Source organism: Enterococcus sp. DIV1639a, assembly GCF_050530445.1.
Classification (GTDB): Bacteria; Bacillota; Bacilli; order Lactobacillales; family Enterococcaceae; genus Enterococcus_B; species Enterococcus_B hirae.
Genome location: NZ_CP172886.1, coordinates 2,495,172 through 2,552,842 on the forward strand (window position 1 = coordinate 2,495,172; position 57,671 = coordinate 2,552,842).

Below are 57,671 nucleotides of genomic sequence, written 5' to 3' on the forward strand. Positions count from 1 at the left end.
AAATAAATTGTTGCTCCTACTATAAATGATAAAACTACAGCATAAAAAAACAATAAATAATCAGATAATACGTATTTATTTATAAATGCATATATTAATATGAATATAAGCATTATTATTAAAGAGGTTCTACTATTTAAAATTGCTTGAGATAAAAAGATAAAAAGACAATTTATGATTAGTAATGTAAAATTTTTTTTTCTAAATAAGTACCAAGAGCAAAAGAATAAAATAGTAAGTATACTACCCAAATTATTAACGTGATTGAAGCCTAAAGCATATCGTAAAACAGAGCTTTCTTCTCTTATCATTATAAGATTTGGAATTATACCAATTAATGATGAAACTATAACTGCTGAAGTAGTAAAAGTAGCTGTATAGAAAAAGATTTTCACCAGACGATTAAAATAACAAAGACTAGAGCTCAAAACTAATATAATATTATATAAAAATAATGCCGATTTAGTAAAATAAAAAGAGGCTACTCCAAAAAATATTATAAGCAAAGCTAAAAATATATACTTCTTTTTTAAATTAAATAGAGACATTAATAGTAAACAGCTAAAACATACTCTCTGAATATTATTTATATTGAATTGTAAATTGGGAAATATAACGGAATATGTGCTCATACTTAAAATTAAACTAAAAACTATTATTACATAAAACACCATAAAAATTTTTTCACTTAAATCACTAATTATAGAATATCTATTTGTCATCTCAAAATCCCTTTAATATCTTTTTTATTTTTTCATAACTTCCAATACCAAAAGAACTATCAATTCTTTTTCTTATTTTAATCTTTATAGGAATAGTTTTTTTTCTAATATTTTTAATGATATTTCCACCTTGATACCACGATGCAGAATAATGGTGTATAGAAATAGTATTACATGTAAGATTTGTAATACCTTTTTCAATGTCATAGGGACAAAAGTATTCTGTTGAAAAAATTATCGTATCCTTGATAATTTGTATATTATCATCATTAGATAGCCCGTGTTTCTTTAAAATATTAGTCGTTATTTCCACACAAGTTGTAAGATTCATTCTACCCTTATAAAAAAAATGATTATGTTCATAATATTTCATGTTTTCATATAAGAAATTGTTGCCTTTGACAGCACCAAAACCTAATCCAGTAGCGACTCTACCCGGTAACTCCATCCCCAAATAACAAGAATGATGTAAAAGATCATCTAATGGTCTAATCAATTCTACATCTGTATCTAAATATATGCCACCATTATTATAAATAATATCCAATCGAGCGTAATCAGAAACAAAAGCATATTTTTTTGCTTTGTAAGCCTCAGCCATATAATCAATTTTGAATACATCATAATTTTCTTCATTCCACTCAATAATCTCATAATCAGGACAAAACAACTTCCATGATTCTATACATTTTTTTACTTCGTTTGGAAGTGGATTTTTTCCAAACCAGCAATAATGAATCTTCTTAGGTATCATACTTTAAAATTCCTCCTTCTCTAAAAATTATTTGATATCCAAACTATTTACAATGCTTTCTAGTTTTTCACAAAACTTTAAATTATTACTATTTACCTTAATTTCTATATCATTTTTAGAATTATTTAATAAATTTAAAAGTTCATTAATCTCTTTAAGTACATAAATATCATAGCCTTTTTTTTTAACTGCTTCAGCAAACTCTAATTGATGATCATTTACATGTTCACTAAACCGTTTTTGTCTAGGAACAACTATAGGTTTTTTCCCCTTTTTTAAAACATTCATAAATGTAGAGGGGCCACCATGAGTGATTACTAAACGAGCTCTATCAATATATTCTTCCATCTGTTCATAAGATAAAAATTGTTGGAAATCACAAGTTTTAGGTATATAGTTGCAAAATCCAGTTTGCATGAAGATTTCTTCTGAAATCAATCTGCTTTCTTTTAATCTATCAATTTCTTTTATTAGACGATCAAATTGCTGTTCATGTGTTCCCACAGTCACAAATATCATTAAAATATACCTCCGAGATTAATTGCTTTTGGATACACTTTTTTCATCTCATCCCACTGTACAATAAATTTATCTGTCACAGGATATACTAATTTTCCAGTCAGGGTTGGCGCATCAATTCTATCAAAAACCTCAATGTAAATAGTTTTTGCTCCGATTAATTTACCTAAATAGAAAAACGGAACTGCTACAGCTGCACCGGAAGATATGATTAAATCTGGTTTTTCTTTTAATAGTATTCTAATAGCGAGAAAAGAATTACGGATTAAGTTTATTATATTACGATTTGTTGGATAATAGCATGGAAAAAATCGTTCATCTTTCAACATACTTCTCGAATCCTCTTTATCAAATGTTACCCAAAATCTTTCTTCTTTTTCCCAGAAATTTTTTAATAAATATAGATGAGTCAAATGTCCTCCACTTGAACCTACTAAACAAATTTTCAATAACTTACACTCCTTAATATGCCCCATTTGGTTTTATAACGATCCAAATTGTCTTGATAATTAGTTTAAAATCATTCAATAGGCTTTGATTAGTTATATATTCTAAATCTAAATCAACCATTGCATGAAAACTAACATCATTTCTACCACTAACTTGCCACAAACCTGAACATCCAGGTTTTACATACAAGCGTTGAAGATCATATCTCGTGTACTCAGCTACTTCCCTTTCCAAAGGTGGACGTGGGCCAATTAGACTCATATCTCCTTTTAAAACATTCCATAGCTGTGGCAATTCATCAATACTTTTAGCACGGATAATTTTACCTATTTGGGTAACACGTGGATCTTCTTTCATCTTGAACATTGCGCCTTCTATTTCATTTTGATCAAGTAACTCTTCCAATTTTTCTTCAGCATCTAAACACATAGAACGGAATTTATGCATTTTGAATGTTTTTCCATTTTTACCAACACGTGTATGGCTAAAAAATATTGGACTTCCTGGCTCTTCTTTTCTGATTCGATAAGCTACATAAAACATCAAAGGAGAAGCTAAAATCAAACCAATAATGCTTCCTATAATATCAATCATTCTTTTAAAAAATAAATAGATACATCGTTTTTCTACTTTTTCTTTATCCAACCAAACTTGATTAGGATGTACTTCACTAATACGAGATAATAAATCTTCACTTTCCATACTTTCAGTCCCTTTCACTATCTTCACTCTCTCCTCATTTCCTTTTTATCTACGAATAAAGAACTAAAATAAACCAAACTTCTTCTTTTTTACCTCTTCATAGATTGGATAACTGATTTCATCCCCGTTGATCAGATCCTTTGCGACTTGTTTCATCTGTACTACTTTTTCCTTACTAAAGTCCTTGGCAATCTGCTCATAGCACTCTTTTAAGTAAAAGGTGCGCTTAGAGACCCCATGGGCATCAGAAGCAGCCATCTGCACAAGATTATGTTTGACCATCGTTTTGGCTGTTTTCTGGATATCTTTGCCAAATACACCAACATAACTTGGCGCAGTAAGTTGGGCCAAACATCCCATATCTAGGAATGGAAGCAAATGATTCGGGTCTTTACGAAAATGCGCGTTACGTTCTGGATGGACGATCACTGGTGTCTTTCCTAGTTCTAACAACTCGAAAAAAAGCCGTTCTGCATATAACGGCACTTCCAGTGTCGGAAATTCGATCAGAAGATATGTATCATCTAAATCTGTAAATAAAATTTCATCTCGGTGGATGTCTTCGATGAGCGTTCCGGTAATACGTACTTCTTGTCCTTCCAATAACGTCAAAGGCAACTGTCTTTTCTCTAATTCGGCTTGTAACGAAGCGACTAGAGAAATGACTTGTGATTTTTCATTGCTGTATTTTCCATTATTGTGGTGTGGTGTGCATAAAATATGCGTAATGCCTTGCTGAATCGCTTTTTCAGCCATTGCAATACTTGCTTCTAAGTTTTCTGCCCCGTCATCGATTCCTGGTAGGATATGGCAATGTAGATCGATCATTTCTCTTGTCTCCTCTCTTCTTAGTCCTTAATTTCCGTAGTAATAACCAGCATCTTTGCTATGTTCTGCTCCGTTGTATACAACACCTAAAACTCGTGCTTGTACCATCTCCAGCAGTTCTTTTGCTTTAGTCAAGGATTCTTTACGTGACATATTTTCACGTACGACCAATAAAGTGCCATCCGTTTTTGAAGACATGATCTGTGCATCTGTTACGGCTACTACTGGTGGCATATCGAATATCACCACGTCAAATAACTGTCTTGCTTCGGATAGGATCTGATCCATTCTTGGCGAGCTTAACAATTCTGATGGGTTGGGTGGCTTAGGTCCACTAGGCAAAATCGACAAGTTCTCGACTGGCGTTCGTTGGATCACATCTGCTACACTTCCTGATGAACTAAGTGCTGTACTTAATCCACTGGCATTGTTCAGCTGGAATGTCTTATAGACGACGGGTTTACGTAAATCTGCATCGACTAGTAGAACTCGTTGACCTGATTTAGCAAAAACGACTGCAATGTTTGCTGCAGTGGTGGATTTTCCTTCTCCAGGACCTGATGAAGTCACGACAATCGTTTTGATTTGCTGACCAGCTGCGGAGGCAAACTGGATATTCGTCCGGATCGTACGATATTGTTCGGCGATTGGTGAAGATGGGTTTGTTAATGTGATCAAACTGACTGCATGAGTTTGTGCTGCTTTTTGTTTCTGTGTTCGTGCCATTTTTCTTCCTCCTAGACTCTTGAGCGGCTTCTGCGTGATGGGGCTGTTTTACCATTTGTAGCTTTTGGTCGTGCAGGAGCTGATCCTTTTTTACGGATACCAGCGTTCAATTCTTTCGCTGACATTTCTGGTACTGTTCCTAAGATTGGAAATCCTAATGTATCCGTCACATATTTTTCATCTTTCACTGTCCGATCGAGTAATTCGAATAAGAATGCCAGACCTACGCCTACCATCATTCCTAATACTAAACCAATCACTAAATTCAATTTATTATTTGGCGAAACAGGTGTCGTATTGGCAACTGCACCTGAAATAATCGAGATTTTATCGACATTCATCACGTCTTTTGCGTTCTCTTGGAAAACTTGTGAAGTTGTGTTAGCGATCTGTTGAGCAGTCACTGCATTCGTGCTTATTGCCTGGATCGAGAACATTTGTGAATTTTGTGACTGATTGACTGAGATGGCCTCTTTGATTTGTTCAGCAGTCATTTTCACATTGTCTTCTGTTTCTAAACGATCTTTGACTTCATTTAGCACTAAATCACTGACGATCATATCTTTATACGTATTGATCATTTGCAGGTTCGTATTGACATCATTGACATTTGCTGTGTCTGATTGTGGCAGTGTCACGATCAATTGTGCTTGTGAACTGTATTTTGGTGTCAAGATGAAAAATGTTACGATTCCTGAGATGGCCAAGCCAGCAAACATTGAGATGATGATTGTTACCAAGTGTTTGCGTAATGTTTCAAAAATTTCTTTCAAGCTGATTGTCTCTTCCATTTTTTCTCCACTTTCCTATTTATTCTCTAGATTCATTTGATCTTTTAATTCTTTTTTCACACGATCAAGTTCTTGATCGCTGACTTTTTGATAGGAGATATTATCTTGCATGAAGCCTTCTCCTTGCAGTTGATCTTGCTTGATCGTACCAAATGCCTCCCGATAATCTAAAGCGATTTTTTTCATTTCATCAAAGCTCATGTCTGTTTTCATATTCGACTCTAGAGCATTCAAAACGGATTGATAGTTGCTGACACCATTTAGACTCAATACTTTTTTTGCTACGCCTTCTACGATCTTTCTTTGGCGCCCTTGTCTACCGTAATCACCATTTGGATCTTCATAACGCATACGAGAATAAGATAATGCCTGATCCCCGTTCAATGTAATTTTACCGATTGGAAAGTCATAGCCATCTTGTGAGAAAGTGAGGTCATTATTGACTTCGATACCACCAACTGCATCAACGAGTTCCTTTAGCCCTTTCATATTGATAGAGACATAGTGATCGATTGGGATGTCTACATATTTTTGTACGGTATCCATCGCCATGGCAGCTCCGCCGAATGCGTAAGCGTGGTTGATCTTGTCTTTTGTGTCACGACCTACGATGTCGACATACGTATCTCGAGGAATGCTGACGATCGTTGTCTGTTTGTCTTCAGGACTGACTGTGGCAACCATCATCGTATCTGATCTTCCTTGATCGACCCGACCTAAATCTCCAGTATCAATCCCCATCAATAGAACAGAGAAAGATTCTTGTTTGTCCAGATCAACTGGTTTCGTTCGTTCTCCTTGGGTTCGTTCCACTGATTCGTAAGTTTTCTCAATAGAATGTGAGAGATCCAGATATAATTTTGCTCCTACTCCTACAATTGCTAATACTAATACGATAAGAACTGCTAAAATAATCAGAAATATTTTTTTCCCTCTTGATTTTCTTCTTCGTCTTGCCATAGTTTCCTCCGTTTGCTAACCTTGCTTGAATCAACGCTTTAACTGTCAATAGCTTATATTGCTATAGCCCATTTGCTGAGCAACAGTTTGTGCTTTTGTTGCGTATGCTACGCTTATTTTTTCATTCCGGATCTGCTCTATTTGACTGAGCGCCGTCAAATATTGATCGTAAGTAGCGGTGGCAGTCACTTGACCATCCTTTAACATCGTATCGAATAACTGATCTAGTTGCGTGACTTGCGCGATCTGGGTATCAGCGAATCCTAGATATTGCATAACAACCGTTTTCCAAGGACTATCTTTAAAAAAGCTCATATTTTCACGTACACGAGCGACATCTGCACTTGTCACCTTTTCTTTGATGACGACATCGTCTACAGCTTGCTGCCAGTTTGATACATTTTTAGTAAATAAATCGTTGACAGCTGTCTGGATCTTCAGTTTTGATTCTGCACTATCTAACTGTGTCACGATTGCTTTCTTCTCATCTTGGATTGCAACAGCTTCTTTAGGCAATTCTGATTCTTTGATGTCGTAATCATCTGCTGAAAGTTTGACAGAGGATAGCTTATTTGACAAACTTGTGATTGTTTCTTCTGTTATTTCAGGGTTTAGAAAATTTTTTTCTTTTGTACTATACAGCTTGTCTACTTCTTTTGATAAAGAAGTCAAGGTGTCTTTTTGATTGGTGATGGCAGATTCTGCATAATTGATCCGTTGCTGATGTTGCCGCTGATTATTGATATGGTATCCAAACAAACAGATCGCAATAGCACCTGCACCTACCACCACAGTAGTCAATGACTTGATGAATGGCTTTTCCATAGATTCACTCCTAAGTATGGATGATAGATAAATTAAGATATAATTCACTTACATAAAAATGACAGCTCTTTACAAAAAAACATAATTAGACTAATATATTCACAGAAATATTTGTAAACAAGTTTCCCCTACATAATCATATCATAAATTGTTTTCTTGACTAGGGTAATTCACAATTCAAAAGTAAATAAAACATAAATTAAGATAATAATTAATCGTTTTTATTTTCATAGGTATTTTTAAAAGTTACACAAAAAACAAAATAACGTAAAATAGTATTAATTTAATAATATTTGTAATAAATCTAAGTCGAAGCCGGCTCTTTGTCAAATGATGTTGGTAAAGAGAAATCTTAGAATAATTGAGACAGAAAGAAAAAAGTATTCTTTCTGTTCTTTTTATTTGGTTAAAATGGTTTTACCGTGTCGAATCATGATCCGTCGTTTGAAATTATAAAAATTTCGAAACCCATAAGCATTGCGTTTTAATACTTTAATATGGTTGTTTAAACATTCTAGTGGTCCATTTGAATAACTGTAGCGGAGGGCATTTGGGATCTGTGGCAGAAACTTTTTAAATGTTCGCAAAGTTGTCGCATAAGTTTCAGGTAACTGGCTGACTTCTCTGGATAAACAGTCCTCAAATAGAGAATGATCTCTTTTCTTTACTGCATAAAGAACATCTTGGTATAACTGATAGCCTTGTCGTAGATTGGGACAAGTAGCTAACAATCGGTCGACAATCTCACTTTCAGTTAAGTAATCTCTGAAACTGGCACGCCAAACCCGTTTTTCATCGTTCAACTTTGCTTCTTCTTTTTGTAGGAGTTTCCAATAACGTTTCATTTTTTTACCAAGCCCACGTTGGTATTGAGAAGTACTTTTAAGTCGTGCATTGGTTTCCTTCACTAGTAAGGATGAAACACATCATATTTTGGAATACAAATGGTCAGACTTAGAAATTGATATTAAGTTAGAAGATTTTTCTGATTATGAGGCTATCACAACTATCATTAAAATTACAAAAGGAAATTTTAGGCTTATTCATCGTTTATTTGCACAGATTGATCGTATTTTAAGAATCAATCAAATGGATAAGATTACTGTAGAAGTTGTCGAAGCAGCAAGAGATAGTTTAGTGGTAGGTATATAAAAAGCTACCAAAAAATTGGTAGCTTTTGTCATTTATTACTAAAAATTTTTGCCATTTAAATAGAAAAGTGACAATTCTGTTTTTGTGAACTACTCGCCACTTATTTCCCTCCTTGCTAAAAGTGATATCACTTATATAAATCAAATTAAAAAGTGACGTCACTTTTTTAGTGCTGGTACATCAAATCCTGCTTTTTCTTGCGCGATCAGTAGATCTAACGCAATACACATAATCTTAGATTCACTTTTCCCGTACTTCTGCTTTAGTTGCTGCAATTCTTTTTGTCTCTTTTCATCCAATGTAACGGGTAACCGTTTATTCCCTACTGCAATTGGCATTGGTACCCTCTCCTTTCATCGAAATAATCTTATGAAGAATACGGCTGCAATCAACTTGAATATTAGACTCAAAAGGGTTAACACAAAGCGCCAAAAGATCAAACAAAATACCAGTATTCCTAAGAATACTACGAAGTTTAAATGTAGAGCTGCCCCATGACGCATAAGTATCTCGCCAACAAACAGTACGAACAATAGAGGAATGATTTTATTCATATGGATCTCCTTCTTTCTCTTAGGTTATCGGGCTTTGCCCGCTTATTTCGCACCACCTAAGCGGCGGGGGCGGTTGGAGCGATTGGTGCGAAATAAGAACCATTCCCTTAATTTCAAGGTTTTTTGGTCTTATTTCACACATCCTCACTTTTCGGTATAAATGGTTATTGACCTTTTTTCCTTTCAAATCGTTGATATGGCATTCGTTTATGGTCAAGTTCATTTTGGATTTCTTCTGTATCGTCGTAAGTGTAGGTGTCTAAAAAATCAGTTAAAGTCGTGTACCAGTCGTCGCCTGGGTTATCTACTTCTTCTACATATTCCCTCAAAAATGCTTCGGGTACAGCGAGTTCATAATCCATTCCCATTAACACGATAGATTCCGTCCCACACGTCAAAAATCTAGTAAATACAAGGTAATAATCGTCTACCGTCGCATCTTTGCTGTTTAGCTCTTCCATTTCTTCTTCCATTAATTCCATGCTCTCAAAAATTGAATAATATTCTGATTCTGAGTAATAGTGTTTCCTGCAAATCGTGTAGCTGACAAAGTTTTCGACCAGTTCACTCCTTTCTAGGTAAACATTCATGATATATTTTTCTGTTTCTAGTCGTAGAAGCTCCGCTCCTTTTTTTAATGTGTCAGGACGACGTTTATACATGTCTAAACGATTATGGCTGACTGTAACCTTCGTTTGACTCGTTTCACTTTCCAAATACAATTGTTCTTCCACTCTTTGAATAAAGTACTTCATTTCTTCCATACAACTAAAGTCTTTTTGAATCCGTCTGATTACTTCATTCAAATGTTCTTTGTTTGTTAAAAAGTGTGACACATCTTCCATTGTTAGTTGATAAATCACCTTATTCATTTTCGTTGTCCTCCTTTTTCATGGTGTAATAGGCGCCATACTTATTGATATTTTCAAAATAATCTAACCATTCACTTGAAACAGTCTTAGCTTTTTTCGTTTCGATAAATTTCGCATACGTTAGTTCTAAAGCTTGGTATTCAGAAGGTTTGATTGTGCTTGGTTTGACGCCTACTTCCAAGCATAGTAAGGCTTGGAAAAACCATTTTGCATTTTGCTTTTTCAGTTCTTCCAGTGTTCGATAGTACGTCGCAATGAGATTCATTTCGACACCTGATTCAATTATTTCTTCCACAGCTACCGACAATCTTTCCTTATAATGTTTTTTTGGAACACGTGTCTCATTGTATAGGAATGTCATATCCTCCATTTTTTGTGCCATTTTATCCAAAGGTAATTTGACAAATTCGTCATAGTAATTTTGAGCCATATTTTTTCTCCTTTTTAGTTCTCTAATTCGGTTAACCAATATTCGTTTTCATAAGTTTCCAAGTTTTCTTGATAATGCAGTTCATATCCTGCAATCTTCACTAGGTCTTCAAATAGCATAGTCGGTGCATCCTCTACTAAAGGGGTTTCTATCGTCCAGTACCGCGGAATAAGTAAAGCTTCTGCTACTTTTTCAGAAATGACTTCTTTGTCCACCAAAATTTGAACGACTTCTTTTACAGTCAATAATTTGTGCTGTGTTTTCATCAGCGTTTCTTTCCTTTCTCATCAATCAAAATATAATCGCCATAAGACAAGGTATATTTTTTCCCGCATGTTGGACATTGATACAAACGATAGCTTTTGATACATTTCGCTCTTTCTCCACAATCGCATTCGACAGTATGTGGTGCATGATAGTTTGGGAATAATTCGCTGAAGGGAACACCCCAATAATCAAATTTCTTTCGCATGTTAGATTCTGCCTCCTCTTAGGAAAGGTTTTACTTCCTTTCGTTAGTTCTTTCTTTATTGATTTGTTGGCCAGAATGAATCACCAAAAAGCGACAAGGACAAGGGCGCGCAGCGTGCCATTTACCCTTGTCCTTGTCGCTTTTTGGTGATAAAAGGCAACTTGTTGCCGGTCTGGCAAATCAATAAAGAGATAGCGAACAGGAACGAACCTGTTGGTGAGAGGAAGTTTTTTCTATTTTGTCTTGCTTTGCAAGACCCCTTATCTTAGTGAACGTGCAACGTTCACTTCCTTTCTTCTCGAACGGCGGTGGCGGTTGGAGTGAGAGAGAGGTTTTTCAATTGAGAAGGCGCTTGCACCTTCCTAAAAAGGCCTTTTCATTTTTCTTGTTTCTATGTAAAACAAAAAGAGCTGCAATCCTCATTTAGGACTGCAGCTCTTCTTTTATTTATATGCCCATTAATCTCGTAAAATGATCAGGGTTTCTAATTTGCATTGATTCAATGACTAGTTGATTTCGTTTATTGAAGTGACCTGTCACTGAAATAGTATACTTGCCTTCTTCCAAAATCAGCAATTTATCCGCTATTTCTATATTGGCCACCACACAATTAATCGGTTCATGATTTGTACGTAATGTAAATCGCACAAGCAACGGCTGTGTCTTGATTACCCGAATTTTATCCAGTAAACCAGTATAATGTTCCATCGCGATCACCTCGCTAAAATTATAGCAAAAACAGCTAAAATTGAGAATTTTTAATCGATTTTAGATATGCTATAATGATCAAGACAGTAAAGTTTGAAGACGGTGGCGACTTCTGAAAGGTGGTGGTGCTTATGAACGTAAGTGCTAAAATCTATGAAAGGAGTAAGCCTTTTGTCCGCATATGAGACAATTCAAACCATTCTTGGTTTTGGTATGTTTACCATTGCTTTGATTAGTTTGATTGTAAATATGCTTAAAAATGACAAAAAGAAATAACCGTCTACTTTAGCAGGTCAGCGGTTATTTCCAAATAACTAATATTCTGCCACCGTTCTTTAATCGGTGCTGTTAATGAGGGGTTGTTCGCGCAACTCCTCTTTTTCATGTTCATTATAGCAATATTTCGCAAGAAGTTCAACGATTTCCCGTTAACCCTACATATAAAGCGGTAGAATAGCCGTAAGTATAACAGCTGTCGCTGCTATTGTGACTTTAGTCAATCGCCAAAAGGAATTATCCTTGCCTGCTCTTTTTAAAAGATAAGAACAGACAAGATACACGAATACAAGAAATAGTGATCCTTTTGCAATTCTATTTACCAAAGGATTTTCAGTGACACCCAAAGAAATCCCGTCTATAAATGCAATAACGGGTATCAATAGATCCATCGTCAGACTAATGTTTTTTGCCATACTTACTCCTTCTTTCTCGAACTAAAACGGTAGATCATCATCGCTAATATCGATTGATTGTCCACCAAATGGATTCTGTGAAGCGTTCAATCCATTGTTGTTAGGCGTCGCTGTATCCCGTTGTTCAAAAGTGGTGGTGCTTGGACTGGTGGACGATTGATCAGCGTGCGCACGGCTTTCTGTCGCTGCTTTGTTTTCTAATAGTTGGAAATTATCGGCCACAACTTCTGTCACATACACACGTTGTCCTTGTTGGTTATCGTAGGTTCGGGTTTGAATCCGTCCGACAACGCCGATCAAACTGCCTTTTTTAGCTAATGTCGCCATCGTTTCTGCTGGTTTGCGCCAAATCACACAGTTAATAAAATCAGCTTCTCGATTGCCGTTTTGATTCGTGAAATTGCGGTTAACAGCTAGGGTAAAAGTCGCTACTGCTGTGCCACTTGCAGTATAACGTAAATCGGGATCTTTGGTTAAGCGTCCTACTAATGTCACATTATTAATCATCTTTATCTCTCCATTTCTCTATTTATCTGTTGGTGTCTTTGATAAGCTAGTTTTCGCTCTTTTTCTTCGACGTGAATCACTTTTTCCATCAAATTACTAATCGAATCCATTGTCTCATCGTACGTGATCGACGCAGCATAAGGATTGCTTTTTTGATATTTCTTCCAAGTATCTTTTAGCTCGTGACTATTTTTCAGTACATCCATATCCTTTTCATAGTAAATCTTTAACGGATCAGTTTTTCCTCGACGTGTAAATGTATTTCTCACACTATCTTTCAAGGTCTTCTCATCGATCTTCTCCATTTTAGGAATAGTATAGAGATCATAAAAATCTTTTCCTCTTGAATTATCTGTTAAAAAATCAAAGGTTGCACTTAATTTTTCAGCAATAATTTGTTCTGTAGGATAGGATTCCAAAGGAATCGTTCGATCCTCAAACATCAATTTATGACTGTGAGTGATTGTTGCAGGATAGATCGAGTCACCTGTAGTCACATCTACCTTAAAATCTGGCCGCATGTTTTCCAAATGTGCCAGCACACGTAAGCTAAATCCTGGATAGTAATCGGCTTCTCTCGTTTCTTTCATTCCTTGAATCTCAAATTGAATGCCTTCTTTCGTCGGCGTTGAAAAAATATCGTTTAGAACCGTTGTTAATGTTTCTTTGGTTACTTTCATTTCCCGTAAAGTCGTATCAATGTCTTTGGTTGTGCGATTTTCAATGCCATACTTTGAGCCAATTAAGAAGCCGCCTTTTAACACAAAATTTTCACGATAAGGAAACTCTGAGATTTTTTCCAAGAACTTTTCCATCATAAAATGTCTTAAAACAAGCTGCGGATCAACTTCTTTTTCTCTGGAAATATTCTTCACTTTTGCTTTTAACTGCGTAGGTGTCATGTATCTTCTCCTTTAATTTAAAGCCATAATATAAGAACGCATCGTTTTGTCTGTTGGCAAAATTCGTCGATACTCATTCAATTTTCTAAGATTTTTTCTGTCCAACTCCATGTAGTTTTTGATTGCTTTTACTTTGATCTCATCCTCAACGGTATACCAGGGATTCCAAATGTCACACAAAGTTCTTTCTGGATCATAAGCTATAATAGGATTCCCATAGCGACTTTTTATTTCAATCTTACCTAATTCATACCATTCCGCTTTTGTATAGTGTAGCTCAACTGCGAATTCCTTCAATCCTTTTTCAGAAACGTGATAACCGTAAGGTACAGTCAGATCGATCTGTCTAGGGATCATATCTGTCAAATCATACAAATCTAAAGCGGTAATATGTGAAATAATGCCGCGTTCATATTTTTTTTGCGCCATAAACAATTCATCAGGAAATTGACCAGGTAAGGTGAAAAAACCTGGATACTCACGATCCAGCTCTCCACGATCTACCATACGTTTGATCGTTACAGGAGAAATGCCCGCTTTTTTGGCATCCTTCAAAGCCAAAGTTCCATTAAATTCTTCTAGCAGCTTGTACACCATTGCTTTTGTCATTTTCTTCCTCCTTTGTATACGTATAAACTTATAAATATAGTATAACATAAGTCTATACGTATACAATAGCCAGGAAGATTTTATCGATCTAATTCAATTTCTTTTTGAATCCGTTGCTGGTTCTTTAATTGCTGCAGTCTTCTTTTGTCGGCACGTAATTTTTCTTGTTCTGAACGAATTTTGGCTTTTTGATTTTCGATTTCTTGTTGTTTGTGTGTTGTATCTCGCATAAGATAACCCCTCCATTATTTTGTAGTGCGTCGTATTCTTTTCTTAAAGTTCGTTTTTTTCTTTTCAGAAAATTCAAAGCCCGTTGTGAAGTCTTCTTTTAAAACAATCGTTGCTTCAAACGAACCCTTCTGACCTTTTAACCCTTTCACTGGCTGGCTTGTTCGGCCATTTTGAATGATTTCCTTCAGCTGTGTCGCTGTTAGTTTCTTTTTGGCAATCGTTGTCCATAATTTAAAATCACAAGCTTCAGACGTACATGCGGCCACCTTATGATAGAGTAAAACTTCTTGTTCCTGGCATTTTGGACAAATCCCTAAATGACGCGCGGCTTCTTGCTTTTCACTTGCTGCTTTCACCTCTTGTAACGTCAATCCAAAATCAGTGGATTGGATTTGTCCTGGTACGACTTCCAACAAGTGAGAGACAAATTTTTGGATATTTGTTAGAAAAGTGGTGTGTGTTCCTTTTCGTTCACCGATCTTTAACAAGTAGCTTTCCCATTTGGCGGTCATTTCGGCACTTGTGAGCAGCGGCTCTTTTTCCACGGCTTGGTAAAGCAAAATCCCTTTATTCGTCACTACGAGCTTATTTTTCTCTACCTTGATATATTCCTTTTGTTTCAAAGTTTCAATAATATTCGCCCGTGTCGCTTCTGTACCGATTCCTTCTACTTCTTTCAATATGGATTGCGCTTCTTCACTATCCACGGTTTTCCCAGCTGTTTTCATCGCAGTGATCAACGTACCTTCGGTATAGGGTTGTGGTGGCTTGGTTTCTTTTTCAAGGACTTGTAGATCTACCGTCACCGTTTCTCCTTTTATCACTTTAGGAAGTAGCGGTTCTTCTTCCTTCTCTTTTCCGTCGCTCTCTTTGCCAAATAACTTCTTCCAACCTAGATCTATCGGTACTTTTCCGATTGCCTTTAACTGAAGCTGCTGAACTTGCGTCAAGATTGTTGTTTCTTCATAGGTATATTTTTCCGCAAACATCGCCACCGTTGTTTTTAACACTTGTTCATAAATAGCCTGCTGCAGTGGACTTAGTTGTTCAAAAGCCGCTGCTGTCATAACCGTTTTTGTAGGAATGATCGCGTAATGTTCCTGGACTTTCTTGTTGTTCACATACCGACTATTCGGTGTATGAATAGGAGTAGGAATCGCTTCGGCCTTTAAAAAATGCTTGTATTCATCTAAATGATCCAACAGGTTCTGTTGCAAAGTTTTAAATAAAGAATAAAATCCCTTACGGTATCTATGATTTAAGCTGGGATTCCCAATAATACCTTGATTTCAGTACAGACCGAAAACCCGAAGAGAGTGCCTTCTTTTCGGGTTTTCTTATATAATCCTCGGATGGCTTCCATGCCTTTAATCGTGGTAGAGGCAGTGCGTAAACTTCGATAGAATTTATTGCGTCTCTTTACTGGACGAAGGTCTTGTTCAATCAAATTATTCAGGTATTTAATGGTACGATGTTCTGTCCCTTGATAAAAGCCGTATTCTTTTAGTTTCTTAAAGGCACTTGTAATAGAGGGGGCTTTATCTGTGACTACAACCTTCGGTTCATCAAACTGCTTCACTAACCGCTTAAGAAAAGCATAGGCTGCTTGTGTGTCCCGTTTTTTACGTAACCAAATATCCAAGGTTAAACCATCTGCATCGATGGCTAGATACAAATAATGCCATTTTCCTTTAATTTTGATGTACGTTTCATCCATTTTCCATGAATAAAAGGATTTTTTATTTTTCTTTTTCCAAATTTGATAGAGTAGTTTGCCATATTCTTGCACCCAACGATAAATCGTCGTATGAGAAACGTTAATGCCACGATCATATAAGATTTCTTGAACTTCACGATAGCTAAGGTTATAACGAAGATAGTAGCCCACGGCTACAATAATCACATCCTGCTGAAATTGCTTTCCTTTAAAATGACTCATCGTCATTCCTCCTGCTATCTTTTTCTATTATTCTACCTTATCTGATAGTAGATTTAAAACTTTGCAACAGAACCCTCAACCTTATTTTATCTAAACTCTTACTAGCCAAATTTGACAGACAGCTTTTTATATACGCGTGATTTTTCCACATAGATTTCCATTATCTATTCGACCATTATCTATTATTAAATCACTAAACTGATTTTTCTCCGGAAAAACAACTATAACAGAAGTGTCTCTTCCAGATTTTATTATTTTTTCAAAATCTACATCAACTAGTAAAGTTTCAGAAGTAACTACATCATTTTCTTTCACACAAATTGAAAAAGGCTCTCCTTGTAATTCGACTGTATCAATTCCAATATGGATCAAATAATCAATTCCTGAGTTACTTTTTATATTAATAGCATGTTTAGTAGGAAATATATTTGTTACGCGACCAGCTAACGGAGCATAAATTTTTGTATTATCAGGTATGATAGCAAACCCATCACCCAATAATTTTTGTGAAAAAACAGGATCATTTACTTCTGTGATGGAAATGATTTTTCCAGAACAAGGTGCATAAAATTCTTCTTGTTTTTTCTTTTTGAAAATCTCAAACATATAAAATACCTCCTACTTATCTTTTCCTAATATTTGATTGATTTCTTGACTTAATAAGTCAGCTTTCCCTCCAAAAACAGCTTGTATACCGCCCTTTACTTCGAAGACAGCAGTCGCACCAATGGCTTTTATTGTTTGTTTTTGAACAATTTTCCCGTTCGTAACAGCAACACGTAAACGAGTTGCACAAGCTTCAACAGACTCAATATTATCTTTCCCACCAAGGGCATCAATAATTGTAAGAGATTCTTCACGTAATGATGTATTTTTATTTACTGCTTTTTTAGGATGAACTTCCGATTCTTCTTCCATTCCAGGAATAGCCACCTTGAATTTTTTGATGAAAAATGTAAAAACAAAGAAATATATAAGCGCCCATGCAATACCAAAAGGAATAAGTTTTAACCAATTAGTTTTGTCGTTCCCCTGAAGTACACCAAATAATAAAAAGTCGATCAAACCGCCTGAAAAAGAATTCCCTACACGAATATTTAAGATATCCGCAAAATAAAAAGATAGCCCATCTAAGAATGCATGAATCACATAAAGCCAAGGAGCTACAAATAAGAACATATACTCTACAGGTTCAGTAATTCCTGTTAAAAAAGAAGTAAGAGCACCACTAAAATAAAGTCCACCATTTTTCTTACGATTATTTTTGGGAATCGCACGATACATTGCATAGCAAGCTGCCGGTAATCCAAACATCATTGTTGCGAATCTTCCTGCAAAAAAGCGAGTACCATAAGTAAATAAGCCTGTATGATTTGGATCAGCTAATTGTGCAAAGAAAATATTTTGTGCCCCCGCAATTGTTGCACCAGCAACATTTTCTGTGCCCCCCAAAGAAGTGTACCAAAACAAAGGATAAATTGTGTGATGTAGCCCGACAGCTCCAGTTAACCGAAGTAAGAATCCATAAAGGAAAGTACCTATGCTACCCATCTGTGCAATTTGTTCTCCAGCAACCACTAAACCATTTTGAATTGGTGGCCAAATTAAATAGAAAAAAGATCCAATAACAATTGCAGCTAAACTAGATACAATAGGGATAAATCTTGAACCTCCAAAGAACCCTAAAAATTGCGGAAGTTCTATTTTTCTATATCGGTTGTGTAAGAATGCAACCGTTCCCCCCACAACAATTGACCCAACAACTCCTGTATCAAGTGTTGCCCCTTTTGCTGAAAATAGTTCAAGAAATCCACTAATTGTTGCAGTATAGACTAAATAAGCTACACCTCCAGCTAACCCAGCTGTTCCTTTGTCTCCATTTGCAAGTCCCACTGCAATTCCGATTGCGAAAATTAAAGCTAGATTTGCAAAAACTGCATTTCCAGCATAGCTCATGATGCTTAAAATAGTATGCAACCAAGTTTGATCTAAAATTGGATAAGCATTTATAGCGCTCTCATTTGTCAACGCTCCTCCAAGACCTAATAGTAGCCCGGCCACTGGTAATATAGCGATCGGTAACATAAATGCACGACCTAATTGTGAGAATTTTTTAAACATTTCCTTTTCCCCCTAACTTAATGCTTTAATAAATCTTGAAGTAATTTCTTGTGGTCGGGTAATAGCCCCACCCACAACAATACCTGCAACTCCTAATTCTTTTATTTCTTTTGCTTGCTCTGGAGTATGAATTCTACCTTCAGCTATTACACAAATATTAGCTTCAACTAATTGTTTAATAAGTTCAAAATTTGGTCCATATAGCTTTTTACTTTCTTCGGTATAACCACTTAAAGTAGTTCCAACAAAATCCACCCCCGCTTCATAAGCATTTTTACCTTCTTCGAAGTTAGATATATCTGCCATCAATAACTGATGAGGATATTTTTCTTTTATTTTTTTTATAAAATCATTGATAGATAGACCATCATGTCTTTTTCTTAATGTGCAATCGAGAGCAATCACTTCTACACCAGTAGCAACCAACTCGTCCACTTCTCGCATAGTTGCTGTAATAAAAGGAGCTTCTGGTGGATAATCTCTTTTTATAATTCCAATCATTGGTAATTCAACTTGTTTTTTGATTGCTAAAATATCACGAACAGAATTTGCACGTATACCAACAGCTCCTGCTCTTTGTGCGGCTAGAGCGAAATAAGGCATAAGACTCTTTTCTTCTTTATAAAATATTTCACCAGGTAATGCCTGACAAGAAACGATTAAACCATCTGAGATCGCTTCTAAAAACTCTTGTTTATTCATTATCCTAAACACTCCATTTTTATTATATTTTTGGATAATACCTCCAAAAAACAATATAGCATCCGCTTTCAAAAATGTAAAGTTAAAAAAGGATAAATCCGGAGTTTTTTTAAAGAAAAATGGAGTATAATGGAGAAAACATTTTAACTGCAAAGGAGTTTGTATGAATTATATCTATTTAATCAGAGAGCACTACCCCTTACTAACGAGATCTGAAAAAAAAGTCGCAGATTTTATTTTGAATTCTGGTAAAACTATTATTTATAGTACAATGAATGATATTAAGAAAAATACTAAAGTAGGTGATGCAACGATTATTCGTTTTTGTCAAAAAATTGGTTTTTCTGGATTTTCTGATTTGAAAATTGAAATTGCAAAAGAAGATTTTAGTCATCAAAAAGAACAACCTAGTAGTAAGAAATATTATGATGAAATTGCTAATACTTTAATAGATGCTTTACATTTAACTATTCGTTTGTTAGATGAAAATAAACTGGATAATGCAGTTCAAATGATTAAACAAGCAAAGAATTTATATTTATTTGGAGTAGGCTCCAGTGGAAATACAAGTCTCGATCTAGAAAGTATGTTTTTACGAGTAGGTGTGCAAGCAAAAGCAGTATTAGATCCACACTTTCAAGCTCAAGTTGCTTCCTTATTAACAGATCAGGATCTAGTAATTATTTTCTCTTTATCTGGAAAAACGAAAGATACCTACGATTCATTGAAAATTGCAAAAAAAAATGATTCAAAAATAATTGCAATAACCAATTATATCCATTCACCAATTGGTCAATCTGCTGATTTGGTTTTACAAACAGCAATTGAAGAATTTTTAAATGGTGGTTCTTTAGCTGGAAAAATTTCACAACTTTATATTTGTGATTTATTAGTGCAAAGATATGAACAAAAATATAATATTGATTCTGTTGAATTGAGAGAAAAAGTTTTACGCTCCATTATTGATAAAAGAATTGAATAAGCCTAAGATCTATACCAGTAAAATATAAAAAGAACATCTTTTAATGGATGTTCTTTTTATATTTAATATCATAATTTTTTTGTTTATATGATTTTTCTATAATAGATAAAAATAACTCTGTTTCCGCTTTTTCTCTTGCCTTTTTTGCATCTTCTAGACTCTTATACAAACTCAAATTATATTTTTTCCCAGCTAAATTAATATATGCAACCCATTTATTATTTAAATGGCAAACACCTTTTATTCCACTTTGATTATTTTTTGAACGTTTTGCTATCAAAGACTCTACAAAGGTTCCATCGATTTTTACTCTAGAATCTTGCTTTTTTAAACAACTACAACTTTTTGTATGTCCACAGATTAAATTTCCATATTGAACGAGACACCATTGACCACAATCACATTTACAAATCCACTTACTACGAGAGATACTATATTAATGATATGATACTATGTTTTTCCATATTAGAGAATATAAGAGTTACAACCGAAAAATCAACAATCAACAAATTTAAACAATGAAACAAGTTAGATTGTCAATTATTTTATATCTATTTTAGAACTATACTGAGTGAACAATAAAATAATTTAACTAAGCCATACACTATATATTACAAATAAAGGAGTATAAAATGAAAAAAAATTATTCTATTCTCATACACATGTTGTCACAACTTTCTAATTTATTTTCTAAAAAATATCTATTTGTCTATGTCAGTCTTATTTTTTCTATTTGTATAAATTACATTTGTTCGTTGATAAGCATAATCTCAAGCATTTATATTACTCTTATATTTCCTATAAAATCTGAATCGCTAACAATTATCACAATAATAATTATTAGTTGTATTTTATCCATAATTGCTCACGCTATCAGGCTCACTTTAGTACATTTAAGTAAAATAAATATTATTTCAGTCTATAAGATACTTGATATTTCGAAAGACTTTTTTACTCATGTATTGCTGTTTTTCACATTACTTCTACAATTTACTGATATGTTATCTTTTGATGGCACAAGCCTTTTAACACAGTTAGAAGAAAATCATGGTTACTTGAATGTGTGGCTATAGGTATAACTGCTCTTTCACTTCAAATTATTTATTTTCTTAAATATCAATTAAATAATATGGAGAACGAAAAACAGCCCTATTCATTAGAATAAGACTGTTTCTGGATCAAGCAATCGCGATTGAAAAATAAATTATATAAAAAGATAATAATGTAAATTTATTTTCTATCCTTATTTTTATTAGAATAATTATTATACTTACTATATGATATGAGCAAGCTCTTTTATCAATTAGCCTATTTCACAATGTTTTTTTGCTTTAACAACATTTTTACAAACCAAATTCCCAAAATAGCTAAGCTTACACCTAACAAGTTATAAGTAAACCGCATTGCTAATGTTTGAGGAATTCCATACATCTGACTAGCTATCGTCAACGCACCAATACAATTAAAAACCGTTTTATAACGGTAACTAGAACAAAATCCTAAACAAATACCACCTAATAAACTAAGTATCTCAATTGGTAAATACATACTTAATAGAATAAAAGAAAATATACCAATAATTGTGCCTAGCAAACGGTCGGTTGCACGTGTTTTCAAATCAATTATTGAAAATCCATAGCTCGCAAATAAAGAGGAAAAGGCAAACCCAACCCACATGAATCGTTCAAAAGATAGATACTGACTAACAGACAATAATAAGCTAATGAAAAATACATAGGAAAACAACCAAATTTTCAATGAAACACTCTTTTCTTTTAAAGCCTTGAACATTGTCTTTTTTTTGTGCTTATTGCGATGATTGTGATAAATTATCCACCAAAATATAAGAAAAAAGAGACCAAAGAAAAGAAGACGATCATTCAATAATTTTTTCGTTATTTGGTCTGTTATTGTCGAATAAACAACAAATATATAAGAAAATCCATATAATGACGGATTTCCCATTTTGGAATCACTTAAAGTAGCAATTAGTATTCCTCCTAGTAAAAGGAAGTGCGACAATACTTGCAAAGTAAAATTTGGTAATAAATGGACAAATGGTGCGACAAACAATGCACCAAAGACAACACTCAATCCTAAAATTGATTGAGCGTATTTATACCCAAAGTCAACGAATCTTAGACTAAGCATCATACAGAAAAAGACAATAGCATATGGCTTATTGGATTCACCAAAAAACTTCGTAGACAAAACAATCACACAGATAGCAAAACCAACAATCAAAAATGAACGTAGAACTAGGGATAAAATATATTTTCTACGATCATACTTGGATTTTGTACTTTTTATTTTTTGCTTAAGTATTAAAGGATCTAATTGTAGTAATTGATAAAAAGTCATTTTCTCTACCTCCTTACTAATACTGCTAATTATTTAACTAAATCTAGCAGTTATAAATACTTGAAGTAAGATTTTTTTGGGAAATAGAGAATACTTATATAATTAATTTTTCACTTACGTAAATCTCTCTTATCAACCAAACAAAACTACTATACGTTATACTTCTTTTGCTAATTTTTAATTGTTCAACATAACTTTTTATAATTTTTGTACTCAACTTATTCAGAAAATCAATATTAGAATATTTCTTAGAATAAGATTGTTTCTGGATCAATCAATTGTGATTGGTTTAAACTGTGATCTAAGCATAATTCAAAATGTAAGTGACTACCTGTACTGTTTCCTGTCGAGCCAACATAACCAATAATTTGTCCTTGTTTTACTTTGTCGCCAACTTTGACTTGATATTCTTGTTGATGCGCATATAAAGTCGTTGTACCATCTTCATGTTCGATGGCTACATAATTGCCACATTAGGGGTGAAACTCTGCTTTAATAACCCTTCCTGCCTTGCTAGCGTAGATTGGATCGCCTTGTGCTGCTGCTAAATCTAATCCTCGATGAAATTTTCCTCCACGATTACCAAATGGACTAGAAATCGTATAGTTTTTGACTGGTACGAGATACCCTTCTTTATTTAGTTGTGGCCCTGCTACTTCTTTATCATACGTAGTAAAATCATAGGTCACGATTAGAACATTTAATTTTTTATCGTAGCTAGTATCTGTCGCGTAACGTCCTGTCAAAAATTTCGTTGCTTCGTGATAGGTTTTCGTATTCGTTTTCCAAACGCCATCGTAAAAGTGTCTATTTCCTGTTAAGCCCTCTTTATAACAACAAAGCAGACAATAGTTTACCTGTTTTCTTCATCTACAAATTTTCTTCCTTTCCTTCATTTTTTATACCTATTAAAAGATTATAAAAAGTTTTTTGTATATGTCCACATATCACATGAAATTAATAGATTATAAAAATTTTTTAAAGACTGATAAGGTTGGCTGGTCACAAGACACTCTAGCAATAAAGGACAAAAGTATCTTGCTATAACTAATACTATATAAATAATAACCCGTGGTGCTAGTTAATTTTAATATCCTAAAGAATATCTCAAAGTTCCTCCAAAACGTCGTTGTGCTCGACTTAATAGAACACTGTAAGCCAGTAATATGCTTTCAAATCTACTCTCTAGCCCTTTAACAGAACGTGAGTTGAAATTTTGACAACCTAATTTTTCTAAGGAAGAAAAAACAGTCTCAACTGTTTTTCTTTGTTTTCCAAGTAAGCTGTGGTCTAGTTTTTCTGATTTATCCATGTTTTTACGTGGAGGAACGGATATAGTAATGCCCTTAAGGGCAAGCTTTTCATGGATTTTATGGCTAATATATCCTTTGTCCCCTAGGATATTGGGAAGATTCGCTTCTTCCGATAAAGTCTCTAACACTTTCACGTCATGGACACCTGGATTCGTGATTGAGTAAGTAATCGGAAAGCCAGTCTTAGTAACGATCATATGAATTTTAAGACCATAAAAATAAGATTTTTTTGTTGAGTTATAGCCAACTTTGGCTATTTGATTCAATAGTTTTGCTTGTCTATTTCTAACTGGTTTACATAATGGACTAGGAAAACTATCTATAATTCCGACTAGTTCACCTTTGGTGAGCTTCTTGATAAAAAAGTATCGAATAATCTTGATAGTGTAAGCTAAGTTTGAACTTAAGCGAGTGAATCGACTCCTACTAGGAAAGTCACCATTAGGAAATAAGACGGAACAAACCGCTCTATACGTGGCTCTTTGGCTAGTATAGCCATTAATTATGCCCCATATAACACAAGCAATAATCACTGTATCGCGTTGCTTCAGTTGATCAGTATTTCTTCGGTTTTTAATCTTATCTGGTACACAATTGTGGTATATGTTAGAAACAGTTCTCATAATTTCCTTGAATGTTATAAAAGTATCTGTATAATGTTCAGTATATTTTGATGAACGCATATGTAGTCCTCATTTCTTGGGAGTTTTGAGACTACTATATGCGTTTTTTTGTTGATTTACCAACACGTTTAGACATTTTCCTCTAGGAAAAAATTAACTAGCACCACGGGTAAAGATAGAATTATTATAGATAGGTAGATGAAATTTCAACTATAGTTCTTTTCCCACGCCTTTAATTGATATTTCTTTGCGTATTTATCAAAGCAAAAGCAAAAAACCAAAAATTTTGTTCCATTCGGACGGCTGATTTTACTCTTCTCAGCATTGGCAACCAGCCCCGACTTTTTTTGATAAAAAGATGCTTTGTAACAAATAATTTAAACATTATAGAAATCAAATCAATATTATATGTATATCAGAATGTGTAATTTCAATTATTTTAAGTTAATAATTTTATTAGAGAGCGTAAAATAGTTTGTGTAAATTAGGGTATTGAAAAAGGAAGACCTTATTCGTATGATTAAAGCGACTAAACCAAATCAAACGGAGGTCTTCCCTATGAATCAGTTTAACAAAGAAATCGCTCAAGCACTACTAGAAAATACCAATTTAACAGAAGTTTTTCGCAATCAACTTGAAAGTACAATGAATTCTCTTTTAGAAAGCGAACTTACTGCTATTTTAGGATATGATCCTTATGTGCGCTTTAATAACGGAAACTATCGCAATGGCGATTACACCAGACGACTAGACACACAGTTTGGTCAAATCAATGTCCGTGTCCCTAGGGACAGAAAAGGAGAGTTTCATCAATCGTTGATTCCTCCATACACTCATCGTTTGCTTCCTTTACTAATAAGATCTCTACAAACCTAATATAGTTTGGATGGTTCCATTTTCTATCATAATAAAAATCCCTAATCCAATAAATACGATAGGTACAATGATTCGTTCATATTTTTCTAGTGTTTCAGAGACAAAAGAAATTTTCGCAAATTTATAACTAATATAGCAAAGAACCGCAACAGAGATAGCAAAGACGATTAAAGAAGTGACAATTTCTGAAAAAGATAACGAGGTAAAGAAAGGAATATAAATCCCTAAATTATCGCCACCAGAAGCAATCGTTATTAAGGAAACTGTCCAAAACAAACGATTCGTTCCTCTAGATCCTAGCTTCTCAACGACTTCCCCTTCTTCTTCCTCCTCTTCGCCCACAAAAGCAACACGAATCCCTAAATAAATCGGAATTAGTCCCAGAAGACCAATGATCCAATCTTGAGGAATAAAATTTAGCACATATGCTGCAAACAAACTTATGGCTACCAAGATTCCTGTTCCAAGATATTGACCAAAAAAAATCTGACGGAGACCTTTTTTAGTATGGTTTTGAGAAAAAATAATCAGCAAGATAAATAAATAATCAATACTGGTAGAAATATATACAGCGAGTGCTGATAAAATGTTTTGTAACAAAATAACTACCTCCAAACTAAGCTTTCATAGAACTATTTTCTGACAACTTTAGAAAAGCCTGCACAGCGGAAAGAATCTCTTCATTCGCTAAAGAGTAATAAACTACCTTTCCATATTGACGTGATTTCGCCATTCCGTTCTTTTTCAAAAAACGTAAATGGTGTGACGTTGTAGCAATACTAGCATTAAGTATCGCTGCTAAATCACAAACGCACATCTCCTTATACGTTTCTAAAGCATAGAAAATTTTAATCCTAGAAGAATCGCTAAAACATTTTCCTAATACAAGTAAAGTTGAAAGGTCTTTATCTTTTAAATTATTTTTAACACTAGCTACTTTTTCTTTATGTATACAAGTAGTTGTACATACTTCTGCAGTCATTAACTTCACCACCTCGTTCAAACAGACGTTTGAATGAAGTATAACTATTTAAATATTGTTTTGTCAATAATATGTTAATCTGTAGACCTTTCAAATAAATTCAACATTAATAAAACAAGGTTTTTGATACACTATTTTAAGCAATTTCATGTGTTACAACTTAATAGGAATTTAAATTTTATTATTAAATTTTTTAATCATTTACACGAAAATTAATTTTATAAAGAACATACTCTATACTCTTATTTTTTTTTCAAGAACTCAAAAAAGCGGAAAATCCCAGATTTAAAAATCTGAGTTTCCGCTTTTGTCATTTCAAGGATGGACTATTGTCTCAGCCTCTTCTAATTTATTCTTAAGATATTTTTACTTTCTCTGTAGGTGCTGATACTTCTTTTTGTTCTTTCCGACCTTTCAACTTATACTTCATTAATCTCATGCCATTGAAAATTACCACCAAGATACTACCTTCATGAACCAACATTCCGATAGACATATTCATCCATTCGCTGAAGAAGACGCTGGTCAACAAGACCAACACTACTCCAACTGAAATCACGATATTTTGTTTCATATTATTTGCGGTGGCTTTTACTAATCCTAATGCGTGAGGCAAGTTGCTGAAGTTCGAGTTCATTAAAACGACATCGGATGTTTCAATCGCTACGTCCGTTCCGCTTCCCATTGCGATTCCAATGTCTGCTAAAGCTAAGGACGGACTATCGTTAACGCCATCTCCAACAAAGGCTACAATTTGACCACGTTGTTGAAGTTTTCCGATATAAGCCGATTTGTCTTCCGGCAACATGTAGCCGTGAGCTTCGGTCAAACCAAGTTCGCCGGCGACCACATCAACGGTTCCTTGGTTATCTCCTGAAAGAACGACTAGATTTTTCACGCCCAAGTCTTTTAATTCCTGCAAATTAGCTTTCACACCCGGACGGACTTGATCGCGAATGCCCATCAGTACTTTTAATTCACCGTCGACCGCTGTCAAAACGAGAGAGTTCCCTTGTTGTTCAAACCGTTTGACATCTTTTTGCACTTTTTTGCTGAGAGTGACATTTTCTTTTTCCATCAAGGCCACATTCCCAACAGCCACTCTATGTCCAGCTACACTTGAAACGATTCCGCCGCCTTTCACAACTTCAGTTCCTTCAACAGGATAAAAGTTTGTTTCTCCAATTTGATTTAAGACCGCTTTTGCTAATGGATGATCTGATTCCCGTTCCACACTGGCCAGATAGCCAAGCGTTTCAGCAGGATCTTTTTCATACAGTTCAGTCGCTGCAACGGTTGGGTTTCCGACAGTTAAAGTACCTGTCTTATCAAATACAATTGTATCCACATTACTGAAGTCTTGAATGACTTCACTCCCTTTTAAAAGAACACCGTTACGAGCACCATTCCCAATACCGGCAACGTTTGAGACAGGCACTCCGATAACTAATGCGCCTGGGCAACCTAGAACCAAGATGGTGATTGCTAACTCAATATTTTGACTGAACGCCCATACAACAATTGCCAGAACCAAGACAGCTGGTGTGTAGTATTTAGAAAAGCGATCAATGAACCGTTCCGCTTCGGATTTAGAATCTTGTGCTTCTTCCACGAGTTCAATAATTTTTCCAAATGTGGTGTCCTCACCAACTCGGTCAGCTCTGATTTGAATCGTTCCGTTTTCTAAAATGGTTCCTGCAAAAACTTCTGCATCAGCTAGCTTGTTGACCGGAATAGCTTCACCTGTAATGCTAGCTTCATTGATATGCCCTTCACCCGTAAGGACTATGCCATCTACTGGAACTTTCGCACCCGTTTTAACGAGCAAGATATCCCCTTCATCTATATCATCCACTTCTACTTCTTCAAATTCGCCATTATCCATTTGTTTCAAGGCGCTTTCGGGTGCCATTTCAGTCAATTCTTTGATAGCAGATCGCGTTTGGTTCAATGTTCGTTGTTCCAAGTAGTGTCCGAATAAGAATAAGAACGTGACAATAGCCGATTCTTCATAATTTTGAATAAAAAGCGCACCAATCGCTGCAATACTGACTAAGACATCAATACTGATGACTTTGACTTTCATTGCTTGAAACGCTTGAATGGCAATTGGCGTAATCCCAAAGACAGAGGCGATGATCAAAGACCACTCTGAAAGTCCTACGTTTTCTAAAACAAAGTGACTGAAGAAACCGAGTACGATTAACAATCCACTGATGACGGTGATAACATTTTTCTTGCTTAATATATATTGTTGCATGCTTTTTCCCTCCAAATTTAATTTCTCTTTTATTGATAAACACAGTATAAGATAATTGCCTAAGTAATTAATTGACTGACATCAAGTTTAGAAAGTTCTCTTTTATCGTTTCTAAGCACCTCGAATCGGATTGCAACAAAAAAAGCAATCCTGGAAAAATAGCTTTTCTTCCAGAATTGCCTAGTTCATTTAATCTGTTAAGCGGCCTTGACTTTTGCTTTAAGGACCGGATAGCCTACGTTTTCGATAGCTTTTTGAATCTCTTCAATCGAAGTGACAGCTGAATCAAAATTGATTTTGACTTTGCTGGAGTTGAATAATACTTTAATGCTGTCTTTATCAATACCGTTAACTGATTTCAAGGCACCTTCAATTTTTTGCATACAACTTGGACAAGACAACGTTTCTAATTGCAATATAGCTTTTTCCATAATTCCTATCTCCTTTATGTGTTTTTATTTTATCCGCAGCAGATTAATGAACACTGCCTTTTCCTCTTTACAACTGTAGTATAGCTCACTTTTAGCAAACGAAAATTGACGCATATCAAGTTTTGCACTTCTTTTTATCTTTTTGCTCAATTCACCATCTTAATAGTCTTTTTCTGCCCCTTATTGCCATCAGAATAATAAGAAATTGGTGGATAGTCTTGTCTGCGTATAAACCATACTACAATCGCGCCAATAAACAGGGCCAGAGACAAGGCTTGCGAAACGCGGATCCAATCGCCAATCCATAAACTGTCCGTTCACATACCTTCAATGAAGAACCGACCCACTGAGTACCACAAAACGTAACTCAAAGCGACTTCTCCTTGAAGCAAAAGCTGTTTTCGGTTCCGTATAGTGACGATGAGGACAAAGCCCAACAAACTCCACAATGACTCGTATAAAAAAGTCGGATGGTAGTAGGTACCATTGATATTCATTTGTTCAAATGATAAATTCAGGTAAATAAAGATTTTCCAAGAATTGACGAGTAACCGGTCCACCATGAGCTTCCTGATTCATAAAATTGCCCCAACGACCAATGGACTGGGCTAACAATACATTGGGCGCTAAAATATCAAGAACGAGTGCCAAAGAAGTACCTTTTTTCTTTGCATACCAATATAGCGTACCCCCTCCTGCAATCAATCCCCCATAAATCGCAATGCCGCCATTCCAAATCGTAAGGATTTGTCCTGGATTTTGCAGATAATAACCAAGTTCAAATAACACATAATAAAGCCGAGCGCCGAGGAGTCCAATCGGAATTGCCCATAAGGCCATATCGATAATGGTATCCTCTTCCAGTCCTTTTTTCTTTGCTTCCTTGGTGCTCAACTGGAGAGCCGCTAATATGCCCGCTGCAATAATGACTCCATACCAATGAATCACAACAGAACCAATCTCCACCGCATGGGGATTCAAAACGCCTAATACGAATTCCATTCTATTTGCTCCATTTCTTCAATTTTTCGCGTCATTCTAGTCATGGTGATGCTGAACAAGATTCCGGCTAAGCTCCATGGAAACCAAACAGTGAATACACTTTTATCTCCCTGGTCACTCGCTTCGTAATACGCCACTTTTCCGTGTCCGATTACGCCGGCTCCTTTTACAACTTCCTCTTCTTTTTCCATAGCTAACCTACCTGCCTCAACAACGTTAGACGTTTTTGCTTCGCCGCCAATCGTGTTCTTGGTGAAAGGGACGACAAAGAATGCACCCGCTGCTGACAACGTGATGGCAACTATCACCCAAAAATAATGCACATTCACCCCTACTTATTTTTACGTTTTGTTCGACAACCCTATCTTAAAGAAAAATAAAACAAAAAAACTTGAGGGTTATCATGTTTGTGCTTTTATTTTTCCAATGAATGAAGGTCGTTATGTCTTAAAAAAGCCAAAAACGGACAGATGGAAGCAAAAGCACTGAGTTCTGTCCCGTTGTTAATGAAGAGCGACAGAACACCAACGTGTAGAAAAAAGTGTGTCCGATTATTCGCTGTAAAGCAATAAATCATCTAAATCCTGAATCTTGATCCTTTTCCCAGACAGCTGTTGAATCAATCCCTCGTCCTCCAATTCTCCAAATTTGCGACTGATGGTCTCAGGTGTCGTTCCTAAATAGGAAGCAATGTCCTTTTTTTCCATCGGCAGGGTGATGGTGGGAGAGTTGCCCATTTCAGGTTCCACATTTTCTGCCAAAAACAAAACTAAACGGGTAATGACACTCTCCAAGGCTACTTGTGTCGTTTGACGTTCTGAACTTTCTAACCGTTTAGACATTTCCGCCAATAGTTTTAAAGAAATAGCTGGGTATTGTTCCAGAAAATCTTGGACATCTTTTTGCTGAATCATACAGACAACGGTATCTCGGGTTGCTTCGGCATATTCCTCGTGTACTGCATCCGGGTTGAACAAGGTCCATTCTCCGGTGAAATCACCAGGGTTCAAGATCCGCACTAGCTGCTCTTTGCCAGAGTCTGCCAATCGATAAATACGGACTTTTCCGCGATTCACAATATACAAGGCATCATCTTTTTCTTGTGAACGAAACAGAAACTCTCCTTTTTGATACTGTTTCATGTGGGCTTTTTCAGCAATGTAATTCATCGCGCTATCCTCTAAGTGATTGAATATTGGAACCAAGCGGATACAGGCTGCGTGGTCGCCAATTTCATGATGGGTATGTTTAGTCAATTCATTCTCCCCCTTTATTTATTTTGTTTATATTCGCTGCTTTTATTATATAAGTCTCTTACTACAAAAAAATTGATGCACATCAAGAAAATGGAAAAAGGACTGGAAAGAATTCCAATCCCTAAATCAGCTTCTACTTTTACCTTAATCTTCATCCTCATCAAGAGCGTCATCATCTTCTAATGCTTCTTTACCAATGAACGCTTGCAGCATCCAAATGTTCTTGTCTAAGTCATTTTTAAAAGCAATCAATGTATCTTCTAAAGCATCGTCACCCTCGTCTTGAGCTAAACGAATCGCGCGAATAGTTAGGTCACGAGTGCTTCTGAAGTCCTCGATAATATTTTCAACCATGTCTTCTGCTTTAGCGTATTTATTAACTGCATCTTCCGAAAGCATCGAATATTTTTCAAATTCAACCGTTGTCGAAGCAGGTTTATGCCCAGAAGTAATTAGACGCTCCGCAAGTTTGTCGAACCATTTTTCATTTTCGTTATACAACTCTTCAAATTTTTCATGCAACGTAAAGAAATTGGCTCCTTTTACATACCAGTGATATTGGTGCAGTTTCACATGTAATGTATGCATGTTGCCTAAAAGATGATCCGCAATGGCCGCTGCATTAATTTTCGTATGATGAACATGTTCCTTGTGTTCTTGTTCTTCTTGCAATCTTTCTTGGGGTGTTCTTTCTTGAGTAGCTTTATTTTCAGTCATGATTTATTCCTCCTATAATTTTGGTTTGTTTAAAATAGCTTTCTTTGATTCCTCCTTTTTCTTTACTGAATTTAGTATAGGATAGATTTCCGTTAAAAAAATTGACGCTCATCAAGAAAAGTATTTCTTAATAGACGCCAGGCTTCTCTATTAAATTCAACTGAAATAATCAAAGGAATGAAGTCGTTCCCTTCAAACAAAAATTTCATTAAAGTAGGGCCTAAAAAAAGAATAGCAACTATACTTTGTCAAGAGACCTGACTGCTATTTTTTTGCTTGTTATTCTTCAATTACCAAATATCTTGCCTTGCAGTATATTTAATGCTCTTTCTCACTAGTGTTGCATGCAACACTAGTGAGAAAGAGCATTAATAAGATTAACCTAGAAGAATAACTTTACTTTATTTATGTCATACCATAAATAAAAATTGAAAAGAATTTTTTATTTATTTTTAGTAGATCGATTAATAGGAGTTTTAGCTTGGGAGCGTCAATAATTTTGTGTAAATGGTTCTTTAGAGGTAACCTTTGATCGAACCCAAGCGAATGTCTTCAATTGTTTGGTCAATGCATCTTGAGTGCTGCGAGCGAAGCGATCCAGTTTTGTTATTACTAGCGTATCGCCAGTCTGTATTTCCTGTAGGAGTTTTTGAAACTCAGGTCGGTTACTTTTGGTTCCAGTAATTTTTTCAAAATAGATTCGATCGCAACGCTCATCTTCCAGTTGTCGCATCTGTCCTGCTAAATCCTGATGGCGAGTACTTACTCGTGCATATCCATATTTCATGTTTTTCACCCTTTTTCCAGCTTTACTTTTGACTATAAGTTATGACACCGTTGTATGTATTGATTTTACTGGATTGGACAACCGTAGTCAATACTCTTGATTTTTGAATATGATAGCCTAACTTTAAATTCACAAGGATTGAAAAACGCGATAAGAAAAGCGGACAAGTCCGCCTTGACCTATGAAAAAATAGGAAATTTGACCCTGAATGAGCAGCGAAGCGCGCAATGGGGCAAATTTATCTTTTTTCACTAGGTCAGGACTTGGGAGCTAGACATTGATGGCTGAACTTATAATCCCCTAGTCTACAAAAAAATATGCTCCCCCGATATAAGAAAAAGAGGATGAGAAATCGTTTAAAAACTTTTTAAATTATCTTATCATGAAAAAAGGAAGTCTGCATAATTTTTGTATAATTACTCAAAGAAGGAGATGTTTGGGAAATATTCCTGTTTTTGCTGAGATTTAAAGTACAGAGCATTTTTGGGCGCTGTACTTTACTTTTCAAGTCGACATAGACACAGTCATTGTCTACCTCCATCAAAATAATCAAATAATCAGCTCCAACTAATTCAGCAAGTTTTGCTACTGCAAAATCCCACAACTCTCCCTTTCCACTAATGAGACAGGTACTACATTTATAGATGGCTTCGTTTCACCTTCAATCGATGCAACAATCGACTTTGTGGCGATATCAGCCATTTCTCCTAACTTCATTTTCATAGAAGTCAATGGCGGATTAAAATATTTAGACGATTCAATATCATCAAATCCTATAACAGAGATGTCATCTGGAACTTTGAGACCTCTTTCTTGAATAGCTTTGATTGCTCCAAATGCTATCTTATCATTACTGGCAAAAATAGCCGAAAACTCACTATTTCCATTAAATAATTTTTTCGCAGCCTCATATCCAGCATTTTCCACAAATTCGCTATTTACAATCAAGTTCTTATTTACTTCTATCCCTGCATCTTCTAATGCTTTTTTGTATCCTCTTATCCTGTCTTTAGAAGAGAATTTGACCGTACCGCCTGTAATATGTGCGATTTGTTTATGTTTTTTATCTATGAGATATTTTGTCGCACAATAAGCGCCGTTGTAATTGTCCGCATTCACTATCATGCACTGGTTATAGGTGGCATCTTCAGGTCTGATTGATTGATCGAGCAGCACAACTTTATACCCTCTATCAATGATTGTTTTTATCGATTCATCGTCGTCATTCTGGCCTATGAAAATCCCACCAGAAATTGTCTTATTATAAAAACTCTCTTTAATTTTTTCATAGCCTGCGACGCTATGTATAATATGGACAAGAACCAGGTAATCCATCTCACTTGCTGTTTCTATCACTGAACTAGTAAATTCTAGATAATACGGACTTTTGGTAATTCTATTTTTTAGTCCAACTTCTTCATGTATCAGGTCTATAATAAATAAGCCGATCACCTTATTTTGGCTTCCTGCAAGCATCCTTGCTGAAGCATGTGGCACATACTCATGTTCCTTAATTACTCTTAAAACCTTTTCTCTTGTTTCTTCCGAGACATTTGAATAATTATTTATCACTCTGGATACAGTACTGCGTGATACTCCGGCAATTTTTGCAATTTCAGTACTATTCATCATAAAGGCATCTCCTTTCGTTCGTAAACTCGTGTTCATACTGCAACACTATATTATTTGTCCATTTTTTTCAATCTTTTTCTGTTTTTCGAAAAACTCTGCCTGCTTCAGGATTCCAGCAAAAGGAGACTTTTGGCAATACCTTTCATGCAGAAACCATCAGCAAATGCCTTCAACCGCAGAACAAACTACCACCCCGGTGTTTTGTTCTAAAAATAAGGCACCCAGGATTATATTTCATCCTGGGTGCTCTATGTTTTGCTGCTGGCATCAGATTCTGCCTGTAAAGTAAGCAAGCAATTCTAGTTCGTCTAATATTTTCTCTTTCATGTTCACTTATTTATTGTTTAACTGTTTGAACATTTCTATCATTTCTTCGATTAATAATTTAGTTGTCTCCGTCGACATCAATTGATCTTCTGCGTGCATGATTATTAACGAAAGTTCAACTTTTTCGCCAGCAGCTTCTTTTTGTATCAAAGAAGTATGTGCATGATGGCCTTTCACAAAATATTCCGATGCTTCAGCCATTTTCTTTTCTGCTTCATTGTACTTTCCTTTTCTGGCATCTCTTAATGCTTCAATAGCCAATGATTTGGCCATTCCAACATTACTGATTATACTAAAAGCAGTTAATTCAATTCCTTCCATGTGTAAATCTCCTATCTTGAATCTTTCGGTTTGTTCTCAGCGTACTGCAGCTTTTTTAAATCGATTCTACTACTTCTTGTGACTGTATTTCATTCTCCATTTCATCTTCAATAATCGCTGCTTTATTCGCTGCGATTACAAACGGCGAGTAAATCAATACACTCACCGCAAGACAGATGAATCCGACAAACAGTGCGACGATATTTCCGCCTGTACCCAAGAAAGGCATCAATGGTCCTGGTGTTGTCCAAGGAATACCAATCGTTACCGGCGGCATAATCTTAAGAATCATAACTGCGGTATAACCAATCATAATGTTAACCAGTGGCGCAATAATAAATGGAATAATGTAAATCGGATTCAGAATAATCGGTAAACCAAAGATAACCATTTCGTTTATATTGAACAAACCGGGTACAAAAGAAAGTTTGCCAATACTTTTCGATTCCTTATTTTTCGAGAAAATCAATATAGCAATGATTAGACCCAATGTCGCTCCTGAACCGCCATATTCAGCGAAAGCAGTAGCTAAACCACTGTACGTTATCGGATAAGGCGCTCCCCATGTAGTACCGCTTTCAGCATAATGTAAGAGGTTTGCGTTTCCGGCTTCCGAGAACATGGTATCTCGAATAGCTGCAATCGTATTTGGTCCGTGTATTCCCATAGCCCATAGCAATTGAGATAATAATGCTAAAATAATCACTGAGAATAAACTTTGACTCATTCTGGTCAATGGTGTTTGAATGATGTTATAAATTAATTCATGTAATCCGCCCGGTGCAGCCATTTTTACAAAGTAGTTGAGGACGGAGAAGAAAATCGTCGTGATGATAATCGGGATCAACACTTTGAAGGATCTTGCAACTGCTGGAGGTACTTGTTCTGGCATTTTAATTTCTAACTTATCTGATTTTGCTAATCTAGACATTAGTTCGCCGACCAAGAGCCCAACCAAAATTGCTACAAACAACCCTTGTGCGCCCATATATTGATTTGTTAGATAATTTACTCCTTCATTATCGAAATAATCAGGATAGATGATGAAATAAACAGAGATTGCGGTCAAACCTGTCAACAAATCATCGCCTTCCATTAGTTTCGCAAGGTTTCTGGCTATCAAAAACACAATCAGAATCGAGAAAATATCAGCTGAACCTTTAACAACTGGAGCGAACACTGCTTGGAATTTAACAATACCCGGAAAAAGTTTATCGAATTGCAAGATTTTAAACATGAATCCATCTGCTGACAAGAAAACATTATTCAATAACACCATCAATGATCCTGCCATCGTTAATGGGAATGATAAAATAAAAGCATCTCTTACTGCGCATATGTGTCTTTGAGCGTTCAACTTTGTAGATAAAGGCACTAACAATCTTTCTATAGCACTTTGAAATTTGTCCATAAAACTCATTTTTTTTAGCCTCCTTTCCTAGTTTATTTTTTGTAAAGCATCTTCTAAAATCGCTTTTCCATTCATCATTCCATACAGCCGCATGTCCATCACTTCTACGGGAATTCTGCCTTTTACAAGTTTTTCAACGGTCCCTTTCTGGAAACGCACTTGTGGTCCTAAAAGAACGATATCGACATTATCAACGGCCGTACTTGCCTCTGCAACTGGAAGAGCATCTATTTCTACTTCAATTCCTTTTTCCTTTGCGGAGTTTCTCATTTTGGTCACAAGCAAACTTGTGGACATTCCTGCTGAACATACTAGTAAAATTTTTTTCATGGTCTATCTCTCCTTGTTTTTTCATATTCATTGATTGTGAACGATTCTTATAACTCTTCTCCATTGGTGCGAATAACATTTTTGTACCAATAGAAGCTGTTCTTTTTGATTCTTCTCAAATCTTTTTGATCATTTTCATCTCTGTCCACATACACAAATCCATAGCGTTTTTGATAACCATTCAACCAGCTTAACAAATCTGTAAATGACCACGTGCAGTAGCCTAGAAGATCAACACCATCTGTTATTGCTTCTTTACAAGCCTTGATATGTGCGCTCAAGTAATCGATTCTGTGAGCATCATTGACAGTGTCGTCTTCTTCAAGCTTGTCGAATTCTCCAAGCCCGTTTTCTGTAATAAGTATTGGAAGATTATATTTGCTGGTCAATCTTCTTAGTCCAATTCTTAAACCAGTAGGATCAATTGCCCAGTCCCAATTTGTTGTTTCCAGATGTGCATTTTTTGCATTTTTATAAACTCCGGGTAATCCGCTTTCTTTAGTGGTGCCTTTTTTACCTGTGTTATTGATACCTTCCGATTGCCCTACTCCATCAAGCGGATTGAATGCAACTGTGCTTGTTTGGTAGTAATTTATTCCGATAAAATCTGGTTTTACTCTTTCCAACAATTCAAGATCTCCATCTTCAATAGTGGGTGCGATCCCAAGTCTTTCGTAATATTTAAAAGCGAACACTGGATATTTACCTTTGCAATAAACATCGAGCCACCAATTGCAATTTAAATCCTCTGCATTTTCTGCGGATAAAACATCTTTTGGATCGCAACTGAATGGATAAACTGGTCCAAATGCAAAGCTTGGTCCAATCATACCGTCTGGAACATATTTTTTGAAGGATTCAATTACGGTAGCATTAGCTAAGTTCGCTATATGATTCGCCTCAAGCATTCTCTTTTGATCTTTAACAGCTGGCGGGTGCATAGCGGTTACGTAACCTAGTGTTACAAATATATTTTGTTCATTCAATGATACCCAGTGCTTAACTTTATTCCCAAATCTCTTGAATAACGTTACACAGTATTCATTAAAATCATGAATGATTTCTCTTGATTCCCATCCGCCGTACAAATCTTGAAGATGTTGAGGTAAATCCCAATGGTACAACGTAATGATTGGTTGGATATTGTTCGCGATAAGTTCATCTATCAAGTTTTCATAAAATTTTAAGCCTTCTTCATTTACTTCATTTCTTCCATTGGGATAAATACGTGTCCATGCAATTGAGAATCTATAAGCTTTCAATCCCATTTCAGCCATTAAAGCTACGTCTTCTTTGTATCTATTGTAATGGTCGACCGCGATATTCCCGTTTGTATTCTTAAATGTTGTCCCCGGTTGGCGGGTGTACACATCCCATACACTTTCCCCCTTTCCATCTTTGTCCCATGCTCCTTCAACCTGATACGCTGCAGATGCCGATCCCCATAGGAAATCATCTTGGAATTTGTCTAATTCTTCGTATATCACTGAATCTTCTCCTCCGTTTTCAATATAAATTTATTTTCAAACATTCTTTCTTGAAACAAAACTGTTGTGTATTTTAGATAGAAGCTTTTATAACAGCACCCAGTATGTTGGCATCGTTATTATGCTTGCATCTATTAATTTCGGTAGTAATAAAATCCGCTTCTAAATACTCCCTACAGGTTTTCTTATACGTTTCTCTTACTTTATTGATGAACCAGTTTTCTTCGGATATTCCTCCACCGATGCATATCACTTCAGGATTATAAAAAACGGTGATTACTATTAATTGAGCCACTATGTTTCCTATCCATTCATCTACTGAAGACACAGCTGATTCATTTCCGTTTAGGTACTTCTTGCAAACCTCATTTCCATACTGAACCTGCTCCTCCCGATTAGCTTTTTTATTGTATAAATTAACCAATCCGGTTATCGAAGCATAATCACCCATCTTATCAAGGCCGCCTATCTCAGCGTTTACAAAAGGCATATTATGGAATTCCCCCGCAAACGAATCTTTTCCATACACAACTCCGTTTTCGTCGCATATGCATCCGCCTGTTCCTGTACCTATAATCAAAAACGCTGAAGATTTGTATCCCTTTGCATTTCCAATTTTAAACTCACATAAACCTGCCGCTTTTGCATCATTGATTGCGGACACTTTTTTATTTGTCCTTTTGTTGATTTCATTATTGATATTTGTGCCGTACATTATAGCTACGTTAGGAGCAGCATAGGATTTAACATTCGAGTCTTCATCAATAAGGCCGGGTGCGCTTACACCGATTTTGTCAATTTCATCTACATTTCTTATATTTGAACATATATAATCGTAAAATTCGTCGGCTGTATTGTACTTAACCGTTTCGACTTTCCACTTCTCTTTGATGCGATGTTGCTTGTCTATTAATGCATACTTAATGAACGTCCCTCCTATGTCTATTCCTAAACTTATTTTCCCCATAACACTTCTCCTTAAAATGAAGGTCTTGCAGTTTGCCTTCTTATATTGCAGCTTGATTCAAACTCATAAACGCGCGTTCATGATTTGTTAAAAAGAAAAACGATACGCTCATTTCCACCTTTTTTTATACGATGAACATCCCATGAACGCGCGTTTATGGATATAGCATATACTGAAAGCAATTACATTTCAATACTTTTTTTATTTTTTATGTGTAGTTTTTGTTTAAAAAGTACCTTTTAATTCCACCAATACTAAAAAATAAGGGAGCGATTTCATCTTCATTTAACCAGTTTTTAAAGTACAGAGCAAATTTCTGGGCTGTACTTTATTTTTTTGACTTCAAAATTGATAGAAATGAACATTTTGATTTTCATTATCATTTTTCAGAAAAAAATACCTTCTCAAGTTAATAAATCAACTTAAGAAGGTATAGATTTTTATCACGCTAAACTGTTAAAGCAATTATTTTATTACCGTTGTTACATCACCGTTACCATCAAATAATTTACCAGCATTTTCTAATGATGTAATAATCGCTTTTCCATCTTTCGCATTTTCAACAAATTCAATTGCTGCTTCTACTTTTGGTAACATGCTGCCAGGAGCGAATTGGTTTTGTTTTATATATTCTTTTAATTCATCGACCGTTACGTCGGTTAATTTTTTTTGGTCTGGTTTATTCCAATTGACATAGACATTGTCTACCCCAGTCAAAATAATCAAATAGTCCGCTCCAACTAATTCAGCAAGTTTTGCTGCTGCGAAGTCCTTATCAATAACCGCTTCAATTCCTGTAAATCCTTCCTCAGAGGCGATTACCGGAATTCCACCGCCACCGGCAGCAATCGTAATCACACCGTTATCTGTCAATGATTCTACAATTGGGTATTCTAAAATACTCTTTGGTTTTGGTGAGGGTACAACTTTACGCCAACCACGACCAGCATCTTCAATAAAGGTCCCGTTCCCTTTTTTCATTTCAACCTTTGCTTCTTCCTCGCTTAAAAATGGACCAATCGGTTTTGATGGATTTTCAAAAGCCGGATCATTTTCATCCACTTGTACTTGAGTAACTAAAGAAACAACTGGCTTTTCAATATTATGAGCAATCAATGCTTCACGTAAAGCATTTTGCATCCAAAAATCAATACTTCCTTGTGTCATTGCCACAAGAGAGTCCAGCGGAAATGCTGGATTTTTTTCTGAATCTGCTGCGGCATGCTGAAGCAACAAATTCCCTACCTGCGGACCGTTTCCATGAGTGATCATAATTTGGTGGCCCTCTTTTACAAAACTGACTAAATGCTCACTTGTTTGACGCAATGATTCTTTTTGTGCTTCCGCTGTTGGAATATCTGTTAAAATGGCGTTTCCACCTAAAGCAACAACTATTTTTTTCGGCATATTTCCATTCTCCCTTACTCTCGCTTATTATAAAAATCAACGACCGCTCTTCATGACAAAGATTTCTCTAGTTTCTGCAAAAATAAAAAAATACCAAAAAGCGTGTCCCATCCGGAAGTGTGTCCATAATCAGCAATTCTTGAAATAGCTTCATTCCAGTCAGTCATTTTTTTATCTTTGATTATTTGCAACAGAGAGACAAACTGAGTGCTTATGTAACCAGATAACAAAGCTTTGTAGTAAGCATCACTTACTTTTGTTGTTTGTGTACGCTCTAATTGAGTTAAAATGAACGAAGACCATTCCATTGGCATAGAAAAAGAGTTTGATATCATAATCATGCCCATCAACATGTCATCCCCACTTGGTGTAAGGCCTATTCCTCTTCCTAAAAAGTGAGCTACGAACTGCTGAAAAAACTCATGATTTTCCCAATTTGCATCCAAGAATTCTTCTATTAACAATTGATCACGTTCATTTGCAACTAATTCAGTTTTCTCATCAATTCCTAAAGATTGGAAATTGTTCTTTAAATTATAAATCAACTTTGGGTTGATTTCATCTATCGTTCCTTCAATCTGACTCCAAACCAATCGTCCTTCTACCAGTAACCCACGAACAAATTCTCGCTGGCTGGTAATATCTGTAATAAAATAAACTACATAGTCTTTTCCATCTTCTGGTGCACAATAAATATAAAGATGTGTCATCACTAAACGTGGTAGATGAACATCTTTAGGAAGCGTACCCATTTCAATTTCCTCTTTTTCCATCGTAACGGATTCATAGCCCCACTCTTCAGAAGCAGTGACCAGCTGTGCACACTTTTCCAGTACTTCGATAGCCGTTTCTAACAAGTCCTTTCGTTCCTTTCTTTTAGATACTAGTATTCTTCTGGTAATAACATCGTTTGATACTCACCCGAATCAATGGCCCATATTTTTTGAGACACTGATTTCAAACGAAGCTTAGGTGAAATCAGATACTCTTTTCTTTCTTCCGGTTCTTCTTGACGATGAACCAACTTTTGATTTCCTTTTTCCGTAGAAAATTCAAAAATTTGAAGATAGTCTAAAGGAAGTTGCTTTTGAACGTTTTGATCGATTAGATTCCAACATAAAGCTTGTAATTCCACCGGCAAACTGTCCATTACTCCCTTTGTGACATAACGTTGTCCTTTATTTTGAAACATTTCTTTTCCCTCCTTTGCCATAAAAATAGCCCAATCTTCTATTAAAGAAGATTGGGCTTCATGGATATAATATATATTTGATATTCAATTTGATTCATTTTATACTATTAAAAACAGACAGTACTAAAAATGTTTATCGGAGGAATGGTTCTGTTGCAAAGTTTTAAATCTACTATCAGATAAGGTAGAATAATAGAAAAAGATAGCAGGAGGAATGACGATGAGTCATTTTAAAGGAAAGCAATTTCAGCAGGATGTGATTATTGTAGCCGTGGGCTACTATCTTCGTTATAACCTTAGCTATCGTGAAGTTCAAGAAATCTTATATGATCGTGGCATTTTTCTCATACGACGATTTATCGTTGGGTGCAAGAATATGGCAAACTACTCTATCAAATTTGGAAAAAGAAAAATAAAAAATCCTTTTATTCATGGAAAATGGATGAAACGTACATCAAAATTAAAGGAAAATGACATTATTTGTATCGAGCCATCGATGCAGATGGTTTAACCTTGGATATTTGGTTACGTAAAAAACGGGACACACAAGCAGCCTATGCTTTTCTTAAGCGGTTAGTGAAGCAGTTTGATGAACCAAAGGTTGTAGTCACAGATAAAGCCCCCTCTATTACAAGTGCCTTTAAGAAACTAAAAGAATACGGCTTTTATCAAGGGACAGAACATCGTACCATTAAATACCTGAATAATTTGATTGAACAAGACCATCGTCCAGTAAAGAGACGCAATAAATTCTATCGAAGTTTACGCACTGCCTCTACCACGATTAAAGGCATGGAAGCCATTCGAGGATTATATAAGAAAACCCGAAAAGAAGGCACTCTCTTCGGGTTTTCGGTCTGTACTGAAATCAAGGTATTATTGGGAATCCCAGCTTAAATCATAGATACCGTAAGGGATTTTATTCTTTATTTAAAACTTTGCAACAGAACTGTAATTCCTAAGGCAATGTGTACTGCTTCTTTTTGAACAGCATCACGTCTTAACGGAATATACGTCGCGTCTAGAAATAGACAAACATATTGCGAATGAAAAATAGGACGAGAATGAAAAGCAGTCACTTGTTCGTCCACCATTTTGGTGATGTTAGAAATAGTAGTTGGACTATAATGTGAGCCATACATTTTTTCAATTAAATCAGCAATTTCTCTAGTGGTAATGCCTTTTTCATAGAGCTGAATGATGGTTGTTTCTAAACTATCAATACGATGAGTGTGTGGAGGAATCAACGATTGATGAAACTCTCCTTTTCTGTCCCTAGGGACACGGACATTGATTTGACCAAACTGTGTGTCTAGTCGTCTGGTGTAATCGCCATTGCGATAGTTTCCGTTATTAAAGCGCACATAAGGATCATATCCTAAAATAGCAGTAAGTTCGCTTTCTAAAAGAGAATTCATTGTACTTTCAAGTTGATTGCGAAAAACTTCTGTTAAATTGGTATTTTCTAGTAGTGCTTGAGCGATTTCTTTGTTAAACTGATTCATAGGGAAGACCTCCGTTTGATTTGGTTTAGTCGCTTTAATCATACGAATAAGGTCTTCCTTTTTCAATACCCTAATTTACACAAACTATTTTACGCTCTCAAAAGTTAAACACCATGTTACCTTGATTATACCAAAAATCAAGTGTCTTCTAAAGAGGAAAAATTCCATCAAAAATAAGGCTATTTGTCAGTCATTTTTCGAGCAATAATATTTTCTCCTCCAGCTAGATTTAAAATATTCCCTGTTAAATATTCAGCACTATCTTGACAGAGAAAGTAAATCGTCTGCGCCACATCTTCACCCGTGGCTTTTCTTTTAGAGTTGGCATTTTCAAAAGCACTTGAGATAGTGTCGGTTCTTTTTACTTTGTTGAGTTTTTCAGTTTTTTCAACGGATTTTTCCTGTTCAGCTTCTTCAGGGGCCTTTTCCTTTTTGACTTCTTCAAGAAATTTTTCTTTTCTAGTACCTTCAATGAATTTTTCTTTTTTTGCCTGTTCACTTAATTGTTCCTTTTCAGCTTCTTCAATGCTTGCTTCTTTCCACTGGGCTTTAATATCTCCGGGGCAAACCATATTTACTGTAATATTAAATTCTTTTTCTTCCACTGCTAGAGTTCTAACGGCAGCTGCCACCCCTGTTTTTGCTGCACTGTATGCTCCTCTTTGAGGCCAACCAGTCACTCGTTCAATTTGATCGTAACCTAACGTAACAATCCGTCCCCAGTTTTGCCTTTCCATATGTGGAAGAATTGCCTTCATTAAATAGAAGAAACTATTTAAATTAGTATTCATCATGTGCAGCCATTGATCCGTGGTACAGTCTTTTAATTTAATTTCTTCATGAATAAATGGACCAGCATTTAAAATTAGAATATCTAACTGACCAAAATCTTGATAAATTTTTTCAGTCATGTTCACTACTTCCTCTTCCCTTCCAATATCTCCTGGATAAAGGCGGACAGTGGTGGAAAAAGAAGTCATTAATTCTTGCTGAAATTCTTGGGCTATTTTTTGATTATGGTGATAATTTAAGGCAAGTTTATACCCAGCTTTCGCAAAAATAAGGGCTATTTGTCTCCCAATTCCTCTTGTTCCTCCTGTAATAAAGACAACTTTATTAATCAACTTCCCTACCTCCTCACTTAATGGCCATCATAAACTCTGAACGTAACGCAGGATTGTCCCGATAGACACCCCGGCTTACTAGGGTAAAAGTTTTCGCTTCTTCTTTTTTTGCCCCGCGACTTGAAACGCATAAATGTTTCGCTTCAATCGCCACCATTACACCACGTGGTTCTAAAACTGACTCAATAGCATCGGCAATTTGATTGGTCAATCTTTCTTGCACTTGAAAACGTCTGGCGTAACCTTCTACTACTCGAGCAATTTTAGATAATCCTGTTACTTTTTTATTAGGAATGTAAGCCACATGAGCCACTCCAAAAAAAGGAGCAAAATGGTGTTCACACATGGAATAAAATTCTATATCTTTCACAATAATCGGATCATTTTGGGTAATATCAAAGTTTTTTTCTAAATGAGAAGCTGGGTCTTCCCTGTAACCTGTCGTATATTCTAGAAAAGCTTTGACTACTCTAAACGGTGTTTTATCTAAATCAGGATTTTTTTCGTCTTGTCCACACAAGGTCATTAAGGTTTTTAAGGCGTTCTCTATTTCATGAACATCTTCTAGTTTTTCTTGAAATTGGGAAGAATTTTTATTTAAGTTGGGAAAATTACTTTCTAATAAATTTTCTTCGCTATAGCGGTCTTCATTATAATCTTCATTCATCATCATTTGTCATGTCTCCTTAGTTACTGATGATTTGAGAGCGTAAAATAGTTTGTGTAAATTAGGGTATTGAAAAAGGAAGACCTTATTCGTATGATTAAAGCGACTAAACCAAATCAAACGGAGGTCTTCCCTATGAATCAGTTTAACAAAGAAATCGCTCAAGCACTACTAGAAAATACCAATTTAACAGAAGTTTTTCGCAATCAACTTGAAAGTACAATGAATTCTCTTTTAGAAAGCGAACTTACTGCTATTTTAGGATATGATCCTTATGTGCGCTTTAATAACGGAAACTATCGCAATGGCGATTACACCAGACGACTAGACACACAGTTTGGTCAAATCAATGTCCGTGTCCCTAGGGACAGAAAAGGAGAGTTTCATCAATCGTTGATTCCTCCACACACTCATCGTATTGATAGTTTAGAAACAACCATCATTCAGCTCTATGAAAAAGGCATTACCACTAGAGAAATTGCTGATTTAATTGAAAAAATGTATGGCTCACATTATAGTCCAACTACTATTTCTAACATCACCAAAATGGTGGACGAACAAGTGACTGCTTTTCATTCTCGTCCTATTTTTCATTCGCAATATGTTTGTCTATTTCTAGACGCGACGTATATTCCGTTAAGACGTGATGCTGTTCAAAAAGAAGCAGTACACATTGCCTTAGGAATTACAGTTCTGTTGCAAAGTTTTAAATAAAGAATAAAATCCCTTACGGTATCTATGATTTAAGCTGGGATTCCCAATAATACCTTGATTTCAGTACAGACCGAAAACCCGAAGAGAGTGCCTTCTTTTCGGGTTTTCTTATATAATCCTCGAATGGCTTCCATGCCTTTAATCGTGGTAGAGGCAGTGCGTAAACTTCGATAGAATTTATTGCGTCTCTTTACTGGACGATGGTCTTGTTCAATCAAATTATTCAGGTATTTAATGGTACGATGTTCTGTCCCTTGATAAAAGCCGTATTCTTTTAGTTTCTTAAAGGCACTTGTAATAGAGGGGGCTTTATCTGTGACTACAACCTTTGGTTCATCAAACTGCTTCACTAACCGCTTAAGAAAAGCATAGGCTGCTTGTGTGTCCCGTTTTTTACGTAACCAAATATCCAAGGTTAAACCATCTGCATCGATGGCTCGATACAAATAATGTCATTTTCCTTTAATTTTGATGTACGTTTCATCCATTTTCCATGAATAAAAGGATTTTTTATTTTTCTTTTTCCAAATTTGATAGAGTAGTTTGCCATATTCTTGCACCCAACGATAAATCGTCGTATGAGAAAAATGCCACGATCATATAAGATTTCTTGAACTTCACGATAGCTAAGGTTATAACGAAGATAGTAGCCCACGGCTACAATAATCACATCCTGCTGAAATTGCTTTCCTTTAAAATGACTCATCGTCATTCCTCCTGCTATCTTTTTCTATTATTCTACCTTATCTGATAGTAGATTTAAAACTTTGCAACAGAACCGCTTAGATTGTAACGCAGGTAGTAACCAACAGCGACAATAATGACGTCTTTTTTGAATTGTTTGCCTTTAAAATGATTCATTACTCTGTCCTCTCTGTCTTTTTTCTCAATTTTACACTAAAATAGATTTTTTGGAAAACTTTGCAACAGAACCCTATTTATAAACTGTAAAAGCCTAACTTTGAACGACAGCATAAACTGTTGCAAAAGTTAGGCTTTTTATCTGCTTTCGTGTGTCTACCTAGAGCTTTTTCTGACAGAAGTATTTACCAAAAGTTAAACGAAGAAAGTGAAAATCGAGAAGAAAGAATCACTCTTTAGCATGAAAAAAAAGAACTTTATCCTGATTAAAATAACGAAACAATCAAATATGACTTGTGCAAAAAAAGAGATGAGACCACTGCTACTTTTAGCAATGGTCTCACCTCTGTTTTACTGGTTATCGTCAGGTCAAAACGGTTTTTTTACAACCTATCTGCGGTATTCAAGAAGCTGTTTTTCTCTGTTCATTCTTATTGCTTGATGCAGACCAGCCTTTTCACAACCTAACACGCGGTGTTCAAAGAGCTGACCTTCAACAATAAGTCAAAACGCTCTTTTTACAACCTCTATTCACGGTGTTCAAGAAGCAACTCCTCAGCAATAAGCGCTAGATTTCCAAAATATGAGAAACTATTTTAGAAATCTAGTTCTTATTTGCTCGGAGCTGGACGCTTCTTTCACAACCTCTATCCTCGATCTTTTTGGTCATACACTTCTTTGACGTTGATAAATTGATCAAGTATTGGATTTTCTCCTTTTAGGTCAGCTTCGAAACGGATACCGTCAATATTGATTCTGGCATTACGGTAGTAGTCAGTTCCTAGTTCTCCCCATGCAGGAGTTGAGGCATCGACATTGCAGAAGATATCAAATCCTTGTTGTTTCAAGTAAGCAAATTTTTGATTTGCTTCAGAATAAGGTTGCCAATCGCTGATGTCAGCGCCAAATGGGTAGATCAAAATATTTGTTTTGCCTAAAATAGGTGCAACTTCATTTTGCCAACGTTCATTATCTTGTTGGATATCGGCTAAAGAAGCTTGTGTCATATTCAAGTGTCCCCAAGTATGAGAAGCAAAACTCCAACCATCTTTCTTTAATTGAACAGCAACTTTTTTGGCTGCTTCGATTTCTTTGTTTGTTTTTTCGTTATCACCATATTCTGATTTTGATGTACGGTAACCTAATACACCATTATAGCCTGTTAAAGCTAATGTTCCTTTGGCGCCTTGATAAGAAAAATCGGGATGTTTTTTAATGAATGAATCGATCAATGGAACCATATCATAGTCACCAACAGTTTCCTTCTTATTGTCGATATAAATATTCTTGATTTGGTTCTGTTTATCGACAATCAACTTACTTGGAAATCCTGAATTGTCCATGTATTCATAATAGCTGACATCGTCTTGCGAAAGAATTAACGGTTTCTTTCCTTCTGGAAGAGAAACACCTGTAAAGGTCAGTTTTCCATCTGTTCCTTTTTTGACTAATCCATTTAGATTAACAAGAACATAGTTATTTTTATATAACTGATCAATGGTTTTATTGAATTCGGAAATAGTGACCATATAATCTTTATACCCTTGTGCTTGCTGGGTATGAAAAGCCTTAGCTGGATCAACGATCAGACTATGAAAGAAGACGTGTGAGATTTTGGTCGGGTCTTCCCATTTTACCAAGGATTCTTTTTCTTTTTTCAAAGTTGCTAACAATTGTTGCGCTTCTTTGGCGTCGTCTTTTTCAAGTAAGGAGATGGCTTCATCATAATGATAACTTGCAGCAAGCTGTTTTGCTTGATCAAGCTGTTTCGTTGTTTGTTTATCTTCAACAGGTTTTGAGCTGCTGCTTGAGTGTTGAGTTGTTTGACTAGTGTTTTCTAATTTATTGTTTGTTGCTGCTTGTGTAACAAAAAAGATACTTACACCTAGAATAATAACAGTGCATACAGAAGTGACAGCCAATATGATTTTGTGTGTATGTTTCATTTTATCGTCCCTACTACTTTTTGATTTCAAAAACCCCCGTAAGCTTTTCTTAACCTTTTGAAAAACTTCCCATAACCATTGTAACGAATATAGAAACAAGTGTAAAAGAAACTTTTGTTTTTTTTGATTTTTCTCTTATTTTCTTTAACTAGAGCGCTTTTTATGAGAAGTACTATTTTGTAAAAGTTATAAAGTGAGAGAGGTGAAAATGTTCGGATTTTCGCTGTTTTTATTTCCAAGAAAAACTAAAATAAACCCCTGGTGCTAGTTAATTTTTTCCTAGAGGAAAATGTCTAAACATGTTGGTAAATCAACAAAAAAACGCATATAGTAGTCTCAAAACTCCCAAGAAATGAGGACTACATATGCGTTCATCAAAATATACTGAACATTATACAGATACTTTTATAACATTCAAGGAAATTATGAGAACTGTTTCTAACATATACCACAATTGTGTACCAGATAAGATTAAAAACCGAAGAAATACTGATCAACTGAGGCAACGCGATACAGTGATTATTGCTTGTATTATATGGGGCATAATTAATGGCTATACTAGCCAAAGAGCCACGTATAGAGCGGTTTGTTCCGTCTTATTTCCTAATGGTGACTTTGCTAGTAGGAGTCGATTCACTCGCTTAAGTTCAAAATTAGCTTACACTATCAAGATTATTCGATACTTTTTCATCAAGAAGCTCACCAAAGGTGAACTAGTCGGAATTATAGATAGTTTTCCTAGTCCATTATGTAAACCAGTTAGAAATAGACAAGCAAAACTATTGAATCAAATAGCCAAAGTTGGCTATAACTCAACAAAAAAATCTTATTTTTATGGTCTTAAAATTCATATGATCGTTACTAAGACTGGCTTTCCGATTACTTACTCAATCACGAATCCAGGTGTCCATGACGTGAAAGTGTTAGAGACTTTATCGGAAGAAGCGAATCTTCCCAATATCCTAGGGGACAAAGGATATATTAGCCATAAAATTCATGAAAATCTTGCCCTTAAGGGCATTACTATATCCGTTCCGCCACGTAAAAACATGGATAAATCAGAAAAACTAGACCACAGCTTACTTGGAAAACAAAGAAAAACAGTTGAGACTGTTTTTTCTTCCTTAGAAAAATTAGGTTGTCAAAATTTCAACTCACGTTCTGTTAAAGGGCTAGAGAGTAGATTTGAAAGCATATTACTGGCTTACAGTGTTCTATTAAGTCGAGCACAACGACGTTTTGAAGGAACTTTGAGATATTCTTTAGGATATTAAAATTAACTAGCACCACGGGTTCTGAAATATATTTGTTTTCCCAGTCCATTTAGATAGTTTTTCTTCAATATCATCCATATCTTCCAATAGATTTTTTAAACACTTTTTTTCATCTATCATGTTTTTTCTCCTTGCCATCATTCTAACTAAAATTTTACGTATTTGTTTCTATGTCTACATTATCTTTTTAACAGTATCTATTTTTCTTTTGCAACTTACTTGGCTACCAAAGCAAATAAAAAAGTTATTTATAAATTTCTCCCTACCACTACCTATTGCTATTATTTAAAATAGGGATAATTTTTTCTCTTAAAAAATATCATTATTTGTGGTATGGAGCACCCGCATTGATCCGAAAAGCACGGTAGATTTGTTCGACGAGGATCAAGCGCATGAGTTGGTGGGGGTAGGTCATTTTACCAAATGAGATTTGGGCGTTGCTACGTTTCATGACGGCTTCGCTTAAGCCGAGTGAACCACCGATGACAAAAGTGATCTGGCTTTTCCCTTGGATTCCTAGTTGGTCGATTTCTTTGGCGAAAGCTTCACTGGTTGGATTTTTCCCTTCGATTGCTAGTGCGTAGACGTATTCTTGTTCTTTGATTTTGCTCAAGATCCGCTCGCCTTCTTTTTCTTTGACTTGGCGCATTTGAGCTTCACTCAAGTTCTCAGGTGCTTTTTCATCGGGGACTTCGATTCGTTCGATTTTAGCGTATGCTTGCAGCCTTTTGACGTATTCATTGATTCCTTGGATCAAGTATTTCTCTTTTAGTTTACCGACTGAAATGATTTTGATATTCAATTGCTTTACTCCTTCATTTTTCCTCTTCATTGTTCGTTGTTCGTATTTCCTTCTTTTCTATTATAACGAAATGTTTGCTAAAAGAAAAAGCGAGTTATTTTTTATTTATTTAAAGATTCCCACATAGTTATGCACATCATCCACAGGTTTATCCACAGAAAAGGCGATGTTTCTGGCTTATTTTATAAGTATTTCTTAAGCAAACGTATGTTTTGCACCGATTTATCCACGTTGTCCACATCTTGTGGATAAAAAAGGGTATTGTTTTTCTGCGAGTTTTCCGCTGATTTCTACACAGGATTTGTGGAAAACTTTTTTCTTGTTTTTTCATCTGAACGCAATGATTTTTCCTAAAGTTTTTCATAAAAAGTTCATAGTCTCCAAGTAGACTAATCTTAACAAATAAGTCTATACTTAGAGATAGAAGAAAATGATAAATGGAGGCAGATCACATGGAGAGAAAAGATGTGACACCAAAAATGAAAAAGAATAATGGAATCTGGCGTAAGCTGGGTCTAGGCTTAGTCGGTGGAATTATTGGGGGCTTGGTAACGGCTGGTATTTTTTATGCTGTCATGGGTTCTGGAAACGCAGCGTCAAATTCGGGTGGTCATCAAAATTCAGCGGGCGAAACTGTCGTTGAAAATGTCAAAGTCAATGTCGATTCAGATATTACCAATGCGGTCGATAAAGTCCAAGATGCGGTGGTATCTGTTATCAATCTTCAAAGCCAAAATCAAGGGACCAACGGCTTTGGGCAACTGTTTGGCCAACAACAACAAGAAAGTTCTGATGATAGCAATCTAGAGGCTTCTAGTGAAGGTAGTGGTGTCATCTACAAAAAAAGCGGTAATTCCGCTTATATCGTAACGAATAATCACGTAGTGGAAGGACAACAAGGATTAGAAGTTTTATTAAAAGATGGAACAAAAGTCAAAGCTGAATTAGTCGGGACGGATGCTTATTCTGACTTAGCTGTTTTGAAAATCAGTGCAGATAAAGTGAACAAAGTTGCTTCATTTGGTGACTCTAATTCATTGAAAGTAGGTGAACCGGCGATCGCAATTGGTTCTCCTCTAGGTTCTGAATATGCCAACTCTGTGACTTCGGGGATCATCTCTTCATTGAATCGCCAAGTAACCAGCACGAACGAGTCAAATCAAACGGTCAATATCAATGCGATCCAAACAGATGCTGCGATCAACCCTGGTAATTCTGGTGGTCCATTAGTTAATATCGAAGGTCAAGTGATCGGGATCAATTCAAGTAAAATTGCAAGTACTTCTGCTTCTTCATCAGGTGTAAGCGTGGAAGGAATGGGCTTTGCGATCCCAAGTAACGATGTAGTAAATATTATCAACCAACTTGAAAAAGATGGAAAAGTAACCCGTCCTGCTCTAGGGATCACAATGGTTGACCTTTCAGCCGTTTCAACACAACAACAAGAACAAATCTTGAAAATTCCTGAGTCTGTGACAAATGGTGTGATTGTTACCAGCGTTCAACCGGCGACACCTGCAGAAAAAGCTGGCTTGAAACAATATGATGTCATTACAAAAATCGATGATACTGATGTTTCTTCTGGTGTAGAATTACAATCTGTCTTGTATCAGAAAAAAGTCGGAGATTCAGTGAAGGTCACTTACTATCGCGGAAAAGAAAAGAAAACAACAACAATTCAATTAACAATTGATCAATCCGCATTAAAACAAAGTCAATCAGAGAACTCTGGTAACTAATAACTAATTTCCTATGCAAAAACAGCACGGTTGCTCGGCAACTGTGCTGTTTTTTGCTTATTTTGGAAATGCTTCGCCAATCACTGCATCTTCTGGTAAAACAAGGATCCCTTTTTCTTTCGGTGCATCTGGTAATTGTAATTCTTTTGCCGAACAAATCATTCCGTGACTTTCAACCCCACGTAATGTTCCTGGCCAAATCATCATTCCATCAGGCATCATAGCTCCTGGTTTGGCAACAACGACTTTTTGTCCTGCTTCAATGTTCGGAGCACCACAAACAATTTGTAAGACTTCCTCTTTTCCTACTTGTGTTTCAGTGATCGATAAGTGATCAGAATCAGGATGTGGTACGCAAGTTTTGACGTAGCCAACAACGATTTTTGGTTCATTTTCTTCTGTTAACGTTTCTTCAAAACCAGCTTCTTTGATCAAGCGGTTCAACTGTGCAATTTGTTCTTCTGTTAGTTTGACTTGTCCGTTACCTTCGATCGTAAGATGGTCGGAGATATGGAAAAAATTCCAGCCAACGATTTGTCCTGTTTCATCTTTGATTTGAGTAACATTCCATTTACGGATGACCGTATTTTCGGTTCCATTGTCATTTGAGACGATGACCATCAAGGTATCTCCCACGTGCGCTTTATTATAAGCAAAAATCATGTTTTTTCCTCCATTATCCTTTGCTGACATTTATCTTAACAAAAAAATGGTTTTTATGCATGAGTTTTTTTTCATTCATCAACCTATATGTAGATTGGGGACTATAGATAAAGTCATCAGTAAGGTTTCTCTTTTTGACTTCCTATTTTAAAAATGATCGAGAGAGAAGATTCCTATTTTCTTTAATAGGACTTTTTCATTAAATAGATGGACTCAGTATAAAACAATGGATTACTTACGGTTCCAGCTCTTATGTATAAACTTTTATCGTCCTTCGACAAAAAACTCTTTTCAATCTACTATGTAGTTGGTCACCACGTAGCAATTTATCGAAAAGAGTTTTACTCAAGCTATTTTATTTGGAGTCGCATCCATTTTTGTTACTTTGCACATTTTATGAATGAATCAGTCTACAATCGCTAACCCTATAAATGCCTATATATAGTTTTCACCAAAAAGTAACGGATATTTAGCTCATGGAATAAAGTCTTCCCACTGTTGTTTGTAGTTTTCTGGGTGGCTAACAAAGTTGAAAAGATCTGGATTCTGTTCATATTGATAATAGATGGGTATCTTTTTTTTAAGACCAAATTCGTGATATTCTCTGGGCTTTTTGATGAGCCATTCCGCAGAAGTGTAATGATCATTTTTCTTCCAAACCAGGTTGTTCCTATGGTCAAAAATAGGCACAAAAGCGAATCCTTGTTGCTTTTTTAGATCTGTATAATCGAAGGCATAATCTCGGACACACCAAGCACCGAAACACATAGTTAGTTCTGTCGAAGCATTGATCGTACAGTGTCCCCATCCTGGTGGAACAATGACGATGTCCCCTTTTCTTGCTTCAACGGCGTAACATTTTCCAGCGTTTTTTTCGAGGTTTTCTTGCATATAGATCAGAGCCTGTCCCTCTAAGATCTCGAATACTTCTGGGGTGGACATGTGACTTATTTTCGAAATTGCATGTCGGTGTCCCTGACTTTTGATCGGTTCATTTCCAAGTTTACCAGCAGCATATTCGACTATGCCATATAACAAACCTTTTTGTTGAAGGGCATGTTGATCTTTCTTTTTTCCTATATCCATTGCGATCGTATAAACGATTTCTGGTCCGGAAACATGATCATTCAATAAACTATGACGAATATCTGCTAAATATCTGTGTTCTACTTCCACTGGTCCAAACATGTCCTCGCTGTAAACAAAACGTTTCTTTTTTTGATCAAAAAAGACATTCAACTCATGTTTTTCCATAAAACACCTCTTATAATCCTCGGATAAATGCTTGGATCACAGCCACTTTTTTAGTAGGGTCTCCTTGATTGACCAGTTTGTATTCTTTTAGTTGCTCTGGAACAATAAATGTTTCTCCATAATTGACATTGAAAGGTTCAAAGGCTCCCGTCAGACTTTCAACGGTAATTTTTTCTCCCTCCACCAAGTTCAGCATATTAACACTTTCCTTGGTTTTAACTTCTACCATATCTGAAAACCAATATCTTCGCGTCTCAATCAATTCCAGCTCGTTCAACCCAGTCTTTTCGATTATGCTATTGTCGGTTTCTTCGATCACTTCGATTTGATTGATCAAGTTTTCTTTTACCCAATTAGTGTCATAATCAATTTGGACATTTTTTTCCCCGTGTTTTAAATGGACAGGACGTGGTATCCCATCTAGTCCGACACGTTCCCAATCCCATAATTTAAAGGTAAAGATATAGGGTGTTTGGCTAATTTCTAATACAACTGTCTCTGGTCCGCCACAATGAATCGTCCCAGAAGGAATCGAATAATGGTCATGTTTTTTTACTGGGAAACAATTGATATATTTTTCATCTGGAAAGCGAAAATCACCTGTTGCTGCTTTTTTAAGATCTGCAAATAATTCATTTTTACTGATCCCTTCTTTGACACCTAAATAAATCGTTGATCGTTCATTGGCATCAAGTATATAATAGCTTTCATTTTGAGTATAATGCATTCCAAATTTTTCTTGGATGTACTCGACCATTGGATGAACTTGCAGACTGAGATTTCCTCCACCCACAGTATCTAGATAGTCAAAGCGGATTGGAAATTCTTTTCCAAAACGGGCCCGCACCTTTTTCCCAAGCAATTCGTCTGGAAATTGGTGAACTGCATTGATCGCAGGTATCTCGATTACCGTAGCCCCAAAACGCAAAAGTAAACTGTTTTCTTCTGGAACGCCGTCAAACGCCCATCCATAATTCTCAGCGGAAGGATCCAGATTAAACTGCTCTTTCATCCACTGGCCACCCCAAACGCTCGCATCAAAATAAGGAACTAACCGAAATGGCTGGGAGACTACCTCAGATAAGGCTTGACGATAATCTTTTCCTGAAACCATTTTTGGTTCATTTTTTTTATTGGTATCTAAAAGAAAATCAATATCATTGTATAATTTTTGTTTCAACCGATCTGCCATTCTCCATTCAAAAAAATAACCCCGTTTGAATTTTCTCAATGCATCCTCTTCTTCATTGGCTCCTCGCCAGTTGGGCATCCCTTTTCTGAAACGTAGTTGGATCTCCCATCTAGTTAAATCTGCATAAACTAAAGTTGTTGGTTCTTCTACTAAAAGAGAAGCTCCTGTTCCATATACAATCACAGGTTGTTTTGTGTTTGCTATCTTTTTTTGTAATTTTTCCCGTTCATAGCTCGGGAAAAACTCGGTCAATTCTGCATGGGACATCACGCCAAAAACGCGATCCTCAGTTAATGTCTTTTGAATCATTTCCGTCACTGTTTCTGCATCATAAGCATAGTCATCTGATCGGATCAGCAAATAATCATGACATTCTTTTCTAAGAGCGTCTTCTATTTCATCAAGATCAACTCCTGGATAGCACTCGATAACTATCCGTTGCTCTGTATTGTCTGTACTGTTTTTTCGCAATTGTTTAAAAATTGACTCATAGCCTTCCCAAGTGTCTGAATAATTTTTAATCGTTGTTTCTGGTTTCAAATTATAAGCCATGTTGTCTCTCCTTTTTGTCATATTGTCATAACATTAAATCAGAAAAACTCTTCCTCATTCTCTTCCTCGACCAACATATCGACAATACTTTCTTGCCCCGTTTTGATCGCATCCTGAGCGAGTTCTTCGCTGGTTTTATTTTCCCTAGACAAAATTGTATCTAGAACCATTGCTAAATTCATCCCAGAGTACATCTTGAACAATAAATTTTCAGACACGGCAATGTCTAATGCATTTGCTCCAGGCGATCCAGAAGGTATATCACTAATGATGATCCATTCTGTTGTTTTCTTTGCTTGATGGATTGTCTTCTTGATTAATTTACGGTAATTCTCGATCCCATCTGCATTTAATTCCACAGCATAAAAGTTTGCTTGTTCACCCGCAATAAATTCGGTTGCTTTTTTCATTCCTTCCGCAAGTCCAGAATGGCTAACTAATAAAACATTGATTTTCATTTCATCATCCCTTTACCAAGTATTAAAAGAATTGTGCGATGCCTACGCCGATAAAAGAAACTAAAAAGTATAAGCCAATCAGTTTCAGTGGCGATACTCCTTTTTTAGCCATCAAAAACCAAGAAAGAATAACTAGTAATAATGGAAGCAGACTTGGGAAGATCCCATCAATCAAACTTTGAATGTCAATAGACGCTTCACTCATTTTGATGACGATCGGCAACTCTAATTTCACATAACTAGCCGCAACACCACCGATCACGATTACGCCAAGAACAGAAAATGCTTGAGTGATCTGTTGGGCTTTTTTCCCTACGAATACATCGACAGATTCGGCCCCTAATTCATAGCCTTTAAAAAATAAAAAGCGTGTTCCTGCGATAATAATTGCATTGAAAGAAACAATGTAGAAAATCGGACCAAGGATATTTCCGCCAGCGCCTAGCCCCATTCCTATTGATAATAAAATGGGAATCAGCATTCCTGGAATCATGGAATCTCCAATACCTGCGACTGGTCCCATCAAACCGACTTTCAAGCCGTTAATAAATCCATCATCGATTTCTTCTGCTCCCAACGCTCGTTGTTCCTCTAATCCACACACCACACCATTGATCAATGCGCCTACTTGTGGTTCTGTATTATAAAAAGCAGAGTGTCTTTTAAGTAATGCTTTCTTTTCTTCAGGATGATTTTTGTATAGTTTTTCTGCAATAGGCTCCATCGAATAAGCAAACCCGAAAGCTGCCAGAAATTCGAAACTCATTGCGACCAGATTGTACATCATCCATCTTACATAGGCTTTGTTTAGTGTTTTTTTATCTAATAATTGATAGGTCTGCTTTTCCATTTAAAATTCCTCCTCTTCATATCCGCCATCCGCTGCCATGGCTTCACTGCCATTATTGTTTGAAATTGCTTGATAATAGATATACGCTACGACACCCGCAACCACTGCCAAAGCAATCATATTCAATTTCAAAAACACAACACAGATGAAACCGAATACAAAGAAGAGTAATAAGATGTTTTCTTTTACAACAGCTGTCAAAAGCATTACGATCCCAATCGCTGGTAGCGCTCCGCCT

Annotated in this window: 59 protein-coding genes and 13 pseudogenes (2 of these 72 cut by a window edge); 8 read left to right on the forward strand and 64 right to left on the reverse strand. The window is 35.9% G+C overall.

Features of this window, described 5'->3' with window-relative positions; translation table 11 throughout:
* The 11 genes and pseudogenes from IGJ32_RS11395 to IGJ32_RS11445 form a co-directional block, all read right to left on the reverse strand.
* On the reverse strand, positions 1–722 hold the 5' portion of the coding sequence (locus tag IGJ32_RS11395; protein WP_002311298.1) for a hypothetical protein. It extends 421 nt beyond the left edge of the window; the window shows 722 of its 1,143 coding nt (coding positions 1–722); its start codon is at positions 720–722; its stop codon lies beyond the left edge, outside the window.
* A gap of 1 nt (position 723) precedes the next feature.
* Entirely contained in the window at positions 724–1,476 is a 753-nt protein-coding gene (locus tag IGJ32_RS11400) for a glycosyltransferase family 32 protein (protein WP_325829307.1), read from the reverse strand.
* Positions 1,477–1,503: 27 nt separating this feature from the next.
* Complete coding sequence (pssE, locus tag IGJ32_RS11405) at positions 1,504–1,995, reverse strand: PssE/Cps14G family polysaccharide biosynthesis glycosyltransferase (RefSeq protein WP_002311296.1); 492 nt, start codon at positions 1,993–1,995, stop codon at positions 1,504–1,506.
* Positions 1,995–2,444 (reverse strand): PssD/Cps14F family polysaccharide biosynthesis glycosyltransferase, encoded by a 450-nt coding sequence (gene pssD / locus IGJ32_RS11410; protein ID WP_002311295.1) that lies wholly within the window; start codon positions 2,442–2,444, stop codon positions 1,995–1,997. The genes pssE and pssD overlap by 1 nt, the downstream gene beginning before the upstream one ends.
* A gap of 13 nt (positions 2,445–2,457) precedes the next feature.
* Positions 2,458–3,147, reverse strand: coding sequence for a sugar transferase (locus tag IGJ32_RS11415; RefSeq protein WP_002311294.1), 690 nt, complete (start codon positions 3,145–3,147; stop codon positions 2,458–2,460).
* A 63-nt stretch (positions 3,148–3,210) separates the two neighbouring features.
* Positions 3,211–3,975, reverse strand: a complete 765-nt coding sequence (locus IGJ32_RS11420) for a tyrosine-protein phosphatase (RefSeq protein ID WP_081125789.1) — start codon at positions 3,973–3,975, stop codon at positions 3,211–3,213.
* A gap of 27 nt (positions 3,976–4,002) precedes the next feature.
* Positions 4,003–4,701 carry a CpsD/CapB family tyrosine-protein kinase gene (locus tag IGJ32_RS11425; protein ID WP_081125790.1) on the reverse strand — a complete coding sequence of 233 codons (699 nt, stop codon included), beginning with the start codon at positions 4,699–4,701 and terminating at the stop codon, positions 4,003–4,005.
* A gap of 11 nt (positions 4,702–4,712) precedes the next feature.
* Complete coding sequence (locus tag IGJ32_RS11430) at positions 4,713–5,492, reverse strand: YveK family protein (protein ID WP_010728225.1); 780 nt, start codon at positions 5,490–5,492, stop codon at positions 4,713–4,715.
* Positions 5,493–5,507: 15 nt separating this feature from the next.
* Positions 5,508–6,452, reverse strand: a complete 945-nt coding sequence (locus tag IGJ32_RS11435; RefSeq protein WP_010718242.1) for an LCP family protein — start codon at positions 6,450–6,452, stop codon at positions 5,508–5,510.
* 45 nt (positions 6,453–6,497) lie between these two features.
* A complete protein-coding gene (locus IGJ32_RS11440) occupies positions 6,498–7,277 on the reverse strand; it encodes a hypothetical protein (protein ID WP_113803781.1) in 780 nt (259 codons plus the stop codon).
* 398 nt (positions 7,278–7,675) lie between these two features.
* A pseudogene (locus IGJ32_RS11445) lies at positions 7,676–8,185 on the reverse strand (transposase); the annotation flags it as partial.
* Position 8,186: 1 nt separating this feature from the next.
* On the opposite strand from IGJ32_RS11445, the pseudogene IGJ32_RS11450 reads away from it, so the two are divergent.
* Positions 8,187–8,429 (forward strand): annotated as a pseudogene (locus IGJ32_RS11450) (AAA family ATPase); the annotation flags it as partial.
* Positions 8,430–8,587: 158 nt separating this feature from the next.
* On the opposite strand, the gene IGJ32_RS11455 reads toward IGJ32_RS11450, so the two are convergent.
* The 7 genes from IGJ32_RS11455 to IGJ32_RS11485 all read right to left on the reverse strand — a co-directional run bounded on the left by IGJ32_RS11455 (position 8,588) and on the right by IGJ32_RS11485 (position 11,465).
* Positions 8,588–8,767: a hypothetical protein gene (locus tag IGJ32_RS11455; RefSeq protein WP_081123834.1), complete on the reverse strand. Its 180-nt coding sequence runs from the start codon at positions 8,765–8,767 to the stop codon at positions 8,588–8,590.
* 15 nt (positions 8,768–8,782) lie between these two features.
* Positions 8,783–8,983: a hypothetical protein gene (locus IGJ32_RS11460; protein WP_081123833.1), complete on the reverse strand. Its 201-nt coding sequence runs from the start codon at positions 8,981–8,983 to the stop codon at positions 8,783–8,785.
* 164 nt (positions 8,984–9,147) lie between these two features.
* The gene (locus tag IGJ32_RS11465) at positions 9,148–9,855 is read right to left on the reverse strand and encodes a hypothetical protein (protein ID WP_128479194.1); all 708 of its coding nucleotides are present in this window, start codon (positions 9,853–9,855) and stop codon (positions 9,148–9,150) included.
* On the reverse strand, positions 9,848–10,285 hold the full coding sequence (locus IGJ32_RS11470; RefSeq protein WP_081123822.1) for a hypothetical protein: 438 nt from the start codon (positions 10,283–10,285) through the stop codon (positions 9,848–9,850). Before IGJ32_RS11470 ends, IGJ32_RS11465 begins: the two co-directional genes overlap by 8 nt.
* A 14-nt stretch (positions 10,286–10,299) precedes the next feature.
* Positions 10,300–10,551 (reverse strand): hypothetical protein, encoded by a 252-nt coding sequence (locus IGJ32_RS11475; RefSeq protein ID WP_002321890.1) that lies wholly within the window; start codon positions 10,549–10,551, stop codon positions 10,300–10,302.
* Positions 10,551–10,757, reverse strand: coding sequence for a hypothetical protein (locus tag IGJ32_RS11480; protein ID WP_002296239.1), 207 nt, complete (start codon positions 10,755–10,757; stop codon positions 10,551–10,553). Before IGJ32_RS11480 ends, IGJ32_RS11475 begins: the two co-directional genes overlap by 1 nt.
* A gap of 447 nt (positions 10,758–11,204) precedes the next feature.
* Positions 11,205–11,465: a hypothetical protein gene (locus IGJ32_RS11485; protein WP_010727923.1), complete on the reverse strand. Its 261-nt coding sequence runs from the start codon at positions 11,463–11,465 to the stop codon at positions 11,205–11,207.
* Positions 11,466–11,618: 153 nt separating this feature from the next.
* Between IGJ32_RS11485 and IGJ32_RS11490 the strand changes: the two genes are divergently transcribed.
* Entirely contained in the window at positions 11,619–11,741 is a 123-nt protein-coding gene (locus IGJ32_RS11490; protein ID WP_002295624.1) for a putative holin-like toxin, read from the forward strand.
* A gap of 158 nt (positions 11,742–11,899) precedes the next feature.
* On the opposite strand, the gene IGJ32_RS11495 is transcribed toward IGJ32_RS11490, so the two are convergent.
* The 10 genes and pseudogenes from IGJ32_RS11495 to IGJ32_RS11540 form a co-directional block, all read right to left on the reverse strand.
* Positions 11,900–12,157, reverse strand: a complete 258-nt coding sequence (locus IGJ32_RS11495; RefSeq protein WP_010733286.1) for a hypothetical protein — start codon at positions 12,155–12,157, stop codon at positions 11,900–11,902.
* A gap of 21 nt (positions 12,158–12,178) precedes the next feature.
* Entirely contained in the window at positions 12,179–12,664 is a 486-nt protein-coding gene (gene ssb / locus IGJ32_RS11500; RefSeq protein ID WP_272016980.1) for a single-stranded DNA-binding protein, read from the reverse strand.
* Positions 12,665–12,666: 2 nt separating this feature from the next.
* On the reverse strand, positions 12,667–13,566 hold the full coding sequence (locus IGJ32_RS11505) for a nucleotidyl transferase AbiEii/AbiGii toxin family protein (RefSeq protein WP_373169233.1): 900 nt from the start codon (positions 13,564–13,566) through the stop codon (positions 12,667–12,669).
* Positions 13,567–13,578: 12 nt separating this feature from the next.
* Positions 13,579–14,175 carry a type IV toxin-antitoxin system AbiEi family antitoxin domain-containing protein gene (locus IGJ32_RS11510; RefSeq protein WP_081123836.1) on the reverse strand — a complete coding sequence of 199 codons (597 nt, stop codon included), beginning with the start codon at positions 14,173–14,175 and terminating at the stop codon, positions 13,579–13,581.
* 80 nt (positions 14,176–14,255) lie between these two features.
* A complete protein-coding gene (locus IGJ32_RS11515; RefSeq protein WP_164907398.1) occupies positions 14,256–14,405 on the reverse strand; it encodes a hypothetical protein in 150 nt (49 codons plus the stop codon).
* A 15-nt stretch (positions 14,406–14,420) separates the two neighbouring features.
* A pseudogene (locus IGJ32_RS11520) lies at positions 14,421–15,611 on the reverse strand (DNA topoisomerase); the annotation flags it as partial.
* Positions 15,612–15,664: 53 nt separating this feature from the next.
* Positions 15,665–16,345 (reverse strand): IS6-like element IS1216 family transposase, encoded by a 681-nt coding sequence (locus tag IGJ32_RS11525; RefSeq protein ID WP_179188982.1) that lies wholly within the window; start codon positions 16,343–16,345, stop codon positions 15,665–15,667.
* A gap of 126 nt (positions 16,346–16,471) precedes the next feature.
* A complete protein-coding gene (locus tag IGJ32_RS11530; protein ID WP_081123771.1) occupies positions 16,472–16,951 on the reverse strand; it encodes a PTS sugar transporter subunit IIA in 480 nt (159 codons plus the stop codon).
* Positions 16,952–16,963: 12 nt separating this feature from the next.
* Positions 16,964–18,466 (reverse strand): PTS transporter subunit EIIC, encoded by a 1,503-nt coding sequence (locus IGJ32_RS11535; protein WP_081123772.1) that lies wholly within the window; start codon positions 18,464–18,466, stop codon positions 16,964–16,966.
* Positions 18,467–18,478: 12 nt separating this feature from the next.
* Positions 18,479–19,168, reverse strand: coding sequence for an N-acetylmannosamine-6-phosphate 2-epimerase (locus tag IGJ32_RS11540; protein ID WP_081123773.1), 690 nt, complete (start codon positions 19,166–19,168; stop codon positions 18,479–18,481).
* Positions 19,169–19,331: 163 nt separating this feature from the next.
* Here IGJ32_RS11540 and IGJ32_RS11545 point away from each other — a divergent pair, with 163 nt between their 5' ends.
* Complete coding sequence (locus IGJ32_RS11545; protein WP_081125614.1) at positions 19,332–20,150, forward strand: MurR/RpiR family transcriptional regulator; 819 nt, start codon at positions 19,332–19,334, stop codon at positions 20,148–20,150.
* 40 nt (positions 20,151–20,190) lie between these two features.
* Here the strand turns inward: IGJ32_RS11545 and IGJ32_RS11550 are convergent, their stop codons facing one another.
* The 4 genes and pseudogenes from IGJ32_RS11550 to IGJ32_RS11565 all read right to left on the reverse strand — a co-directional run bounded on the left by IGJ32_RS11550 (position 20,191) and on the right by IGJ32_RS11565 (position 24,507).
* Positions 20,191–20,430, reverse strand: coding sequence for a hypothetical protein (locus IGJ32_RS11550; protein ID WP_081123775.1), 240 nt, complete (start codon positions 20,428–20,430; stop codon positions 20,191–20,193).
* A 1,028-nt stretch (positions 20,431–21,458) separates the two neighbouring features.
* A complete protein-coding gene (locus IGJ32_RS11555; protein ID WP_053765601.1) occupies positions 21,459–22,511 on the reverse strand; it encodes an FUSC family protein in 1,053 nt (350 codons plus the stop codon).
* 248 nt (positions 22,512–22,759) lie between these two features.
* A pseudogene (locus IGJ32_RS11560) lies at positions 22,760–23,338 on the reverse strand (peptidoglycan DD-metalloendopeptidase family protein); the annotation flags it as partial.
* Between the two features lie 260 nt (positions 23,339–23,598).
* Positions 23,599–24,507 (reverse strand): IS982-like element ISEfm1 family transposase, encoded by a 909-nt coding sequence (locus IGJ32_RS11565; RefSeq protein ID WP_002324522.1) that lies wholly within the window; start codon positions 24,505–24,507, stop codon positions 23,599–23,601.
* A gap of 498 nt (positions 24,508–25,005) precedes the next feature.
* Between IGJ32_RS11565 and IGJ32_RS11570 the strand changes: the two are divergent.
* Positions 25,006–25,290: pseudogene (locus IGJ32_RS11570) on the forward strand (transposase); the annotation flags it as partial.
* A 21-nt stretch (positions 25,291–25,311) separates the two neighbouring features.
* On the opposite strand, the gene IGJ32_RS11575 reads toward IGJ32_RS11570, so the two are convergent.
* The 19 genes and pseudogenes from IGJ32_RS11575 to IGJ32_RS11665 all read right to left on the reverse strand — a co-directional run bounded on the left by IGJ32_RS11575 (position 25,312) and on the right by IGJ32_RS11665 (position 41,832).
* On the reverse strand, positions 25,312–25,923 hold the full coding sequence (locus tag IGJ32_RS11575) for a CadD family cadmium resistance transporter (protein WP_002330543.1): 612 nt from the start codon (positions 25,921–25,923) through the stop codon (positions 25,312–25,314).
* A gap of 16 nt (positions 25,924–25,939) precedes the next feature.
* Complete coding sequence (locus IGJ32_RS11580; RefSeq protein ID WP_002330544.1) at positions 25,940–26,305, reverse strand: ArsR/SmtB family transcription factor; 366 nt, start codon at positions 26,303–26,305, stop codon at positions 25,940–25,942.
* A gap of 355 nt (positions 26,306–26,660) precedes the next feature.
* Positions 26,661–28,565 carry a heavy metal translocating P-type ATPase gene (locus tag IGJ32_RS11585; protein WP_002330545.1) on the reverse strand — a complete coding sequence of 635 codons (1,905 nt, stop codon included), beginning with the start codon at positions 28,563–28,565 and terminating at the stop codon, positions 26,661–26,663.
* A 197-nt stretch (positions 28,566–28,762) separates the two neighbouring features.
* Complete coding sequence (locus IGJ32_RS11590; protein ID WP_003703288.1) at positions 28,763–28,996, reverse strand: heavy-metal-associated domain-containing protein; 234 nt, start codon at positions 28,994–28,996, stop codon at positions 28,763–28,765.
* Positions 28,997–29,142: 146 nt separating this feature from the next.
* A pseudogene (gene lgt, locus IGJ32_RS11595) lies at positions 29,143–29,998 on the reverse strand (prolipoprotein diacylglyceryl transferase).
* Positions 29,983–30,321: a hypothetical protein gene (locus IGJ32_RS11600; RefSeq protein ID WP_081123411.1), complete on the reverse strand. Its 339-nt coding sequence runs from the start codon at positions 30,319–30,321 to the stop codon at positions 29,983–29,985. Before IGJ32_RS11600 ends, lgt begins: the two are co-directional and overlap by 16 nt.
* 228 nt (positions 30,322–30,549) lie before the next feature.
* Positions 30,550–31,254, reverse strand: coding sequence for a Crp/Fnr family transcriptional regulator (locus tag IGJ32_RS11605; RefSeq protein ID WP_373169235.1), 705 nt, complete (start codon positions 31,252–31,254; stop codon positions 30,550–30,552).
* Positions 31,255–31,398: 144 nt separating this feature from the next.
* Positions 31,399–31,971, reverse strand: coding sequence for a Dps family protein (locus IGJ32_RS11610; protein ID WP_002292150.1), 573 nt, complete (start codon positions 31,969–31,971; stop codon positions 31,399–31,401).
* Between the two features lie 565 nt (positions 31,972–32,536).
* Positions 32,537–32,758 (reverse strand): annotated as a pseudogene (locus IGJ32_RS11615) (recombinase family protein); the annotation flags it as partial.
* Positions 32,759–33,343: 585 nt separating this feature from the next.
* Positions 33,344–34,390, reverse strand: coding sequence for a LacI family DNA-binding transcriptional regulator (locus IGJ32_RS11620; protein ID WP_002319287.1), 1,047 nt, complete (start codon positions 34,388–34,390; stop codon positions 33,344–33,346).
* Positions 34,391–34,723: 333 nt separating this feature from the next.
* Entirely contained in the window at positions 34,724–35,038 is a 315-nt protein-coding gene (locus IGJ32_RS11625) for a PTS lactose/cellobiose transporter subunit IIA (protein WP_002305088.1), read from the reverse strand.
* Positions 35,039–35,093: 55 nt separating this feature from the next.
* Positions 35,094–36,458 (reverse strand): PTS sugar transporter subunit IIC, encoded by a 1,365-nt coding sequence (locus IGJ32_RS11630; RefSeq protein WP_002319286.1) that lies wholly within the window; start codon positions 36,456–36,458, stop codon positions 35,094–35,096.
* An 18-nt stretch (positions 36,459–36,476) separates the two neighbouring features.
* A complete protein-coding gene (locus IGJ32_RS11635; protein ID WP_002305086.1) occupies positions 36,477–36,779 on the reverse strand; it encodes a PTS sugar transporter subunit IIB in 303 nt (100 codons plus the stop codon).
* A 47-nt stretch (positions 36,780–36,826) separates the two neighbouring features.
* Positions 36,827–38,266, reverse strand: coding sequence for a glycoside hydrolase family 1 protein (locus tag IGJ32_RS11640; protein WP_002305084.1), 1,440 nt, complete (start codon positions 38,264–38,266; stop codon positions 36,827–36,829).
* A gap of 73 nt (positions 38,267–38,339) precedes the next feature.
* Entirely contained in the window at positions 38,340–39,233 is an 894-nt protein-coding gene (locus IGJ32_RS11645) for an ROK family protein (RefSeq protein ID WP_002305082.1), read from the reverse strand.
* 465 nt (positions 39,234–39,698) lie between these two features.
* Positions 39,699–40,640 (reverse strand): carbamate kinase, encoded by a 942-nt coding sequence (arcC, locus tag IGJ32_RS11650; protein ID WP_086284366.1) that lies wholly within the window; start codon positions 40,638–40,640, stop codon positions 39,699–39,701.
* Between the two features lie 50 nt (positions 40,641–40,690).
* Positions 40,691–41,233, reverse strand: coding sequence for a DUF2877 domain-containing protein (locus IGJ32_RS11655; RefSeq protein WP_373169237.1), 543 nt, complete (start codon positions 41,231–41,233; stop codon positions 40,691–40,693).
* Positions 41,207–41,497, reverse strand: a pseudogene (locus tag IGJ32_RS11660) (4'-phosphopantetheinyl transferase); the annotation flags it as partial. The gene IGJ32_RS11655 and the pseudogene IGJ32_RS11660, both read right to left, overlap by 27 nt.
* Before the next feature lie 26 nt (positions 41,498–41,523).
* The gene (locus IGJ32_RS11665; protein WP_002332706.1) at positions 41,524–41,832 is read right to left on the reverse strand and encodes a DUF960 domain-containing protein; all 309 of its coding nucleotides are present in this window, start codon (positions 41,830–41,832) and stop codon (positions 41,524–41,526) included.
* 220 nt (positions 41,833–42,052) lie between these two features.
* Between IGJ32_RS11665 and IGJ32_RS11670 the strand changes: the two are divergent.
* A pseudogene (locus IGJ32_RS11670) lies at positions 42,053–42,729 on the forward strand (IS6-like element IS1216 family transposase).
* Between the two features lie 53 nt (positions 42,730–42,782).
* Here the strand turns inward: IGJ32_RS11670 and IGJ32_RS11675 are convergent.
* From IGJ32_RS11675 to folE, 3 genes and pseudogenes are all read right to left on the reverse strand, one after another.
* A pseudogene (locus IGJ32_RS11675) lies at positions 42,783–43,337 on the reverse strand (IS256 family transposase); the annotation flags it as partial.
* Positions 43,338–43,516: 179 nt separating this feature from the next.
* Positions 43,517–44,461 (reverse strand): SDR family oxidoreductase, encoded by a 945-nt coding sequence (locus IGJ32_RS11680; protein WP_373169239.1) that lies wholly within the window; start codon positions 44,459–44,461, stop codon positions 43,517–43,519.
* Between the two features lie 13 nt (positions 44,462–44,474).
* Entirely contained in the window at positions 44,475–45,134 is a 660-nt protein-coding gene (gene folE / locus IGJ32_RS11685; RefSeq protein WP_174124885.1) for a GTP cyclohydrolase I FolE, read from the reverse strand.
* 129 nt (positions 45,135–45,263) lie between these two features.
* On the opposite strand from folE, the pseudogene IGJ32_RS11690 reads away from it, so the two are divergent.
* Positions 45,264–45,818, forward strand: a pseudogene (locus IGJ32_RS11690) (IS256 family transposase); the annotation flags it as partial.
* A 53-nt stretch (positions 45,819–45,871) separates the two neighbouring features.
* Here IGJ32_RS11690 and IGJ32_RS11695 read toward each other — a convergent pair.
* From IGJ32_RS11695 to IGJ32_RS11705, 3 genes and pseudogenes are all read right to left on the reverse strand, one after another.
* A pseudogene (locus tag IGJ32_RS11695) lies at positions 45,872–46,548 on the reverse strand (IS6-like element IS1216 family transposase).
* A gap of 74 nt (positions 46,549–46,622) precedes the next feature.
* Positions 46,623–46,703 (reverse strand): annotated as a pseudogene (locus IGJ32_RS11700) (IS6 family transposase); the annotation flags it as partial.
* A 647-nt stretch (positions 46,704–47,350) separates the two neighbouring features.
* Positions 47,351–48,649 (reverse strand): polysaccharide deacetylase family protein, encoded by a 1,299-nt coding sequence (locus IGJ32_RS11705; RefSeq protein ID WP_043952076.1) that lies wholly within the window; start codon positions 48,647–48,649, stop codon positions 47,351–47,353.
* Positions 48,650–49,014: 365 nt separating this feature from the next.
* Between IGJ32_RS11705 and IGJ32_RS11710 the strand changes: the two genes are divergently transcribed.
* On the forward strand, positions 49,015–49,923 hold the full coding sequence (locus tag IGJ32_RS11710) for an IS982-like element ISEfm1 family transposase (RefSeq protein ID WP_086291185.1): 909 nt from the start codon (positions 49,015–49,017) through the stop codon (positions 49,921–49,923).
* Positions 49,924–50,245: 322 nt separating this feature from the next.
* Here the strand turns inward: IGJ32_RS11710 and rlmH are convergent, their stop codons facing one another.
* Positions 50,246–50,725 (reverse strand): 23S rRNA (pseudouridine(1915)-N(3))-methyltransferase RlmH, encoded by a 480-nt coding sequence (rlmH, locus tag IGJ32_RS11715; RefSeq protein WP_002317110.1) that lies wholly within the window; start codon positions 50,723–50,725, stop codon positions 50,246–50,248.
* Positions 50,726–51,177: 452 nt separating this feature from the next.
* Here rlmH and IGJ32_RS11720 point away from each other — a divergent pair, with 452 nt between their 5' ends.
* Positions 51,178–52,464, forward strand: a complete 1,287-nt coding sequence (locus IGJ32_RS11720) for a S1C family serine protease (RefSeq protein ID WP_010737045.1) — start codon at positions 51,178–51,180, stop codon at positions 52,462–52,464.
* A 57-nt stretch (positions 52,465–52,521) separates the two neighbouring features.
* Here IGJ32_RS11720 and ytpR read toward each other — a convergent pair whose 3' ends face one another.
* From ytpR to IGJ32_RS11750, 6 genes are all read right to left on the reverse strand, one after another.
* The gene (gene ytpR, locus IGJ32_RS11725; protein WP_342082046.1) at positions 52,522–53,127 is read right to left on the reverse strand and encodes a YtpR family tRNA-binding protein; all 606 of its coding nucleotides are present in this window, start codon (positions 53,125–53,127) and stop codon (positions 52,522–52,524) included.
* Between the two features lie 474 nt (positions 53,128–53,601).
* Positions 53,602–54,381, reverse strand: a complete 780-nt coding sequence (locus tag IGJ32_RS11730; protein ID WP_373169231.1) for a glucose-6-phosphate isomerase family protein — start codon at positions 54,379–54,381, stop codon at positions 53,602–53,604.
* Positions 54,382–54,391: 10 nt separating this feature from the next.
* Positions 54,392–56,125, reverse strand: coding sequence for a class I mannose-6-phosphate isomerase (locus tag IGJ32_RS11735; RefSeq protein WP_063627580.1), 1,734 nt, complete (start codon positions 56,123–56,125; stop codon positions 54,392–54,394).
* Between the two features lie 38 nt (positions 56,126–56,163).
* Positions 56,164–56,583, reverse strand: coding sequence for a PTS sugar transporter subunit IIA (locus IGJ32_RS11740; RefSeq protein WP_053766231.1), 420 nt, complete (start codon positions 56,581–56,583; stop codon positions 56,164–56,166).
* Between the two features lie 22 nt (positions 56,584–56,605).
* Positions 56,606–57,433 carry a PTS system mannose/fructose/sorbose family transporter subunit IID gene (locus IGJ32_RS11745; protein ID WP_053766230.1) on the reverse strand — a complete coding sequence of 276 codons (828 nt, stop codon included), beginning with the start codon at positions 57,431–57,433 and terminating at the stop codon, positions 56,606–56,608.
* Positions 57,434–57,671: the end of a PTS mannose/fructose/sorbose/N-acetylgalactosamine transporter subunit IIC gene (locus IGJ32_RS11750; protein WP_053766229.1), read on the reverse strand. The gene runs 566 nt beyond the window's last position; 238 of the gene's 804 nt are visible here — the last part of the coding sequence; its start codon lies off the right edge, out of view; the stop codon is at positions 57,434–57,436. It abuts the gene before it with no gap.

Coding starts and splice junctions, on each gene's coding strand:
- IGJ32_RS11400 (WP_325829307.1), bottom strand. CDS start 1,476: ATGATACCTAAGAAGATTCATTATTGCTGGTTTGGAAAAAATCCACTT.
- pssE (WP_002311296.1), bottom strand. CDS start 1,995: ATGATATTTGTGACTGTGGGAACACATGAACAGCAATTTGATCGTCTA.
- IGJ32_RS11415 (WP_002311294.1), bottom strand. CDS start 3,147: ATGGAAAGTGAAGATTTATTATCTCGTATTAGTGAAGTACATCCTAAT.
- IGJ32_RS11420 (WP_081125789.1), bottom strand. CDS start 3,975: ATGATCGATCTACATTGCCATATCCTACCAGGAATCGATGACGGGGCA.
- IGJ32_RS11425 (WP_081125790.1), bottom strand. CDS start 4,701: ATGGCACGAACACAGAAACAAAAAGCAGCACAAACTCATGCAGTCAGT.
- IGJ32_RS11430 (WP_010728225.1), bottom strand. CDS start 5,492: ATGGAAGAGACAATCAGCTTGAAAGAAATTTTTGAAACATTACGCAAA.
- IGJ32_RS11435 (WP_010718242.1), bottom strand. CDS start 6,452: ATGGCAAGACGAAGAAGAAAATCAAGAGGGAAAAAAATATTTCTGATT.
- IGJ32_RS11440 (WP_113803781.1), bottom strand. CDS start 7,277: ATGGAAAAGCCATTCATCAAGTCATTGACTACTGTGGTGGTAGGTGCA.
- IGJ32_RS11455 (WP_081123834.1), bottom strand. CDS start 8,767: ATGCCAATTGCAGTAGGGAATAAACGGTTACCCGTTACATTGGATGAA.
- IGJ32_RS11460 (WP_081123833.1), bottom strand. CDS start 8,983: ATGAATAAAATCATTCCTCTATTGTTCGTACTGTTTGTTGGCGAGATA.
- IGJ32_RS11465 (WP_128479194.1), bottom strand. CDS start 9,855: ATGAATAAGGTGATTTATCAACTAACAATGGAAGATGTGTCACACTTT.
- IGJ32_RS11470 (WP_081123822.1), bottom strand. CDS start 10,285: ATGGCTCAAAATTACTATGACGAATTTGTCAAATTACCTTTGGATAAA.
- IGJ32_RS11475 (WP_002321890.1), bottom strand. CDS start 10,551: ATGAAAACACAGCACAAATTATTGACTGTAAAAGAAGTCGTTCAAATT.
- IGJ32_RS11480 (WP_002296239.1), bottom strand. CDS start 10,757: ATGCGAAAGAAATTTGATTATTGGGGTGTTCCCTTCAGCGAATTATTC.
- IGJ32_RS11485 (WP_010727923.1), bottom strand. CDS start 11,465: ATGGAACATTATACTGGTTTACTGGATAAAATTCGGGTAATCAAGACA.
- IGJ32_RS11490 (WP_002295624.1), top strand. CDS start 11,619: ATGAAAGGAGTAAGCCTTTTGTCCGCATATGAGACAATTCAAACCATT.
- IGJ32_RS11495 (WP_010733286.1), bottom strand. CDS start 12,157: ATGGCAAAAAACATTAGTCTGACGATGGATCTATTGATACCCGTTATT.
- ssb (WP_272016980.1), bottom strand. CDS start 12,664: ATGATTAATAATGTGACATTAGTAGGACGCTTAACCAAAGATCCCGAT.
- IGJ32_RS11505 (WP_373169233.1), bottom strand. CDS start 13,566: ATGACACCTACGCAGTTAAAAGCAAAAGTGAAGAATATTTCCAGAGAA.
- IGJ32_RS11510 (WP_081123836.1), bottom strand. CDS start 14,175: ATGACAAAAGCAATGGTGTACAAGCTGCTAGAAGAATTTAATGGAACT.
- IGJ32_RS11515 (WP_164907398.1), bottom strand. CDS start 14,405: ATGCGAGATACAACACACAAACAACAAGAAATCGAAAATCAAAAAGCC.
- IGJ32_RS11525 (WP_179188982.1), bottom strand. CDS start 16,345: ATGAGTCATTTTAAAGGAAAGCAATTTCAGCAGGATGTGATTATTGTA.
- IGJ32_RS11530 (WP_081123771.1), bottom strand. CDS start 16,951: ATGTTTGAGATTTTCAAAAAGAAAAAACAAGAAGAATTTTATGCACCT.
- IGJ32_RS11535 (WP_081123772.1), bottom strand. CDS start 18,466: ATGTTTAAAAAATTCTCACAATTAGGTCGTGCATTTATGTTACCGATC.
- IGJ32_RS11540 (WP_081123773.1), bottom strand. CDS start 19,168: ATGAATAAACAAGAGTTTTTAGAAGCGATCTCAGATGGTTTAATCGTT.
- IGJ32_RS11545 (WP_081125614.1), top strand. CDS start 19,332: ATGAATTATATCTATTTAATCAGAGAGCACTACCCCTTACTAACGAGA.
- IGJ32_RS11555 (WP_053765601.1), bottom strand. CDS start 22,511: ATGACTTTTTATCAATTACTACAATTAGATCCTTTAATACTTAAGCAA.
- IGJ32_RS11565 (WP_002324522.1), bottom strand. CDS start 24,507: ATGCGTTCATCAAAATATACTGAACATTATACAGATACTTTTATAACA.
- IGJ32_RS11580 (WP_002330544.1), bottom strand. CDS start 26,305: ATGACTGCAGAAGTATGTACAACTACTTGTATACATAAAGAAAAAGTA.
- IGJ32_RS11585 (WP_002330545.1), bottom strand. CDS start 28,565: ATGCAACAATATATATTAAGCAAGAAAAATGTTATCACCGTCATCAGT.
- IGJ32_RS11590 (WP_003703288.1), bottom strand. CDS start 28,996: ATGGAAAAAGCTATATTGCAATTAGAAACGTTGTCTTGTCCAAGTTGT.
- IGJ32_RS11610 (WP_002292150.1), bottom strand. CDS start 31,971: ATGACTGAAAATAAAGCTACTCAAGAAAGAACACCCCAAGAAAGATTG.
- IGJ32_RS11620 (WP_002319287.1), bottom strand. CDS start 34,390: ATGATGAATAGTACTGAAATTGCAAAAATTGCCGGAGTATCACGCAGT.
- IGJ32_RS11625 (WP_002305088.1), bottom strand. CDS start 35,038: ATGGAAGGAATTGAATTAACTGCTTTTAGTATAATCAGTAATGTTGGA.
- IGJ32_RS11630 (WP_002319286.1), bottom strand. CDS start 36,458: ATGAGTTTTATGGACAAATTTCAAAGTGCTATAGAAAGATTGTTAGTG.
- IGJ32_RS11635 (WP_002305086.1), bottom strand. CDS start 36,779: ATGAAAAAAATTTTACTAGTATGTTCAGCAGGAATGTCCACAAGTTTG.
- IGJ32_RS11645 (WP_002305082.1), bottom strand. CDS start 39,233: ATGGGGAAAATAAGTTTAGGAATAGACATAGGAGGGACGTTCATTAAG.
- arcC (WP_086284366.1), bottom strand. CDS start 40,640: ATGCCGAAAAAAATAGTTGTTGCTTTAGGTGGAAACGCCATTTTAACA.
- IGJ32_RS11665 (WP_002332706.1), bottom strand. CDS start 41,832: ATGTTTCAAAATAAAGGACAACGTTATGTCACAAAGGGAGTAATGGAC.
- folE (WP_174124885.1), bottom strand. CDS start 45,134: ATGATGATGAATGAAGATTATAATGAAGACCGCTATAGCGAAGAAAAT.
- IGJ32_RS11705 (WP_043952076.1), bottom strand. CDS start 48,649: ATGAAACATACACACAAAATCATATTGGCTGTCACTTCTGTATGCACT.
- IGJ32_RS11710 (WP_086291185.1), top strand. CDS start 49,015: ATGCGTTCATCAAAATATACTGAACATTATACAGATACTTTTATAACA.
- IGJ32_RS11720 (WP_010737045.1), top strand. CDS start 51,178: ATGGAGAGAAAAGATGTGACACCAAAAATGAAAAAGAATAATGGAATC.
- ytpR (WP_342082046.1), bottom strand. CDS start 53,127: ATGATTTTTGCTTATAATAAAGCGCACGTGGGAGATACCTTGATGGTC.
- IGJ32_RS11730 (WP_373169231.1), bottom strand. CDS start 54,381: ATGGAAAAACATGAGTTGAATGTCTTTTTTGATCAAAAAAAGAAACGT.
- IGJ32_RS11735 (WP_063627580.1), bottom strand. CDS start 56,125: ATGGCTTATAATTTGAAACCAGAAACAACGATTAAAAATTATTCAGAC.
- IGJ32_RS11740 (WP_053766231.1), bottom strand. CDS start 56,583: ATGAAAATCAATGTTTTATTAGTTAGCCATTCTGGACTTGCGGAAGGA.
- IGJ32_RS11745 (WP_053766230.1), bottom strand. CDS start 57,433: ATGGAAAAGCAGACCTATCAATTATTAGATAAAAAAACACTAAACAAA.